This window comes from Streptomyces nogalater, from assembly GCF_039532885.1.
GTDB lineage: Bacteria > Actinomycetota > Actinomycetes > Streptomycetales > Streptomycetaceae > Streptomyces > Streptomyces nogalater.
The window spans coordinates 1-56123 of record NZ_BAAASM010000030.1 but is presented as its reverse complement, the minus strand read 5'-3'; the positions used below and the strand labels follow the sequence as shown (position 1 = coordinate 56123).

Annotated in this window: 51 protein-coding genes, 1 tRNA gene and 9 pseudogenes (1 of these 61 running past the window's edge); 33 read left to right on the top strand and 28 right to left on the bottom strand. The window is 71.3% G+C overall.

The annotated features are described in order from the left end of the window. From ABD350_RS20040 to ABD350_RS20030, 3 genes are all read left to right on the top strand, one after another. Positions 1–413: the final stretch of a hypothetical protein gene (locus ABD350_RS20040; RefSeq protein ID WP_344349557.1), read on the top strand. The gene continues 529 nt to the left of window position 1, outside the view; 413 of the gene's 942 nt are visible here — the last part of the coding sequence; the start codon falls outside the window, past its left edge; its stop codon occupies positions 411–413. Positions 414–625: 212 nt separating this feature from the next. Beyond that, the gene (locus ABD350_RS20035) at positions 626–1834 is read left to right on the top strand and encodes a PucR-like N-terminal domain-containing protein (RefSeq protein WP_344349556.1); all 1209 of its coding nucleotides are present in this window, start codon (positions 626–628) and stop codon (positions 1832–1834) included. Between the two features lie 185 nt (positions 1835–2019). Continuing rightward, positions 2020–3024 carry a bacteriocin fulvocin C-related protein gene (locus tag ABD350_RS20030; RefSeq protein WP_344349555.1) on the top strand — a complete coding sequence of 335 codons (1005 nt, stop codon included), beginning with the start codon at positions 2020–2022 and terminating at the stop codon, positions 3022–3024. Positions 3025–3263: 239 nt separating this feature from the next. Here the strand turns inward: ABD350_RS20030 and ABD350_RS20025 are convergent, their stop codons facing one another. The 3 genes from ABD350_RS20025 to ABD350_RS20015 form a co-directional block, all read right to left on the bottom strand. Continuing rightward, entirely contained in the window at positions 3264–3875 is a 612-nt protein-coding gene (locus ABD350_RS20025) for a hypothetical protein (RefSeq protein ID WP_344349554.1), read from the bottom strand. A 3-nt stretch (positions 3876–3878) separates the two neighbouring features. Further along, positions 3879–5597, bottom strand: coding sequence for an aa3-type cytochrome oxidase subunit I (gene ctaD, locus ABD350_RS20020; protein WP_344349553.1), 1719 nt, complete (start codon positions 5595–5597; stop codon positions 3879–3881). A gap of 292 nt (positions 5598–5889) precedes the next feature. Further along, a tRNA-Pro gene (locus ABD350_RS20015) sits at positions 5890–5963 on the bottom strand. Between the two features lie 183 nt (positions 5964–6146). Here ABD350_RS20015 and ABD350_RS20010 point away from each other — a divergent pair. The 4 genes from ABD350_RS20010 (at position 6147) to ABD350_RS19995 (ending at position 9089) form a co-directional block, all read left to right on the top strand. After that, a complete protein-coding gene (locus tag ABD350_RS20010; protein WP_344349552.1) occupies positions 6147–6677 on the top strand; it encodes a DUF309 domain-containing protein in 531 nt (176 codons plus the stop codon). Positions 6678–6774: 97 nt separating this feature from the next. Next, positions 6775–7578 (top strand): precorrin-6A synthase (deacetylating), encoded by an 804-nt coding sequence (gene cobF / locus ABD350_RS20005; RefSeq protein ID WP_344349551.1) that lies wholly within the window; start codon positions 6775–6777, stop codon positions 7576–7578. 283 nt (positions 7579–7861) lie between these two features. After that, positions 7862–8761, top strand: a complete 900-nt coding sequence (locus ABD350_RS20000; RefSeq protein WP_344349550.1) for an MFS transporter — start codon at positions 7862–7864, stop codon at positions 8759–8761. Between the two features lie 34 nt (positions 8762–8795). Next, positions 8796–9089 carry a DUF1330 domain-containing protein gene (locus ABD350_RS19995; protein ID WP_344349549.1) on the top strand — a complete coding sequence of 98 codons (294 nt, stop codon included), beginning with the start codon at positions 8796–8798 and terminating at the stop codon, positions 9087–9089. A gap of 119 nt (positions 9090–9208) precedes the next feature. Here ABD350_RS19995 and ABD350_RS19990 read toward each other — a convergent pair whose 3' ends face one another. From ABD350_RS19990 to ABD350_RS19980, 3 genes are all read right to left on the bottom strand, one after another. Continuing rightward, the gene (locus ABD350_RS19990) at positions 9209–9982 is read right to left on the bottom strand and encodes a sulfite exporter TauE/SafE family protein (protein ID WP_344349548.1); all 774 of its coding nucleotides are present in this window, start codon (positions 9980–9982) and stop codon (positions 9209–9211) included. Between the two features lie 191 nt (positions 9983–10173). After that, positions 10174–11685 carry a long-chain-fatty-acid--CoA ligase gene (locus ABD350_RS19985; RefSeq protein ID WP_344349546.1) on the bottom strand — a complete coding sequence of 504 codons (1512 nt, stop codon included), beginning with the start codon at positions 11683–11685 and terminating at the stop codon, positions 10174–10176. Between the two features lie 74 nt (positions 11686–11759). Beyond that, on the bottom strand, positions 11760–12947 hold the full coding sequence (locus ABD350_RS19980; RefSeq protein WP_344349545.1) for a thiolase family protein: 1188 nt from the start codon (positions 12945–12947) through the stop codon (positions 11760–11762). A gap of 143 nt (positions 12948–13090) precedes the next feature. On the opposite strand from ABD350_RS19980, the gene ABD350_RS19975 reads away from it, so the two are divergent. The 4 genes from ABD350_RS19975 (at position 13091) to ABD350_RS19960 (ending at position 15596) form a co-directional block, all read left to right on the top strand. Next, positions 13091–13900, top strand: a complete 810-nt coding sequence (locus ABD350_RS19975; RefSeq protein ID WP_344349544.1) for an alpha/beta hydrolase — start codon at positions 13091–13093, stop codon at positions 13898–13900. 144 nt (positions 13901–14044) lie between these two features. Then, positions 14045–14536, top strand: a complete 492-nt coding sequence (locus ABD350_RS19970) for a Dps family protein (RefSeq protein WP_344349543.1) — start codon at positions 14045–14047, stop codon at positions 14534–14536. Between the two features lie 64 nt (positions 14537–14600). Continuing rightward, a complete protein-coding gene (locus ABD350_RS19965; RefSeq protein WP_344349542.1) occupies positions 14601–14942 on the top strand; it encodes a DUF3140 domain-containing protein in 342 nt (113 codons plus the stop codon). Positions 14943–14945: 3 nt separating this feature from the next. Then, entirely contained in the window at positions 14946–15596 is a 651-nt protein-coding gene (locus ABD350_RS19960; protein WP_344349541.1) for an HhH-GDP family DNA glycosylase, read from the top strand. A gap of 262 nt (positions 15597–15858) precedes the next feature. Here ABD350_RS19960 and ABD350_RS19955 read toward each other — a convergent pair whose 3' ends face one another. Further along, the gene (locus tag ABD350_RS19955) at positions 15859–16713 is read right to left on the bottom strand and encodes a Cof-type HAD-IIB family hydrolase (RefSeq protein ID WP_344349540.1); all 855 of its coding nucleotides are present in this window, start codon (positions 16711–16713) and stop codon (positions 15859–15861) included. Between the two features lie 154 nt (positions 16714–16867). On the opposite strand from ABD350_RS19955, the gene ABD350_RS19950 reads away from it, so the two are divergent. The 6 genes from ABD350_RS19950 (at position 16868) to ABD350_RS19925 (ending at position 22807) form a co-directional block, all read left to right on the top strand. After that, positions 16868–17677, top strand: a complete 810-nt coding sequence (locus ABD350_RS19950; RefSeq protein WP_344349539.1) for an SAM-dependent methyltransferase — start codon at positions 16868–16870, stop codon at positions 17675–17677. A 49-nt stretch (positions 17678–17726) separates the two neighbouring features. Beyond that, a complete protein-coding gene (locus ABD350_RS19945; RefSeq protein WP_344349538.1) occupies positions 17727–19130 on the top strand; it encodes a type I glutamate--ammonia ligase in 1404 nt (467 codons plus the stop codon). A gap of 2 nt (positions 19131–19132) precedes the next feature. Further along, positions 19133–20356 (top strand): amidohydrolase family protein, encoded by a 1224-nt coding sequence (locus tag ABD350_RS19940; RefSeq protein ID WP_344349537.1) that lies wholly within the window; start codon positions 19133–19135, stop codon positions 20354–20356. A 16-nt stretch (positions 20357–20372) separates the two neighbouring features. Then, a complete protein-coding gene (locus tag ABD350_RS19935) occupies positions 20373–20900 on the top strand; it encodes an NUDIX hydrolase family protein (protein ID WP_030794315.1) in 528 nt (175 codons plus the stop codon). 103 nt (positions 20901–21003) lie between these two features. After that, positions 21004–21504: a hypothetical protein gene (locus tag ABD350_RS19930; RefSeq protein ID WP_344349536.1), complete on the top strand. Its 501-nt coding sequence runs from the start codon at positions 21004–21006 to the stop codon at positions 21502–21504. Positions 21505–21514: 10 nt separating this feature from the next. Further along, complete coding sequence (locus ABD350_RS19925; protein WP_344349535.1) at positions 21515–22807, top strand: hypothetical protein; 1293 nt, start codon at positions 21515–21517, stop codon at positions 22805–22807. Here ABD350_RS19925 and ABD350_RS19920 read toward each other — a convergent pair. Continuing rightward, positions 22784–25162: a hypothetical protein gene (locus ABD350_RS19920; protein WP_344349534.1), complete on the bottom strand. Its 2379-nt coding sequence runs from the start codon at positions 25160–25162 to the stop codon at positions 22784–22786. The genes ABD350_RS19925 and ABD350_RS19920 overlap by 24 nt on opposite strands. Positions 25163–25372: 210 nt before the next feature. Continuing rightward, complete coding sequence (locus ABD350_RS19915; RefSeq protein WP_344349533.1) at positions 25373–27577, bottom strand: hypothetical protein; 2205 nt, start codon at positions 27575–27577, stop codon at positions 25373–25375. A gap of 303 nt (positions 27578–27880) precedes the next feature. On the opposite strand from ABD350_RS19915, the gene ABD350_RS19910 reads away from it, so the two are divergent. The 3 genes and pseudogenes from ABD350_RS19910 to ABD350_RS19900 all read left to right on the top strand — a co-directional run. Continuing rightward, a complete protein-coding gene (locus ABD350_RS19910; protein WP_344349532.1) occupies positions 27881–28792 on the top strand; it encodes a methyltransferase domain-containing protein in 912 nt (303 codons plus the stop codon). Between the two features lie 98 nt (positions 28793–28890). Then, complete coding sequence (locus ABD350_RS19905; protein ID WP_344349531.1) at positions 28891–29544, top strand: hypothetical protein; 654 nt, start codon at positions 28891–28893, stop codon at positions 29542–29544. Between the two features lie 363 nt (positions 29545–29907). Beyond that, positions 29908–30207: pseudogene (locus ABD350_RS19900) on the top strand (PucR family transcriptional regulator); the annotation flags it as partial. A 282-nt stretch (positions 30208–30489) separates the two neighbouring features. Here the strand turns inward: ABD350_RS19900 and ABD350_RS19895 are convergent. The 5 genes and pseudogenes from ABD350_RS19895 to ABD350_RS19875 all read right to left on the bottom strand — a co-directional run. Beyond that, positions 30490–30686, bottom strand: a pseudogene (locus tag ABD350_RS19895) (IS701 family transposase); the annotation flags it as partial. Positions 30687–31059: 373 nt separating this feature from the next. Beyond that, positions 31060–31545 carry a GNAT family N-acetyltransferase gene (locus ABD350_RS19890; protein WP_344349530.1) on the bottom strand — a complete coding sequence of 162 codons (486 nt, stop codon included), beginning with the start codon at positions 31543–31545 and terminating at the stop codon, positions 31060–31062. A gap of 361 nt (positions 31546–31906) precedes the next feature. Further along, positions 31907–32302: a hypothetical protein gene (locus ABD350_RS19885; protein ID WP_344349529.1), complete on the bottom strand. Its 396-nt coding sequence runs from the start codon at positions 32300–32302 to the stop codon at positions 31907–31909. 631 nt (positions 32303–32933) lie between these two features. Then, a pseudogene (locus tag ABD350_RS19880) lies at positions 32934–33745 on the bottom strand (LLM class flavin-dependent oxidoreductase). Between the two features lie 839 nt (positions 33746–34584). Continuing rightward, entirely contained in the window at positions 34585–35001 is a 417-nt protein-coding gene (locus tag ABD350_RS19875) for an ATP-binding protein (protein ID WP_344349528.1), read from the bottom strand. A gap of 155 nt (positions 35002–35156) precedes the next feature. Here ABD350_RS19875 and ABD350_RS19870 point away from each other — a divergent pair, with 155 nt between their 5' ends. Together ABD350_RS19870 and ABD350_RS19865 are read left to right on the top strand one after the other, a co-directional pair. Continuing rightward, a complete protein-coding gene (locus ABD350_RS19870) occupies positions 35157–35591 on the top strand; it encodes a helix-turn-helix domain-containing protein (protein ID WP_344349527.1) in 435 nt (144 codons plus the stop codon). Next, positions 35495–36250: an NsdA family TPR-like regulatory protein gene (locus ABD350_RS19865; RefSeq protein ID WP_486388604.1), complete on the top strand. Its 756-nt coding sequence runs from the start codon at positions 35495–35497 to the stop codon at positions 36248–36250. The genes ABD350_RS19870 and ABD350_RS19865 overlap by 97 nt, the downstream gene beginning before the upstream one ends. A gap of 18 nt (positions 36251–36268) precedes the next feature. On the opposite strand, the gene ABD350_RS19860 is transcribed toward ABD350_RS19865, so the two are convergent. Next, on the bottom strand, positions 36269–37120 hold the full coding sequence (locus tag ABD350_RS19860; protein ID WP_344349525.1) for an IS5 family transposase: 852 nt from the start codon (positions 37118–37120) through the stop codon (positions 36269–36271). Between the two features lie 153 nt (positions 37121–37273). Between ABD350_RS19860 and ABD350_RS19855 the strand changes: the two genes are divergently transcribed. Continuing rightward, a protein-coding gene (locus ABD350_RS19855; RefSeq protein ID WP_344349524.1) for an IS5 family transposase occupies positions 37274–38082 on the top strand; the annotation gives its coding sequence in 2 pieces (ribosomal slippage) (positions 37274–37591 and positions 37594–38082; 807 coding nt in all). Positions 38083–38649: 567 nt separating this feature from the next. Here ABD350_RS19855 and ABD350_RS19850 read toward each other — a convergent pair. Continuing rightward, positions 38650–38853, bottom strand: a complete 204-nt coding sequence (locus ABD350_RS19850; RefSeq protein WP_344349523.1) for a cold-shock protein — start codon at positions 38851–38853, stop codon at positions 38650–38652. Positions 38854–39436: 583 nt separating this feature from the next. Between ABD350_RS19850 and ABD350_RS19845 the strand changes: the two are divergent. Next, positions 39437–39600, top strand: a pseudogene (locus ABD350_RS19845) (NF041680 family putative transposase); the annotation flags it as partial. A 744-nt stretch (positions 39601–40344) separates the two neighbouring features. Here the strand turns inward: ABD350_RS19845 and ABD350_RS19840 are convergent. From ABD350_RS19840 to ABD350_RS19825, 4 genes are all read right to left on the bottom strand, one after another. Then, the gene (locus ABD350_RS19840) at positions 40345–40617 is read right to left on the bottom strand and encodes a hypothetical protein (RefSeq protein WP_344349522.1); all 273 of its coding nucleotides are present in this window, start codon (positions 40615–40617) and stop codon (positions 40345–40347) included. An 82-nt stretch (positions 40618–40699) separates the two neighbouring features. Next, positions 40700–40960: a hypothetical protein gene (locus ABD350_RS19835; protein ID WP_344349520.1), complete on the bottom strand. Its 261-nt coding sequence runs from the start codon at positions 40958–40960 to the stop codon at positions 40700–40702. A gap of 31 nt (positions 40961–40991) precedes the next feature. Beyond that, complete coding sequence (locus ABD350_RS19830) at positions 40992–41165, bottom strand: hypothetical protein (protein ID WP_344349518.1); 174 nt, start codon at positions 41163–41165, stop codon at positions 40992–40994. A gap of 4 nt (positions 41166–41169) precedes the next feature. Continuing rightward, positions 41170–41730, bottom strand: coding sequence for a DUF5994 family protein (locus tag ABD350_RS19825; protein WP_344349517.1), 561 nt, complete (start codon positions 41728–41730; stop codon positions 41170–41172). Between the two features lie 276 nt (positions 41731–42006). On the opposite strand from ABD350_RS19825, the pseudogene ABD350_RS19820 reads away from it, so the two are divergent. Next, positions 42007–42304, top strand: a pseudogene (locus ABD350_RS19820) (DUF5994 family protein); the annotation flags it as partial. Here the strand turns inward: ABD350_RS19820 and ABD350_RS19815 are convergent. From ABD350_RS19815 to ABD350_RS19800, 4 genes and pseudogenes are all read right to left on the bottom strand, one after another. Further along, positions 42298–42568, bottom strand: a pseudogene (locus ABD350_RS19815) (IS5/IS1182 family transposase); the annotation flags it as partial. The pseudogenes ABD350_RS19820 and ABD350_RS19815 overlap by 7 nt on opposite strands. Before the next feature lie 550 nt (positions 42569–43118). After that, the gene (locus ABD350_RS19810; RefSeq protein WP_344349516.1) at positions 43119–44156 is read right to left on the bottom strand and encodes an NAD(P)/FAD-dependent oxidoreductase; all 1038 of its coding nucleotides are present in this window, start codon (positions 44154–44156) and stop codon (positions 43119–43121) included. Further along, entirely contained in the window at positions 44153–44668 is a 516-nt protein-coding gene (locus tag ABD350_RS19805; protein ID WP_344349515.1) for an isoprenylcysteine carboxyl methyltransferase family protein, read from the bottom strand. Before ABD350_RS19805 ends, ABD350_RS19810 begins: the two co-directional genes overlap by 4 nt. 9 nt (positions 44669–44677) lie before the next feature. Continuing rightward, positions 44678–45850, bottom strand: a complete 1173-nt coding sequence (locus ABD350_RS19800; protein ID WP_344349514.1) for a type III polyketide synthase — start codon at positions 45848–45850, stop codon at positions 44678–44680. A gap of 100 nt (positions 45851–45950) precedes the next feature. On the opposite strand from ABD350_RS19800, the gene ABD350_RS19795 reads away from it, so the two are divergent. Further along, positions 45951–46754: a UbiA family prenyltransferase gene (locus ABD350_RS19795; protein ID WP_425584193.1), complete on the top strand. Its 804-nt coding sequence runs from the start codon at positions 45951–45953 to the stop codon at positions 46752–46754. Between the two features lie 546 nt (positions 46755–47300). Here the strand turns inward: ABD350_RS19795 and ABD350_RS19790 are convergent. From ABD350_RS19790 to ABD350_RS37995, 3 genes are all read right to left on the bottom strand, one after another. Continuing rightward, positions 47301–48347, bottom strand: a complete 1047-nt coding sequence (locus ABD350_RS19790; protein ID WP_344349512.1) for an SPFH domain-containing protein — start codon at positions 48345–48347, stop codon at positions 47301–47303. 3 nt (positions 48348–48350) lie between these two features. After that, the gene (locus ABD350_RS19785; protein WP_344349511.1) at positions 48351–48782 is read right to left on the bottom strand and encodes an NfeD family protein; all 432 of its coding nucleotides are present in this window, start codon (positions 48780–48782) and stop codon (positions 48351–48353) included. A gap of 81 nt (positions 48783–48863) precedes the next feature. Beyond that, a complete protein-coding gene (locus ABD350_RS37995; protein WP_382466712.1) occupies positions 48864–49370 on the bottom strand; it encodes a DUF488 family protein in 507 nt (168 codons plus the stop codon). Positions 49371–50427: 1057 nt separating this feature from the next. Here ABD350_RS37995 and ABD350_RS19775 point away from each other — a divergent pair. Beyond that, positions 50428–51548: pseudogene (locus tag ABD350_RS19775) on the top strand (IS630 family transposase). Between the two features lie 33 nt (positions 51549–51581). Here the strand turns inward: ABD350_RS19775 and ABD350_RS19770 are convergent. Further along, positions 51582–51956 (bottom strand): cupin domain-containing protein, encoded by a 375-nt coding sequence (locus ABD350_RS19770; RefSeq protein WP_344349510.1) that lies wholly within the window; start codon positions 51954–51956, stop codon positions 51582–51584. Between the two features lie 70 nt (positions 51957–52026). Here ABD350_RS19770 and ABD350_RS19765 point away from each other — a divergent pair, with 70 nt between their 5' ends. From ABD350_RS19765 to ABD350_RS19740, 6 genes and pseudogenes are all read left to right on the top strand, one after another. Continuing rightward, positions 52027–52467: a MarR family winged helix-turn-helix transcriptional regulator gene (locus ABD350_RS19765; RefSeq protein ID WP_175408297.1), complete on the top strand. Its 441-nt coding sequence runs from the start codon at positions 52027–52029 to the stop codon at positions 52465–52467. Between the two features lie 173 nt (positions 52468–52640). Continuing rightward, a complete protein-coding gene (locus ABD350_RS19760) occupies positions 52641–53000 on the top strand; it encodes a hypothetical protein (RefSeq protein WP_344349509.1) in 360 nt (119 codons plus the stop codon). A gap of 382 nt (positions 53001–53382) precedes the next feature. After that, positions 53383–53520 carry a hypothetical protein gene (locus ABD350_RS19755; protein WP_344349507.1) on the top strand — a complete coding sequence of 46 codons (138 nt, stop codon included), beginning with the start codon at positions 53383–53385 and terminating at the stop codon, positions 53518–53520. Positions 53521–53979: 459 nt separating this feature from the next. After that, positions 53980–54327: pseudogene (locus tag ABD350_RS37990) on the top strand (transposase); the annotation flags it as partial. A gap of 210 nt (positions 54328–54537) precedes the next feature. Continuing rightward, positions 54538–55572, top strand: a pseudogene (locus ABD350_RS19745) (phosphotransferase); the annotation flags it as partial. Further along, on the top strand, positions 55569–56111 hold the full coding sequence (locus ABD350_RS19740; protein ID WP_344349506.1) for a class I SAM-dependent methyltransferase: 543 nt from the start codon (positions 55569–55571) through the stop codon (positions 56109–56111). The pseudogene ABD350_RS19745 and the gene ABD350_RS19740, both read left to right, overlap by 4 nt. The last annotated feature ends 12 nt before the right edge of the window (positions 56112–56123 follow it).

The window sequence follows — 56123 nt, the reverse complement described above, 5'->3', positions numbered from 1 at the left end:
CGGTCCGCGTCCACCTGCAGAACCCGCTCCTCGGCGACAACTGCTACATCGGGTCGGCGTCCGCGCCGATCGTGCTGCGGCCGAAGAACCTCGACTACCCTGCGTTCGGGATGAGCTTCTTCAAGGGTGACGGCACGGCCGACGACGCCGGCGAGATGAGCCGGATCGACCTCACCGGCGCCCCGCAGAACGACAGCGGCTTCGCCGTGCCCGGGGCCAGCGGCTGCGGCCTGAACGTCGGCCTGATCAACGCCGCCGTCAACGCGAAGACCGGGCTGCCCTCCGCCGCCGGGAACAACAGCCTCACCCTGAACAGCGCCCAGACCCACCTGGCCGGCCTCACCGCGCCCGGCACCGTGGTACCCGACGCCGGCAAGGTGCTCGCCCGCAACTGGCACTCGGCCCTCCGGTGACGACCACGGAGCTTCCCGGCCATTTCCGGCGGCGGGCCCGGCAGGCACCGGCGGTATCCGCCTGAGCGGTGTACACCAGGCGGTTGAATTGATTAAGTGTCAGCACCCAGACCGGTGTGGCACTGGTGGCCCGGACCGGGTGCCCTCCGCGCGAGGCGGACGGCACCCGGCCGGCCGCCTCGCCGGACACTTCTGAGCGCAAGAGGTGACTCATGCCCTCGATCACACGGTCCCCCGAAGTCGGCGAACCGCTCGGCCCCCTGCCCAAGCGGTTCGCGGCCTTCATACGGCCCGAACTGCCGAGCCTTCTCAACGAGATACGAGCGGAGGTCACACGCGCCTATCCGGTGTACGGCCGACTGCTCAACGGCCCGAGCGGGGACGCGATCCGCCAGGGCGTGGAGCAGGCGCTGGTCACCTTCGTGGACCGGGTGGCCGATCCCGGCAGGCGCTCGGAAGCCCGCGACGAACTGCTGCGCAGATTCGGCCGGGTGGAGGCGTACGAAGGCCGCGACCTGCACACCCTGCAAGGCGCCTACCGCCTCGGAGCGCGCATCACGCTGCGCCGCGCCAAGACGATCGGGCGGCAGCACAACCTCTCCCCCACCCTCATCCTCTCCTTCGCCGACGCCCTCTTCGCCTACGTCGACGAACTGGAGGCGATCACCCGCGAGGGATACGCGGAGGTGCGGGAGCGGGCCGCGTCGGAGGTGTCCGCGTTACGAAGACGCCTGTTACACCTCATCCTGGCCGCACCGCCGCTGCCGCGGACGACGGTCACCGAACTGGCCGAGGCCGCCGCCTGGGAGCTTCCCCTGCGGTGCACCCTGGTCGCGCTGCGCCCGCCGGTGGCCGAGCGCATCCAGGCCGCGCTCGACGAGGACGTCCTCGTCGATCTCGACATGCCCCAGCCCCACCTGCTCGTCCCCGGCAGTCTCACCCCGCAGCGCCTGGCGATGCTCCGCAAGGCCCTGTCCGGCACCCGTGCCGTGCTCGGCCTCACCGTCCCCCTCGGCCAAGCCGCCGACTCGGTGCGCTGGGCGCGCCGCATCCTGCAGTTCGTCGACGACGGAGTCATCCCCAACGCCCCGCTGATCGCCTGCGAGGACCATCTCACCACCCTGTGGCTGCTGTCCGACCATGCCCTGGTCGACCATCTCGCGGCCCGCGAACTCGCCCCGCTCGACGGACTCCCGGCCAGCCGGCGCGGTCGGCTCATCGAGACCCTGCGGGTCCACATCTCCACGCGCGCGCCCGCGGAACAGGTGGGCGAGATGCTGGGCGTGCACGCCCAGACCGTCCGCTACCGCCTGCGCACCCTCGACTCCCACCTCGGCGACCGGCTCGCCGACCCCGAGCACCGCTTCGCCCTGGAGGTGGCTCTACGCGCCCTGCACCTGCGGGGTCACGGCCCCGGCTGAGCCGACGGAACCATCCCCGTCATATATAACTACTATCTGTACTAAATTCCTCTTTTTGAAACTTTCCACAGTAATCACTAAAAAGGGGGCGCTAATCTGACGGAACCCCACCTCTGTTCGGATCGCCGGGCGACTGACAGGGGTGCGCATGCCGGCGGGTTCCGATCAAAGGAGGAACAAGACACATGCAGGAAAGAGAGGCACGTCCAGCACGATCAGACGGCGAAACGCACTGGGCCCTCGGCTTCGACGGATCGTGCCGCACCTGCGGAGAGATCTCACAGGCGGTCGCCGCCGCCTGCGCCGGCAGGCTGGAGGTGCTCCCGCTCGAAAACCCGCGGATGAAGGAGTGGCGGGCGGCAGTCTTCGGCCCCGACGCCCCCTTCACACCGACCCTGATCCATGCCGACGGGGACGGACGGGTCCGCGCATGGACGGCGCACCGAATGGCCCTTCCCCTCACCCGCCGTCTCGGAGTGCGCGCCACCTTCCGGATCCTCAGCGCCCTCGGCCGGCTGCGCGAGCAGATCCATCAGCCGCTAATCGGCCCTGCCGACGACACGAAGCGGTTCAGCCGCAAGCAGTTCCTCCGCCTGGGCGCGGGCGCCACCATCGCCGGGGGCCTGCTGTTCACCGGAAAGGCGCCGGCCTTCGCCGAGGAACGCCGCTCCGCCGCGGCGGCCTGGGTGACGGCCAACCGGGACCGGCTGCCGCAGACGTACCGGGCGATCATCACCTACTCCCCCGACTACCGCAGGGCCATCCACGCCGCGCTGCCGGCCTCCACCCGCGCGCGCCTGTGGCGCGAGCACGTCGCGAGCTACCGGGCCGCCCACCCGCCCACGACCTCGGAACAGAAGCGTGCTTTTGCCGACCTGGAGCGTTACATCTCCGATGACACGGTGTTCGGCGACGGCAAGTCGGACGCACGGGTCCGCGCGGACCAGGAGATGAGCCGGCAGATGATCGCGGCGTTCGGCGCCGACGAGGCCTACCGCGTCATGGCGTCTCTCGGCCCGGCCGACCAGCCGGTCTCCACCAGGGCCGAGTACTGCAGCTGTGCCGACGCGTCGGACTTCTGCCGTATCGGAACGCACTGCCAGTACCGGGTTTCCTGCGAACGGATCCCGAGCGGCTGCGGAGCCTGGTGGGACTACACCTGCGACGGTCACTGCTTCGCGAACCCGTGAGGCCATCGGCTCCCCTTCGCCCGTGAAACCCGGCTCGGCGCCGACGGCAGTACACCGGTGTCGGCGCCGAGCCGGTGGAACGCGCGGCTCGTGGCGCTCCACCGGAGCCACCGGGCCTTTGCCGCGGTGAACTGAGCCTGCGTGCCGGTGGCGCTTCCGCGCCCCCTCTTGAGCGGGTGTTCGGGGTTCACGCCCGTACGCCCGGTATCCGCCGCGAAGAACGGGCCGCGCACACATCGCTATCCGGCGTGCCGTCCCGCCCCCGGTGAACTGAGCGCACGGCGGCCGGCCTCATCGGAGCGCCGACGCCGACGCCGGCGGGTCCGCGTAAGGGCAAGCGCGGTGACGAGCGACAGCACTACGACGGCGGGGGGCCACGCGTCGATCGCCCGCGGGCCGCCGTCGTGCGCGGGCCCGGCGAGCGCGGCGAGGAGCACCGCGGCGGCCATGGCGCCGGCCACCGCGGAGCCGATCAGGGCGACGACGGCCTTGTGGCGACGCGAGGTGCGGTCCAGGGGCCGGGCGGGCCGGGCAGGGGACAACCGCGCCCAGTGGTGTGCGGCCTCCTCGGTTTCGCGCCGGCGCCGCATGGCCGCGCGGACCCGAAGGCCCGCCGTGAGGACGGCACCCGCCACCACGGCCGCACAGGGGATCCACCAGGCCCCGGCGACCAGGAGCAGCACCGCGGCGACCCCGATCGTCCCCCAGCCGGTGAGGCAGGCCACCGCGGCCCACCGGTGGGATTCGGGGCGGTCGGCCCCGGCACGCAGGTCGGCCAGGGCGGGAAGGTACCAGACACTGCCCGCCGCGGTCAGCGCCCCGGCGGCGAGGGCGAACACGGGTTGCGCCATGGTCTACTTCCTCGCCTCTTCGAGCGCGGCGACCTCGGGGTGGTGCAGGTCGAAGGCCGGGGACTCGCTGCGGATCCGGGGCAGCGTGACGAAGTTGTGCCGGGGCGGCGGGCAGGATGTGGCCCACTCCAGCGAGCGGCCGTAGCCCCACGGGTCGTCGGCCTCGACCGGCTTGCCGTACTTGGCCGTCTTCCAGACGTTGTAGAAGAACGGCAGGATCGACAGGCCGAGCAGGAACGAGCCGATCGTGGAGAGAGAGTTGAGAGCGGTGAAGCCGTCGGTGGCCAGATAGTCGGCGTAGCGGCGGGGCATGCCCTCGGCGCCGAGCCAGTGCTGGACCAGGAAGGTGGTGTGGAAGCCGGCCGTGAGCGTCCAGAAGGTGATCTTGCCGAGGCGCTCGTCGAGCATCTTGCCGGTGAACTTGGGCCACCAGAAGTGGAATCCGGCGAACATCGCGTACACGACCGTACCGAAGACCGTGTAGTGGAAGTGGGCGACGACGAAGTAGGAGTCGGAGAGGTGGAAGTCCATCGGCGGTGAGGCCAGGATGACGCCGGTCAGCCCGCCGAAGAGGAACGTCACGAGGAAGCCGGCCGTCCACAGCATCGGCGTCTCGAAGGAGAGGCTGCCCTTCCACATGGTGCCGATCCAGTTGAAGAACTTCACCCCGGTGGGCACGGCGATCAGGAACGTCATGAAGGCGAAGAACGGCAGCAGCACCCCGCCGGTGACGTACATGTGGTGGGCCCACACCGTGACGGACAGGCCGGCGATCGAGATCGTCGCGGCGACCAGACCCATGTAACCGAACATCGGCTTCCGGCTGAAGACGGGTATCACCTCGGAGACGATGCCGAAGAACGGCAACGCCAGGATGTAGACCTCGGGGTGGCCGAAGAACCAGAACAGGTGCTGCCACAGCAGCGCTCCGCCGTTGGCCGCGTCGAAGACATGGCTGCCGAACTTGCGGTCCATCTCCAGGGCGAACAGGGCGGCCGCGAGCACCGGGAAGACGATCAGGACCAGGACCGCGGTCAGCAGCACGTTCCAGGTGAAGACCGGCATCCGGAACATGGTGAGGCCGGGGGCGCGCATGCAGATGATGGTGGTGATGAAGTTGACCGCGCCGAGGATCGAGCCGAAGCCGGACAGGGCCACGCCCATGATCCACAAGTCGGCGCCCAGGCCTGGCGAGTGGACCGCGTCCGACAGCGGGGCGTAGAGGAACCAGCCGAAGTCGGCGGCACCGCCCGGGGTGAGGAAGCCGAACGCCGCGATCGCCGAGCCGAACAGGAAGAGCCAGTAGGCCAGCATGTTCAGCCGGGGGAAGGCCACGTCCGGCGCGCCGATCTGCAAGGGCATGATCCAGTTGGCGAAGCCGGTGAACAGCGGCATGGCGAACATCAGCAGCATGATCGAGCCGTGCATGGTGAACGCCTGGTTGAACTGCTCGTTCGACATGATCTGCAGACCCGGCCTGGCCAGCTCCGCGCGCATCAGCAGGGCCATCACGCCGCCGACGAGGAAGAACGCGAACGCGGTGACCAGATACAGCGTCCCGATCTTCTTGTGGTCGGTTGTCGTCAGCCACTCCGTCCACGACGGCCTTGCGCCCGCCGCCCGTTGCTCCGGCCGGGCCGGGCGCACGGCGGCGGGGTCCTCCGCCGCCACACCACCCCTCGGGCTCGCGATATCCGGCCGCTGTCGCTGCGTCTCGTCCACCGGACGGTGTCCTTCCCTCCTGCCATGGAGACGTTCTGCCATGGCGAAAGGCGGACCGGGAAGTGCTGTGGATGCGGGTGTGCGCCGGCCCTTCCCGGCCGCCGACCCATGATCGTCCGATGCGTACCGGGGGCGGATAGGGCTGAACAGTCCCCTCTCACCTGCCGCACGGGGCCCAACGGCCCTGCCGACCCCGGTCAAGGGAGCACTGGTCCCCCACCGGTCCCCGGGAATGATCAAGGGCCGGTTTCGGATGTCTCCGAAACCGGCCCTGCCCTGCGACTGTCTCCAGTCGGGACGACAGGATTTGAACCTGCGACCCCTTGACCCCCAGTCAAGTGCGCTACCAAGCTGCGCCACGTCCCGTCGCACTGTCGCGCGGTGGCCCGCGTGATCGTGCGGACAGCACTTTACCCCACACCGGCGGGTGCTCCGAAGAGGGCCGGACAGGGAAGCGGGCGAACAGGGACAAAGCGGGATCAGTGGTCGGGACCGAGGCGGAACAGGGCAGAAGCGCGGCAGGGAACACGGCGGGGCACAATCGGCGGTATGACGAATTCGGGGTCATCGGATGCCAGGGACCGGGACACGGCCGGGCGGGCCCGGAACGCGCGGCCCCGGGACGGGCTGGGGCGCCCCCTGCCCTACGGCGCCGAGGGCGTCCCCCGGCAGCCGGAGGGGGTCCTGCGGGCGCCGTGGCAGACCGTCGGCGAGGCGCAGGCGCTGCTGGCCGCGGGGCGGCCGTTCCACGCGCACGAGGTGTTCGAGGACGCCTGGAAGTCGGGGCCGCGGGAGGAGCGCCCGCTCTGGCGGGGGCTGGCCCAGCTGGCCGTGGGGCTCACCCACGCGGCCCGGGGCAACGCCGTCGGCGGCGCCCGACTGCTGCGGCGCGGCGCCGGCGCGGTCGAGGAGTGGGCGGCCGGACGGGGCGAGGACCGGCCCTACGGGCTGGATCTGCCGGGGCTGACCCGGTGGGCGCGGGAGCTGGCCGGGCGGGTGGAGCGCGGCTCGACACCGGTCGACGCGCGCGCCGAGGCACCCCGGCTGGGTCCCGCCGAAGGAACCCGGCCGGGCCCCTGACCCGGACGCTTACGCCGGGCGCGGACGGGAACGGCGGCGGCGCTGCGCGTGCGGAGGCGGGGCGCGCGTGGTCAGGGGCGTGCGGCAGACTCGGGGCGTGCGAAAGATTCAGGTCATCGGTATCGGCGCGGGCGACCCCGACCAGCTGACCCTGCAGGCGGTCAAGGCGCTGCGGAGCACGGACGTGTTCTTCCTGCTCGACAAGGGCGAGGTGAAGAGCGATCTGACCCGGCTCCGCCGGGACATGCTGGACGCGCATCTGCCGGCCGGGTCGTACCGGGTCGTGGAGGCCCGCGACCCGGAGCGGGACCGCTCGGCGGGCGGGTCGGCCTACTCCCCGGCCGTCGGGGACTGGCGCGGCGCCCGCGCCGGGATCTACGAGCGGCTGATCGCCGGGGAACTGGACGAGGACGGCACCGGCGCGTTCCTCGTGTGGGGGGATCCGGCGCTGTACGACAGCACGCTGGGCATCCTGGAGGAGGTGCTGGCGCGGGGCGCGGTGGAGTTCACGTACGACGTGGTGCCCGGCATCAGCAGCGTCTCCGCCCTGGCCGCCCGGCACCGCACGGGACTGAACCGGGTCGCCCGGCCGGTGCAGATCACCACGGGGCGGCGGCTGGCCGAGGGCTTCCCCGAGGGGGTGGACGACGTGGTCGTGATGCTGGACGCGCACCGGGCCTTCCGGCGGTACGCCGAGGAGGACATGGACATCTACTGGGGTGCCTACATCGGCACGCCGGACGAGATCCTCGTCTCCGGCCCGATCGCCGAGGCCGCTCCGCGTATCGAGCGGCTGCGTGCCGAGGCGCGGGAACGCAAGGGCTGGATCATGGACACGTACCTGCTGCGCAGGAATCCGACGGAGGACCGACCCGTGCGGAACCGACCGACGCGGGACTGACGGGCGTGGGACTGACGGATGTGGGACCGACGGGCGCGGGAGCGGGCAGCCCGGTCGGCAGCCGCACCCGGCATCGTGGAGTCGGCGGTACGGGGCCGACCCCAGCGGAAGCGGCGGGCGGGGAGGCGAGGGCTCGGGCGCCGGCGCGGAGCCGGCCCGGCGGGGCCGACGCCTGGCAGGTCAGGCACCCTGCGGGGTCGACGCCCGGCGGGCCGGCGTCGGCTACCCGCTGGCCGCACTGCTCGCCGAACTCGGCGGGGTACGGGCCGCCTACGGCCTCGGCTTGGCCGTCACCGCCGCCGCCCTCCTGACCGCGTGGCGCTCCATGCCCGAAGCCCCCGAAGGCCGCTCCGCCCACGTGGACGTGGCAGGCGCGGTCGTCCTGGCCGCTGCGCTGCTCCTGGTGCTGTTCCTCGCCGGCGAACGGAATCTGTGGAGCCGGCACCTCGCCGTGGGGGCGGGCCTCGCCGTCGCCGCGGTGGTACTGCTCTGCGTCTGGGCCGTCGTCGAGCCGCGCAGCACGACGCCCCTGATCGACGTGCGGGTGGTGCGGCACCCGGCGGTCGCCGGGGCGAACCTCGCCATGTTCGCCGGCGGGATCGGCATGTCCCTCCTGCTCACGCTCATCACCCGGTACGCGCAGACGCCGCACGGCGCCGGCTACGGCTACGGCTACGGCTACGGGCTGACGACCTTCGTCGCCGGGCTGGTCCTCATCCAGTTCTCGGTGCCGGGGTTCGTCGCCGGCAAGCTCACGCCGCGGGTCCGGACGCGGATCGCCGGCCCCCTGCTCCTGGCCGGCAGCGCCGTCGTGGTCGGCGGCGGCTTCGCCCTGTTCGCGGCGGCCCGGTCGGACCCGGCCGAACTGTTCGCGGCGATGGGCGTGCTCGGCTTCGGCGTCGGCGGTTTCTCGGCCGCGATGCCCGGCGTCATCCTGGCCGTCACCCCCAAGAGCGATACGTCGAGCGTCATGAGCTTCAACTACGTCGTCCGCAGCGTCGGGTACTCCCTGGGCAGCGCCATCGGCGGCCTGATCCTCGCCGCGGGCACGGGCTCCGGCCACCTCTTCCCCGACGACAGCGCCCACACCACCGCGGCGCTGGCCGGCATCGGCGCCATGGCGATCACGACGCTGACAAACCTCGCTCTCGCCCGCCGACGCTCGTCCGAGACCAACCCGTAAGTTAGACGCTCTCATCCCAACACTGGAGGTTGTCATGCCCAAGGGCTACTGGGTCAGCGTCTACCGCACCATTTCAGACCCCGAGAAGCTGGCCGCTTACAACGAGCTGGCCGCTCCGGCCGTCGCGGCCGGGGGCGGTCGGACCCGCGTCCGTGGGGGTCGGGTCGTGGCACATGGCGCCGGAATCGCCGAGCGCACCGTCCTGGTCGAGTTCGACAGGTTCGAGCAGGCCGTCGCGGCGTACGAGAGTGCGGCCTACCAGGAGGCGCTGGCCGCTCTCTCCGACGGCGTCGAGCGCGACTTCCGCATCGTCGAAGGCATCGACTGACCGAGGTCCGGTCGGATCCTCACCAGGGCAGGATCGGCAGGAGCGAGCCGCGCGACACCGTCCGGGACCTGATCCGATCCGGCCCCGACGGCAGCGCGCGGTCATGCCCCACGTGGTTGCTAGCGCAGGAGCAGTTGCACGGCGCCCACGATTGTCGCCGCGATGACGAGTTGTTCGAAGAGTCGCTGGTTGATCCGGTTCACAGCCCATTTGCCGATCAACGCACCGGGCACGACGAACACCGCGAGCGCGGCGTCAAGGAGCAGGGCGGGGCCGTCGATCAGGCCCAGGCCCACGCTGAACGGCACCTTGGAGACGTTCACGATGAGGAAGAAGAAGGCGGAGGTGCCGAGGAAGCCGAGCTTGCGGAAGCCGGCGGACAGCAGATACAGCGACATCACCGGCCCGGCCGCGTTGGCGACCATCGTGGTGAACCCGCCGAGCACGCCATAGGAGTGCGCCTTCATCCGGCCCGCCCGGTTCGTCACCGCCTCCGGGCCGGACGGGGTCTCGGCCGTCCGCCGGCGCCACACCGTCACCCCGGCCATGAACAGCAGGATCGCGCCGATCGAGACCCGTACGATCCCGTCGTCGGCCCACACCAGGAACAGGGTGCCGGCCACCACGCCCACCGCCACGGCCGGGAACAGCCGCCACAGCGTGGGCCAGTGCGCGTGCCGCCGGTAGGTGCGGACGGCCAGCACGTCCCCGGCGATCAGCAGGGGCAGCAGTACGCCGGTGGAGGCGCGGGCGGGCAGGACCGCCGCGAAGATGGCGAGGCTGACCGTGTTGGCCCCGCTGACCGCGGTCTTGGAGAAGCCGACGAGTACGGCCGCGAAGGCGAGCGCGGCGAACTCCCAGCCTGATATGTGCCAGAGCGTCATCGTGTTCATTCGGGGGCCGATGCTATGCGCATGATCAATCCCCGCGTAAGGACCGTCTCGCGAACCGGTCCATGACAACAACGCCGAGCCACCTCCGCCGAGTCGGCAGCCCGGCCCGTGCACTCACCGCCGGGCCGGAAACCCGCTGCCACCCCCGTACCGCCGTGGCCGCCCGTACCGCCCTGCCGGCCCGCGCGGTGTCACCGTCCCGTGTACCGGGTCCGCAGCTCCCGCTTGAGTACCTTCATGCTGGGGCCGAGCGGCAGGGTGTCCGTGAACTCCACGCGGCGCGGGTACTTGTGCCGCCCGAGGTGTTCCTTGGACCACTCGGTGAGGGCGGCGGCGTCCGGGGCGGCGCCCGGGGCCGGGACGACGACGGCGCACACCTCCTCGCCGTGCAGCTCGTCCGGCAGGCCGATGACGGCGACCTGGGCGATCCCCGGGTGCCGCATCAGGACCTCCTCGACCTCCCGCGGGTAGACGTTGTAGCCGCCGCGGATGATGATGTCCTTCTTGCGGTCGACGATCCGCAGGAAGCCCTCGTCGTCCTTGGTGCCGAGGTCGCCGGTGCGGAACCAGCCGTCCACCAGGGCCTCGGTGGTGGCCTCGGGGCGTCCGAGGTAGCCGGAGAAGACGTTGTGGCCGCGGATGACGACCTCGCCCAGCTCGCCCGGCGGCAGCAGCTCGATCCGGTCCTCCACCTCCGCGCGGGCTATCTCCGCGTCGACGCCCCACAGCGGGTGCCCGATGGTGCCGGCCTTGGCACCGAAGACCGGCTGGTTGACGGTGGCGGCCGGCGAGGTCTCCGACAGCCCGTACCCCTCGTAGATCCGCGCTCCGAACGCGGCCTCGAACCGCTCCAGTACCGCGACCGGCAGCGAGGCCCCGCCGGAGATGCACACCCGCAGCCCCGGGAGCCGTTCGGCGTCGGCGGCGGCCGCCGCGAGGGCGACGAACATGGTGGGCACGCCGTGGAAGGTGTTCACGTCCTCCTCGACCATCAGCTCGATGGCCCGGGCCGCGTCGAAGCGGGGCAGCAGCACGAGCGTGGCGCCCGCCCGCCAGGTGGAGTTCAGCGAGACCGTCTGGCCGAAGGCGTGGAACAGCGGCAGCGCGCCCAGGGCGATGTCGTCGGCACGGATGTCGTGCGCGTCGAAGGCGTTGACGGTCGCGTTCATCACCAGGTTGAAGTGGCTGAGGACGGCGCCCTTGGGGACACCGGTCGTACCGCTGGTGTAGAAGATCACCGCCGGGTCGTCGGCGGCCCGGGTGACGTACGAGGGCAACGGCTCGGCGTCGGCGGCCAGTTTGTCCAGCTCCTCGCCCAGGGTGACCACCCGGACGCCGGCCGCCCCGGCCGCGGCCCGGCCGGTCTCTGCCTGGGCCGGGTGGACGAGCAGCACGGTGGCGCCGCTGTCCCTGAGGACGTGCTCGACCTCGCCGGCCGACAGCAGCAGGTGGACGGGGACGACGACCCCGCCCGCCGCCGCGATCGCGTAGTAGGCGACCGGGAACTCGGCGGTGTTGGGGGCCATCAGGGCGACATGGTCGCCGGGCCGTACGCCGAGGCCAGTGAGCGCGCCCGCCCGGGCCAGCGCCCGCTGCCACACCTCGCCGAAGGTGAGCCGCAGTTCCCCCTCGACCAGGGCGGTCTTGCGGGGGCGACGCCGGGCGTTCTCGGCGAGGATGGCGGCGACGGACAGGGTTGCCATGGAGTGCTGCTCCGTTTCCTTGCTGCGGCTCGTACTACCGTATCCCCGTGCGGGGAGCCCCCGTTGAGGACGCGTCAGTGCCGTTCGACCAGCACCGCGCTGCCCTGCCCCACGCCCACGCACATGGTCGCGAGGCCGCGCTGGGCGCCCGTGCGCCGCATGCGGTGCAGCAGGGTGGTCAGGATGCGGGCGCCGGAGCAGCCGAGGGGGTGGCCTAGGGCGATGGCGCCGCCGGTGGGGTTCACCAGCTCCGGGTCGAGGCCGAGCTGGTCGACGCAGGCGAGGGCCTGGGCGGCGAACGCCTCGTTCAGCTCGGCCTCCTGGATGTCGCCGGTCTCCCAGCCGGCCCGGGTGAGCACCTTGCGGGTGGCGGGGACCGGGCCGAGGCCCATCACATCGGGGTGGACGCCGGCGGAGGCGCCCGCGACATACCGGCCGAGGGACTCCAAGCCCAGCTCGTTCAGGGCCTCTTCGCTGACCAGCAGCAGTCCGGCAGCGCCGTCGTTCATCGGTGAGGCGTTCCCGGCGGTGACCGTGCCGTCCGCCCGGAAGGCCGGCTTGAGGCGGGCCAGCTTCTCCAGCGAGGTGTCCTCGCGGACGCACTCGTCGTGCTCGACGGTGACACCGTCCGGGCGCTGGACGGGCAGGAGTTCGTCGACGAAGTGGCCGTTCTTGCGTGCGGCGGCGGCGAGTTGGTGGCTGCGCAGGGCGAACTCGTCCTGCCGGGCCCGGGAGATGCCGAGGCGGGCGGCGACCTCCTCGGCGGTCTCCCCCATGGCGAGCAGGCCGTGCAGCTCCTTCATGGCGGGGTTGACCAGCCGCCAGCCGAGCCGGGTGTCGTAGGTCTCCATGCGGTGCGGCAGGGCCTCGTCGGGCCGGGGCAGCACGAAGGGGGCGCGGCTCATGGACTCGGAGCCGCCGGCGATCACGATGTCGGCCTCGCCCGCGGCGATGGTGCGGGCGGCCGCGGTGACCGCTTCGAGTCCGGAGGCGCACAGCCGGTTGACGGTGGCGCCGGGCACGGAGTCGGGCAGTCCGGCGAGCAGGGCGGCCATGCGGGCGACGTTCCGGTTGTCCTCGCCGGCCTGGTTGGCGGCGCCCCAGTAGACGTCGTCGATACGGGCCGGGTCGAGCGCGGGCACGTCGGCCACGAGGTGGCGGATCACCGTCGCGGCCAGATCGTCGGGGCGGACCGAGGAGAGGGCGCCGCGCACCTTGCCGATGGGGGTGCGGCGGGCGGTCGCGAAATGGACGGGACGCACGGCGGGACTCCTGACCTACGACATTGTGGATCACGGATCTGTGCAGCGCCCATTAATTAGCACTGCTAGTTTTGGACTATAGACCTCCGGCCGCCCCGCTGGGAAGCTCCCCTGGGGCCTGGGCCGAGGCGACGGGAGGAGACATGCACCACGTCCGCGAGCACGTCCTCGACGGCACGCACGGAGCCCTCGCCGTACGCGAGTGGCCGCATCCGGACCCCCGCCTGCTGGCGCTCCTGGTGCACGGGTACGGCGAGCACGCCGGCCGGTACGACGAACTGGCCGGCGTACTGACCGGGCACGGGGCCGCCGTCTACGCGCCCGACCACGCCGGTCACGGCAAGTCGGCCGGGGAGCGGGTGCTGATCGAGGACTTCGAGGATGTGGTCACCGATGTGCACGCGGTCGCGGACCTCGCCCGGGCCGCGCGTCCCGGCCTGCCGCTGGTCCTGCTCGGCCACTCGATGGGCGGGCTGATCGCGGCCCGCTACGCCCAGCGGTACGGCGACGGGCTGAGCGCGCTGGTACTGTCCGCGCCGGTGATCGGCGCCTGGGAGCTGCCGGGGCGGCTGCTGGCCCTGGACGAGATCCCGGACACCCCCATCAGCCCGTCCGCGCTGTCCCGGGACCCGGCCGTGGGCGCGGCGTACGCGGCCGATCCGCTGGTCTGGCACGGGCCCATGAAGCGGCCGACGCTCCAGGCGTTCGCCCGCACCCTGGAGACGGTCGCGCGGGGCGGTGACGTGGGGCGGCTGCCGCTGCTGTGGCTGCACGGCGACGACGACCGCCTGGTGCCGCTGTCCGGGAGCCGGCCCGGGGTGGAGCGGCTGAGCGGCGGCCGGCTGACCGAACGGATCTTCCCCGGGGCGCGGCACGAGGTCTTCCACGAGACGGACCGCGCGACGGCCTGCACGGAGCTGCTCCGCTTCCTGGACCGCGTACTACCCGACTGACCGGGCCCACACCCGGGACGCGTCCCCGCCGCTCCTCCGCCTCCCCCCTCCCCCCGTTGATCTGCCGGTTTGTCGGCGCGCGCCCGGGGCACCCGCCCTTTCGGACATCGCTGAGGAAAGTCGAGGAAAGGGGACCCACGCACCATGACCGTGGTCAAGAGCACACTTCCCGAAGAGGCGCTCGGCGTCACCGGCACCGCCCTCCAGGACACCCTGGTCGACCTGCTCGGGCTGTCGCTGGTCGGCAAGCAGGCGCACTGGAACATCGTGGGCCCGCGGTTCCGTTCGATCCACCTCCAGCTGGACGAGGTGGTCGCCACTGCCCGCGCCCACTCCGACACGGTGGCGGAGCGCGCGGCCGCGCTGGGCGTGGCGCCGGACGGCCGGCCGGAGACCATCGCGGCGACCTTCGCGCTGCCCGGCACCAAGGACGGCTGGCTGCGTGACACGGAGGTCGTGGAGCTGATGGTGTCCTCGCTGGAGGCGGCGATCGGCCGGCTGCGCGAGCGGATCGCGGTGACCGAGAAGGCCGACCCGGTCACCCAGGACCTGCTGATCTCCATCACCGCCGACCTGGAGAAGCAGCGCTGGATGTTCGAGGCCGAGAACCACCCGCGCGACACGTCCGCCGGCTGACCCACGGCCTGTACGCCCCCCGCCCCACGCGCTGGGCGGGGCAGAAGACGGAAGGGGGAGACCCATGGCGGACTCGCTGGATTCCGACGCGCTGTGGGACCACTTCCACCGCGTGGTGAACATGACCTCGGCGGAACTCGCGGCCTGGCTGAAGGTCCGGGACGCCGACGAGGAGACCGAACCGCTTCCGGAGCGGGCGGGCAGCGAGACCGGGCAGCACGTCCTGGCGATCCTGCAGAAGCGCCGCACCGACCTGACCGAGGACGACGTGCGGGTGATGCGCAAGGTCGTCGACACGGTCGGTGAGCTGGTGGACGTGGAGAACGAGCCCGAGCCGGAGATCGCCCGGGACACCGGCCGCCGGCACCGGCTGATGACGCTGGGCCACGACCCGCTCAAGCCGTAGGCCGTGAACCGTGACGCACGCGTGCTGCGGGAGCTGGTGTCCGGGCACGGGCGGACGTTCGCCGAGGAGGCGGGCATCCGCCTGAAGGACACCCCGCAGCCGCTGTACCGGCTGCTGGTGCTGTCCTTGCTGCTCAGCGCCCGGATCCGGGCCTCGGTCGCGGTGGCCGCGGCCCGCGCCCTGCACGAGGACCACCTGGACGGCAGCCCGCGCCGGATGGCCGAGGCCGACTGGCGGCGGCGGGTGGAGGCGCTCGGCCGGGGCGGCTACCGTCGGTACGACGAGCGGACGGCCACCCAGCTCGGCGACGGCGCCGAGCTGCTCGACCGGCGCTGGGGCGGCGATCTGCGCCGGCTGCACCGGGAGGCGGAGGGCGATGCCGGCACCCTGCGAGAACTGCTCCAGGAGGCGCCGGGCATCGGGCCGGCCGGCGCCGGCATCTTCCTGCGCGAGGCCCAGCGGGTGTGGCCGGACGTGGCGCCGTACCTGGACGGCAAGGCGCTGTCCGGCGCCGGCCGGCTCGGCCTGCCCGAGGATCCCGAGAAGCTGACCGGGCTGGCCGGGGACACCGACCCGGCCGTGCTGGCCGCCGCGCTGGTCCGGGCGGCGCTGGACGAACAGGTGGCCGAGGACTGCCTGCGCCGCGCCGGTTGATCGTTACAGACTCCTTCCCCCCGCGTCCCGGACCGGACGGGGAGGGGCCGACGCATGCCGGACACCGCGGCGGACATCCAGGACACCGACCAGGTCACCGACCCCGCCCCGGCCGCATCCGGCCCGGTGTCCGACCGGTACCGCCGTCCTGGACCAGGCCGCCCGCGACCTGGTCCGCACGCTGGTCGGGGCACTGGGACCAGGCGGCGCGCTGGTGCTGTCGGCCATGACCGCCGATTCCGAGCACGCGCTGCGGGCCGGGCTACAACCCGAGCACGTGGGCGATGGTCCGCAGCACGCCGGCGTCGTTGTTGGACGGGGCCAGGTGGCGGGCCCGGCGGATCACCTCGGGGTGGGCGCCGGCCATGGCGAAGGACCACTCGGCGGCGTCGAGCATCTCCAGGTCGTTCAGGTAGTCGCCGAACACCATGGTCTGGGCGGGCGTGACGCCCAGCGCCCGCTGGAGCCCGCGCAGGGCGGCGCCCTTGTTCGCGGTGGGGTTCATCACGTCCACCCAGTGCTCGCCGGAGACGACCACCTGGTGGGTGGCGGCGAAGGAGGCGAGGGCTGGGGCGACGGTGTGCTCGGCGGCGCCGAAGCCGAACACCGCCACCTTGATCACCTCGTCCTCGACGGCGGTGACGTCCCGCACGATCCGGTGCTCGGCGTAGTACTGGCGCACCTCGGCGAGAAACGCCTCGTCGATCCGCTCGACGTACGCCGCCCGCTTGCCGCAGACGACGGCGCCGACGTCCGCGCCGTCCGCGGCGAGCCGCCGTACCGTCCGCGCCATCGCCGCCGCGGCGGCCCCGTCCAGCGGGTCGGAGCTGAGTTCCACGCCGTCGCGGACCACGTACGTGCCGTTCTCCGCGATGAACACCATGCCCTCGGCGACTCGCTCGAACTGCCGGTGCAGGGTCGCGTACTGCCGTCCGCTGGCCGGACTGAACAGCACCCCGCGGCGGCGCAGCTCGGCGAGCATCGGCCACAGCCCGTCGGGAATCCGCTTGGCGTCGTCCAGCAGCGTGCCGTCCATGTCGGTGACGATCAGCCGGATGTCGGCGGGGCCGGCGGGCAGCGCGGCGGTGTCGAGGAGGGGGGCGGGTATGGCGGGCATGTCCTGCTTCCGGTCGGGTGCGGGGATACCGGTCCAGTGTTCCTCATCCGCCCGGCGGACCCCGAACCGCCCGGAGTGATCCGTTTCCCGGGACAGCGCGATCACCGGCAGGCACAATGACGGCGGAGAAACCGCATGTGAGAAGGGCGTACAGGTGAGCGAGGGCCACTTCCCGGCGACCGGGACGGCGCGGCTGGACACCAGCGTGGCGCACAACGCACGGGTCTGGAACCACTGGCTGGGCGGCAAGGACAACTACGAGGTCGACCAGCGGGTGGGCGAGCGGATCGCCGGGATGTTCCCGGTGATCCGGGCCGTGGCCCGCGCGGACCGGGACTTCCTGGGCCGGGCGGTGCGGTTCCTGGCCGCCGAGCGCGGGATACGGCAGTTCCTCGACATCGGCACCGGACTGCCCACGGCCGACAACACCCACGAGATAGCCCAGCGGATCGCGCCCGAGTCACGGATCGTGTACGTCGACAACGACCCGATCGTGCTGGTGCACGCCCGCTCGCTGCTGACCAGTTCCCCCGAGGGCGTCACCGACTACCTCGACGCCGATGTGCGCGACCCGGACGTCATCGTGCGGGACGCCGCCCGGACCCTCGACCTGGACCGGCCGGTGGCGGTGATGATGCTGGGCATCCTCAACTTCGTACCGGACACCGGTGAGGCCCGGGACATCGTGCGGCGGATCATGGCGGCCGTCCCCTCCGGCAGCCACCTGGTCCTCACCCACCCGACCTACGACGCCGAGGCGGGCGGCGCGGGCAACGTCGCCGCGATGGAGTTCTGGAACACGCACGCCACCCCGCCGATCACCGCCCGGAGCCACACCGAGATCGCCGGTTTCCTCGACGGCCTGGAGCCGGTCGAGCCCGGACTGGTGCCGTGCTCGCGGTGGCGCGCCGCGGCGGAGGCCGCCGTGGTGCCGCAGTACGGCGCGGTCGCCGTGAAACCCTGACCCCGGGGTCCGGCCGTCCCCCGCCGGCCGGACCCGTCGAGGAGGACGCATGACCACGCTCGCCGACCCCCGACCCGGCGGCCGCCCCGGTGACCTGGACCGGGTGCCCGCCCTCACCGCGGACCTGGCGGCCCGGGGCGTGCACGGCATCGTCCTGGCGTATGTGGACACGGCGGGCGTCTGCCGGGTCAAGACGATCCCGACGGCACGGCTGGACTCCGCGGTGGCCTGGGGGGTCGGCATGTCCCCGGTGTTCGACACGTTCCTCGCCGACGACTCCATCGTCACCACCGACGTCCTCGGCTCCCCCGACGGCGACCTCAGGCTCTACCCCGACCTCGACCACCTCGTGCCGCTGGCCGGGCAGCCCGGCTGGGCGTGGGCGCCGGTGGACCGGATCACCCAGGAGGGCGAGCGGCACCCCGGCTGCGCCCGGACCTTTCTGCGCCGGATCGTCACGGACGCCGCCGACCGCCACGGCCTCGCCTTCAAGGCGGCGATCGAGATCGAGTGGGCCGTGGGCGTCGGTTCGGCACCCGCCGACGAGTTCGTCCCGGCGGCCACCGGACCGGCCTACAGCGCCGTCCGGCAGGTCGAGCTGAGCGACTACACCGCCGAGCTGCTGGCCGCGCTCGCCGCCCAGGGCGTGGACGTCGACCAGATCCATCCCGAGTACGCGCCCGCCCAGTTCGAGGTCTCGGTGGGCGCGCTGGACCCGGTGGCGGCGGCCGACCGCAGCGTGCTGGTGCGGCAGACGATCCGGGCCGTGGCCCAGCGGCACGGACTGCGGGTCTCCTTCGCGCCGGCCTACCTCCCCGAGGGCGTCGGCAACGGCGGCCATCTGCACCTGTCCTGCTGGCGCGACGGGGTGAACCTGCACTCCGGGGGCGAGGGCCGGTACGGCATGACGGCCACCGCCGAGTCGTTCCTGGCCGGGATCCTCGCCCATCTGCCCGGCCTGACGGCGGTGACCGCGCCGAGCCCGGCCAGCTATCTGCGGCTCCAGCCCTCCCAGTGGGCGGGGGTGTTCACCGCCTGGGGCCGGGAGACCCGCGAGGCCGCCGTCCGGATCGTCACCGGCACCGCGGGCCGCCGGGACCAGGACGCCAACCTGGAGGTCAAGCCCGTCGACCTGGCCGCCAACCCGTATCTGGCCCTCGGCTGTGTGATCGCCTCCGGCATCGACGGCATCACGGCGGGCCGCCCGCTGCCCGGGGATATCACCGGCGACCCGGCCCGGTACGGCCCCGACGAGGCGGCGGCGCTGGGCGTACGGCGGCTGCCGGAGTCGCTGCCGCGGGCCGTGGAGGAGTTCCGCGCGGACCCGGTGCTGCGGGCCGCGCTGGGCCCGGTCCTCGCCGACGCGGTGAGCGCCGTACGGCTCGGCGAGGCGGCGGCCGTCGAGGGGCTCGCCCCCACCGCGCTGGCGGCGTTCTACCGCTGGGCGTACTGACGATGGCCGCCCCGGGACCGGTGCACGAGGCCCTCGCCGCGCTGCCGCTGGTGGACCACCACTGCCACGGCGCGGTGACCGCCGACCTGGCCGCCGGGGAGTTCGCGTCCCTGCTCACCGAGGGCGCGGCCTGGCCCGGCGTCTCCCCCTTCGACACCCCCGTCGGCGTGGCCGTGCGCCGGCACTGCGCGCCCCTGCTGGACCTGCCCCGGCACGCCCCGCCCGCCGACTACGTGGCGCGGCGCGCGGAGCTCGGCTGGCGGGAGGTCAACCGGCGCTTCCTGACGGCGGCCGGGACCGAGGTGTTCTGCGTGGACACCGGCTTCGCCCCGCACCCGCTCACCACGCCCGCCGAGCTGGCGGCGGCGGCCGGCGCCACCGCCTGCGAGGTGGTACGGCTGGAGCGGGTCGCCGAGGCGGTGGCGGCGCGGGGCGTGGAGGCGGACGAGTACGCGGCCGCGTTCCGCGCCGCCGCCGAGGAGGCCGTACGGCGGCCCGGCGTGGTGGCGGTGAAGTCGGTCGCGGCCTACCGCACGGGCCTCGCCCTCGACCCCGGGCGCCCGACGGACGCCGAGGTGACCCGGGCGGCCCGGCGCTGGGCGGCGCACGGCGGACGCCTCGCCGACCCGGTGCTGGTACGGCACCTGCTGTGGACCGCCGTCGATCTGGGGCTGCCGCTGCAACTGCACACCGGGTTCGGCGACGCCGACCTGCGGCTGCACCGCGCCGACCCCGCCCTGCTCACCGACTGGCTGCGCCGGACGGCCGGCACGATCCCGGTCCTGCTGCTGCACTGCTGGCCGTACCACCGTCAAGCGGCGTATCTGGCGGCGGTGTTCGAGCACGTGTACCTGGACGTCGGCCTCGCGCTGCACCACACCGGCCCGGCCCGCTGCCGGGCGGTGCTGGAGGAGGCGCTGGAGGTGACCCCGTTCCGCAAACTGCTGCACAGCTCCGACGCCTATGGTGTGGCCGAGTTCCACCACCTGGGCGCCCTGTGCTTCCGCCGGGGCCTCGCCGGTCTGCTGCAAGAGAGGGTGGACGCCGACGAGTTGAGCCTGGCCGACGCCCTGCGCATCGCGGACTGGACGGGCCGCGGCAATGCCCGCAGGCTGTACGGGCCGCCCGTATCCGCACCGCACGGACCATCCGCATCCGCACCGCACGGACCACCCGTATCCGAACCGGCCCGCGATCCCGGCGGGCGCCCCACCCGGAAAGTATGATCAAGCAATGTCTGACATGACCGAGACCACGCCCGGCTGGCTGACCACGGACGAGCTGGAGATGGCCAGGGCCCGGATGCCGATCCTGTACGTCGAGGCCGTGCCGGTGCGCGTGGACGACAGCGGTGAGGTCACCAGCATCGGACTGCTGCTGCGCATCGGCCCGGACGGCACGGTCAGCAGGACCCTGGTCTCCGGCCGGGTCCTGCACCACGAGCGGGTCCGCGACGCGCTGCTGCGCCACCTGGAGAAGGACCTCGGCCCGGTCGCCCTGCCCCGCGTCCCCGCCTCGCTCCAGCCGTTCACGGTCGCGGAGTACTTCCCGACGGCGGGCATCACGCCGTACCACGACCCGCGTCAGCACGCGGTGTCCCTGGCCTACATCGTGCCGGTGACCGGAGACTGCCGGCCCCGCCAGGACGCGCTGGACCTCGTCTGGTTCAGCCCGCAGGAGGCCGCCTCCCGGGCCGTGCAGAGCGAGATGCCGGGCGGACACGGAGTGCTGCTGAAGCAGGCGCTGGCGCACGTCGGGCTGGTGTCCTGACCACACCCGGGTCGTGACCGGCACAGGACGGTGACGGTGGCGTGTACCCGGCATGACTATCGTGTGCTCCGTCAGGGTGAGCCGATCGTGGCCGGGAGTGCGCGTGCGGGAGACGGGCCGGCTGCCGCTGCCGCTGCCGTTGCGGAAGGGCGGGTCGCGGTGGAGCACGGTGGTCGCCGAGCGCAGTGTGCTCGGCGTCGTGCACAACATCACGTCCGCCACGCGGCTGCTGGACCTGCTCGCCGTCTTCGAGGGCGACGAGCGGATCCAGGTGTTCTTCACGCGTACCGGTTCCTCCGAACTCGACGGCGGGACGGACGAATTCCTCACCTCGCACGGAATGGCGCGGATTTCCTGGCAGGAGGCGCTGTCCCAGCCGTTCGACCTCGCCGTGGCCACGAGTCGCGGCGGGGAATTGCACCGAATTCCCTTTCCCCTTATAGGTGCGCCGCACGGAGCCGGATACAATAAGGTTTTGGCCGGGAGCCGGGAGCCGGGAGCCGGGAGCCGGGAGCCGGGAGCCGGGAGCCGGGAGCCGGGAGCCGGGAGCCGGGAGCCGGGAGCCGGGAGCGTTCGGGCTGACCTCGGAGTGGCTGGTCCATGAGGGGCGGGTCGTGCCGGCCGCGATCGTACTGTCCCACGACGAGCAGCTACGGCGGCTCGCGGACGGCTGCCCCGAGGCGGTTCCCCGCGCCGTCGTCGCCGGTGATCCCTGCCTGGACCAGCTCAGCGCCGGACTGCCCTTCCGGGCGGCGTACCGGCGTGCCCTCGAACTGCGGCCCGGCCAGCGCCTGGTGGTCGTCTCCTCGACCTGGGGCCGTGACTCGGTCCTCGGCGCCCCCGGTGCGGAGGTGCTGCGCCGTGCGCTCGCCGAACTCCCGGCCGACGAATTCCGCGTGCTGGCCGCCGTGCACCCCAATGCCTGGTACGGGCACGGGGCCTGGCAGATACACCACTGGCTCGCCCCGCTGACCGAATCCGGATTGCTGCTCCCGGCGCCGGAGACCGAGACCTGGAAAGCCGCCTTGTGCGCGGCCGATTTCCTCATCGGCGACCACGGATCGCTCACCCTGTACGGCGTCGCCCTGGGAATTCCGTGCGTTCTGGGCGCCTTCGGCGACTCCACCGTAGCCCCCGGTTCCCCCATGCACCGCCTCGGCCGGCTCCTCCCCCGCGTCTCGCGCGCCGTACCCCTGCTCCCCCAGCTGCTGCACGCGGCCCGCATCCAGCCGGACGACCCGGAACTGGCCACGCTCCGGCAGAGCGTGACATCGGCGCCCGGCGAGTCGGCCCGGCGACTGCGCCGGCTGTTCTACACCTGGCTGAAGCTGCCGGAGCCCGCGCACCCGGCGGCCACCCGCGCGATACCGGTCCCCTCCCCCGGCCCCGCCACGCCCCGGCTCCCCCATCTGCCGGCCACCCTCGTCACCGCCACCGCCACCGGGGCCGGGGCCGGCGGCGGTGTCACCGTCCGGATCCGGCGCTTCCCGGCCGCGGCGCAGCGCGCCCAGAGCCGGCACCTCGCCGACGCCCATCTCGCCGCCGACCCCGACGACCCCGACCCCCGCTGGCCGCGCTCCGCCGACGTGCTGCTGGTGCCCGCCGAGCGCGGACTGCTCCCGGACGAGGTGAGCGGGTCCTCCCTCCCCCGGCGTTTCCCGGGGTGCGGTCTGGTGGCCGTCGAGGAGGCCGGTCACGGCTGTACGGCGCTGTTCGCCGACGGCACCCGGCTCCAGGCCCGCTGGACCGCGCGCCCGGCCTGGGCGTCGTTCGCCGTCGCGGCCTCGGCCGCGCACGCCTGGGTGCGGTCCGGCCCGGTCCCGCTCCGGCCCGGCACCCGGGCGCGCCTCACCGTGCGGGCCGGTGATCATCCGGAGGCCGGGCTAGTCGAGTTCACCGTCCGCTGAACCCACGGGGCTGTGGCGGAGGCGGCGCCGGGCCTCCTCCGCGCGCGGGCTGCGGGCCTGTTCGAACAGCGTGCCGGCGGCGGCCCAGTCGGCGGCCGCCCGGTGCGCGTCCCCCAACCGCCGGTGAACGTCGCCCCGCAGCAGGCGGGCCACCGCGAGGAAGTACCCGGAGCCGCCCTTGTCGATGCCGGCGATCGCCTCGTCCAGCGCCCGCAGCGCCTCCTCCGGCCGGTCGCAGGCCAGCCGGTCCTGTGCGTACCGCAGCCAGGTCTTGCCGATGTTGAGCGCGATGTCCGGCCCGTCCCCCAGCCGCCGGAACCGCTCGCGGACCTCGCGCAGCGTCCGTTCGGCGTCGTCGTGCCGGCCCAGCGCGGTGTACGCGGCGCCCTTGTGGTAGGCGAGCAGGGCGCGCCCGCGCGGGTGGGCGAGACCGCCGAGCGCCGTCTCGGCCCTGGTGAGGAGATCGAGGGCCTGCCCCGGGCGGCCCAGCTTCAGCTCCAGCAGCCCGAGCGCCTCCAGCGCGCTGGACTCCGTACGGGCCTCGCCCTCGCCCGGGACGGCGCCGGCGCCGCGTGCCGACTCCCGTGCCGCGTCGAGGTGTTCGCGGGCCCGGCGCGGGTCGTCCTCGGCGAGGCTCCACCGGTCCAGGCGGGCGAAGCCCAGTTGGTAGTGCATGCGCGCCACGGCCAGCCGGTCGCCGTCGGCGCGGGCCGCGGCGAGGCCGGTCTCGTGGGACTCGATCCACTCGGCGTGACTGCCGGTGCGCAGGTAGAACGTCCACAGCGCCTGGCACAGCCGCCACGCCTCCTCCTGCCGTCCGGTGGCGTGGGCGAGGCGGACGGCGGCGAGCAACCCGTCGCGGCGCCGGGCGAGTTCGCGTTCGGCGCGGGCGCCCTCCTCGGGGGTGCGCCGTACGTCCGGGTAGGCGTGGCCCGGGTCGTGGCGCCAGCGGGAGGACAGCGCCGCCTCGGCGGCCTCGGCCGTCTGCCGCAGATGGCGGACGAACCAGCCCGTCACGGCGTCGCGTTCGGCGTCGGTGTCCTCCCGCTCGGCGCGGGCCGCCGCGTGGTCGTGGACGAGGGGGTGCAGGCGGTAGGCGTCCACGCCGTCGCGCTCCACCAGCCGCGCGGAGAGCAGTTCGTGCAGGCCGCGCCGGGCGGTGGCCGGTTCCCGGTCCGGGGTGAGGGCGTGCACGGTGTCCAGGTGGATGTCGGTGCGGGGCAGGGTGCCGAGGCGCCGGTAGAGGCGGGCCGCGTCGGCGCCGAGGCGTTCGTAGGCGAGGTCGAGTGCGCCGGGCAGGTCGTGGGTGTCGTCCACGGCGAGCAGTTCCCATCGTGTGGTCCGGTCGGCGAGCCGGGCGGTGATGTCCTCCAGGGTGCCCGGCACCGGCGTCCTGAGCTGCCCGGCGACCAGGCGCAGGGCCAGCGGCAGACCGCCCAGGTGCCGGACGATGGGCCGCAGCCGGTCGGGGTGTTCGGTGCTGCGGCTGACCTTCAGCAGGAGTTCCAGGGCGTGTTCGTCCTTCAGCGGGGCGATCTCCACCGGTTCGAAGTCCAGCAGGGCGTCCAGGCCGGCCGGCACCCGCTGGCCGGTCATCAGGACGACGTGCCCCGCGGAGTCGGGGAGCAGGGGCCTGACCTCGGCGGGCCTGCTCACGTTCTCCAGGACCAGGACGGCCGGCCGGGACCGCAGGTGCCGCCGTACCAGGGCCGCCTTCGCGTCGGTGTCGGCCGGGCGGTCCTCCCGGGCCACGCCGAGCTGGTCGAGCCAGCGCTCCAGGAGGGCCGCCGGGTCGGCGGGGCGTCCGCGTTCGTCCCGGGCGAGGTCGGCCTGGAGCAGCTCGCCGGGCAGGTCGCCTCGGCGGGACTGGAGCCAGCGGCGGAGCGTGGTCCGCTTGCCGACACCGGGCAGTCCGCACAGGAACATCGCGGTGGTCGCGCGGGCCTCGGCGCAGCGTGCCCAGTGGTCGTTCATCGCCTGGAAGACGGGGACGTTGTTGACGTAGTGCAGGATGTGGCCGAGCGCGACCGGTGCGGGGCTGCGCTCGATCGTCGCCGCGACCACCTCCCGCAGCCGGTGCCCGGCCTCGGGGTGGGCGCCCAGGAAGTCCTGCAGCCGCTGGGCCCACGCTTCCTCTACGGCGTCGGCGGTGTCCTCGTCACCGGCGCGCCGGGCGTCCAGCAACTCCTGCCGGGTCCGCTCCAGTTCCTCCTCCGCCGCCGCCTCGTCCGCGGGCGCGCCCCGGCCGAGCAGCGTCGCGAAGCGTCTCCTTCCCCACCCCCACACGTCCTGCAGGGCCAGCGTCACGAGACTGCTCGCGCCCATGCCTGCCAGGGCCAGGATCTCCGCTTCCACAGCACTCCCCCACGTTCCGGACGGTTCCCGCCCACCGTAGAGATCACCGGGCCCTACGCACAGGCGATCCCACCGACGAGTGACGGCATCCGGCCATCCCACGCCCGTGGCCGGCCCCGCCGTCCCCCCGGGGCCGAAGTGCTTCGACGAGTGGCCGTGAACGGCACTTCCACGCCCGGGGTACGCCGCCCCCGGCCGGGGGGCGGCGCATCAGGGGGCGGTGTCGAGTCGCCGCCTTTCGGCCCGGTCCCGAAGGTCGTCGACGATCGCACGCCACCGCCGGGAGCCCTCCCAGTCGCCGTACTCGTGGCCGTCGGGCCCCCGGGCCGCGAGCTCGTCCAGCTGCTTGATCAGGGCATCCGGTGCGACGGGGGCGTGGTGGGTGCGCTCGTCGCCGAGCCGGCCGGCGATGTGGTGGAGTCGGTGGGCGGCGCGGTAGTAGGAGAGCTGGGTGTCGGTCAGCCGGCGCGCGGCGTAGCCGCCGCACTTGCTGCACCAGTCCCAGTCGTCACGGGCCAGCAGGTCGGACACACTCAGGAGATCGTCGGTGTGCGCGAGCCCCCGCTCCCCCGTGTGGCGGCAGAACGGTGAGTGACCCTTGCCTTCGAACGCGGGATCCGCGTTCGTGGCGTAGATCTGCACCGGTCCCAGCACGCCCAGCGGTATGCCGCTGCCGCCGCGACGACGGCCCGCGCCGGGCAGCCGGAACGGTCTCAAGTCCAGCGGGCCGGGCGTGAGCAGACCCTGCCAGACCGCGACCGGCAGCGCGCCGGGGCGGCCGGTGTCGAGGCTCCGCAAGTCCGAAACGCCGCGTGCCATGGCGAGCGTCCGCAGAGTGTGCTCCTTCGCACGCTCGTCATACGCCCACCGGACGGCGGCCCGGGCCCCCGCCGCGAGGCCCGCGTCGGCGCCGAAACGGTCGTCCTCCCCGGCGCCGTCGTGGCCCGGGTGGGTCCCCTCCTCGGCCTCCGGCGAAAGTCCGACGTCCTTGAGCCACGGACCGATGACGCTTTCGGGGAGGTCCGACGCGCCGGCGACGATGACACCGTGCCAGCCCCGTTCGACGCGTCTTTCGATGGCGTCGAGCGGGAGGACTTCCGCTCCCCCACCCGACGAGAAGACGATGTACAGCTGGTCGGCGGCGTACGAGAAGGTCCGCAGCGCCCGCAGGTGGGCGCGGGTGACCGGCCGGCGGTCGAAGACCGGGGTGTCGTCGAAGACCCCGGGCCGTACGAAGCCGGGCCGTTCCCCGGGGACGGCCTCGGCCGGCGCCGTTCCGGTTCCCCGCTCGCACGCGAGCGGGCCTGAGGAGGCGAGGAGCCTGTCGGCGACGAGGGTGGGGACTTTCAGCGTCAGGGCGCCTCGGCTCCAGTCGGCGGTCACGGTCCACGTCAGGAGCACCCCGAGGGTCCACTCGTCCAGATCGTCCAGAACTCCGGACACGCCCCTGCGCGAAGGTTCCTCAGGACGCTCCGGCAGACGCGCCGTGACCCACTCCGCCGGAGTCGCGTCCGTCGTCGCGGCAGCCGCGCGGGCCTCCTCCTCCCAGGACCGGATCAGACGGGCGGCCCCTTCCAGAGCTTCTTCGCGCCCCTTCTTGCGCGATCTGATGTCCTCGACGAGGTCATAACGCCTGATCGCCCGCGATGCGGGTCGCTCCGAGCCTTGTGCGGCGGAGTACTGCCACCCGCGCCACAGAGCGCTCAGGCGTGCGAAGATCCGGCCGCGGTCGCCCAGCACCGCGAAGGCGGGATCGTCCACGGGCAACGGGGGCGTGTCCAGTGCCGCGGCCGCAGCGGCTACGACGAGGCCGGCCGGATCCACGAAGAGGGCCGCCTGCGCCCGCACGGTCTGAAGGTAGTTCTCCTTCGCCAGCACCTTCGGCCGCGCCCACTCCGTCAGCCAGGGGAAGTGGGCGATGGCGGTCTGCGCTCGGTGAAGACTCCCCGCGGCATGACGCCAGTGGGACAAGACCCGCTCCCGCAAGGCGTCGGCCTCCCTACGCGCTTCCCACCGCCCGTCGCCCTCGTCGCCCTCGTCCCCGGCGTCCCGTTCCGACCGCAGGAGCCCGGCCGCGGCCCGCACCTCCTCCTGGGTCCAGTACGCGTCCTCGTCCGGCTCCGCATAAGCCCCCAGCTGGTAAAGCAGTCCCGCTCCGCCGAGCGCTCCCATGAAGACGCCCAAACCCGATGTCGGCCGCACGCTCGGTCCCCAGTCCGCGCAACCCGAGCAGAACCTGTCCACCACCTCCGCGTTCAACGGCACCTCGGCCGTCGTCACGTTGGCGGTGCGGAGCAGGCCGCAGTCGCTGCGGACATGCAGTCTGGCGTTCCTGCCCTTCGCCGAGTAGACGGTGATCCCGGTGCCCTCGAACGGCCCGAGAGGTACGTCGGCTGTCAGCATGCGGTCGCGCACGGACTTCCCCCTTCTCCCGGACTACGAGCCTAGGGCCCGGCACCGACAGTCGCCGTCGGCGGCTTCGCCCCCGCGCGTAGACTCATGACATGGCGTTCATGAGCACCCCGCACTACTGCTTTCTGTGACCGGAAGGCGTTGAGGGCGCTGCCGGACGGCACCGCCCTCTTCGGTGTGCCTGCTCCGTGAACCGCGTTTCCGACGCCGCCCGTTCCCTCGCCGCCCGTTCCTTCCCGAGGCGGTGACGCTCCGAGCGCGTGTGCAGGCACGGTCTCTTCCCTTCCCCCTTGCCAGGAGTGCCCTGTGCCTGTGTCGCTTCCCCCTGCCCTCGGACTCTCCCTCGATCTGCTGCGCTGCCCGGCGTGCCGCACGCGCCGCCTGCACCCCGGCCGCGGCGCGCTGCGCTGTCCGGCGGGTCACGCCTACGACATCGCCCGCCACGGCTACGCCGCCCTGCTGACCGGCACCCGCGCCACCAGCGGCGACGACGCGGCCATGGTCCAGGCCCGGGACCGGTTCCTGTCCACCGGCGCCTACGCGCCCATCCGCCGGGCCGGGGCCCGCCTGGCGGCCGACTCCATATCCGGACAGGCGACGGTGGTGGATGTGGGATGCGGCACCGGCTACTACCTGGCCGGCGTACTCGACCGGTTGCCCGGCGCCCGCGGCCTGGGCCTGGACACCTCGGTGCGCGCGCTGCGCTCCGCCGCCCGTGCCCACCATCGGGCCGCCGCGGTCGCCTGGGACGTCTTCCGGCCCTTCCCGCTGGCCGATCAGGTGGCCGATGTCGTGCTGGACGTGTTCGCCCCGCGCAACCCCGCCGAGTTCCACCGTGTGCTGCGCCCGGCCGGCCGGCTGATCGTGGTCCGCCCCACCGACGGGCACCTGGCCGAACTGCGCGGCCGGGTGCCCGCGATGGTCACGGTCGACCCGGCCAAGGAACAGCGCCTGCACCGGGCACTGAACCCTTTCTTCGAGGCCGTGACCACCGAACGGGTCGAGTACTCCGTGCCCCTGGCCGGGCCGGACGCCCTGGACCTGGTGGCCATGACACCGAGCGCACACCACGTGAGCCGTACAGCCCTGGACGCCGACGGCCTCCTGCCCTACCAGGTCACCGTCTCCGTACTGGCCACCGCCTACCGGCCCCGGCGGCCACCGGCAGGCACGTACGCCTGCCGACCGGCGACCAGGAACGCGTGCACGAGCAGGTAACCCACGAAGCCTTCCCCGGCGTCGCCCCGTTGGTTCCCTGGGCGGCGCCTTCCGCGCCGAGGCGCTCCGCATAGGATCACCACCGGAGGGGTGGTGGCATGACCATGAGGAACTACCGGTGGGGCGTGGCGATCGCGGCGGCACTGCTGCTGGCCGGCTGCGGCGGTGGCGCGGAGAGCGGCAGCGGGAACGGCAAGGCGGTGGCGCTGACGAAGGAACAGGTACGGGAGGCGTTGCCGGACGGCGACGCCATGCCGGGCTGGACGGAGTCCGCTCGGCCCACGGCCGTCGGGATGGACAAGCTGTACCGTTCGACGGCCTGCCCCATCAAGGGCAACGCGGGCTGCGACAACTCCCGCTTCTTCGGCGCCTCGACCTTCCGGCACGACGACAACGCCGCCACCGTCACCTTTCTGATCGTCGCCTACGACAGCGAACAGGCCGCCCGGGAGGCGTACGACGTGCTCTGGGAGGGCTACTACGGCAAGAGGGCGGGGCAGCGGGCCAGGACGTTCGGGATCGGCCCGGTCGGTGACGAGCGCGACGCCCGGTTCGGCACCTCCGGCTTCCGCGGCGAGCCCGGCGCCGTGACCCAGGCCCGGGTCGGCACGACGCTGCTGTGGACCGAGACGGCTGCCACGGACAAGGGCGGCATCGACGAGGACGCGATCCGGGACCTGGCCACGGTGCTCGCCAAGCGGGCCCGCCAGGCCCAGAACGGGGACGCGCCTTCCGCCTCGCTCGACGGCTGACACGCGGCCACGCCGGGGACCCGGCCCCTCTTCCTTCCTAGGAGTGGTTCAGGCATACGCCACCTCCCCGACTGGGAGCCCCTCTATACGGACATCCTCACCACGGGGTCTGCCATACCTTCGCGCCTTCTGTGCTCCTGATCGCCGCGGCGAGGTGGTGGGGCCGAGCACTCAGCGGGTCAGCCCCAGCGGATCGGATCGCCGGCGCCCACAGAGCGGAGACGGGGTTGGGCATCGATCCGGACCAGGCCAGGATCGCTACGCGGGATACGGTGGCGCACCTCGTGCATGTCGTCTCCGCGAGGGTGACCTGGTGAGGGCGTTCCGTGCGGCCCCCTTCGAGCGGCGGCGCCCCCGGCCGGTGTGGGCGCGGCTCACCGGCTCCTGCGCCCCGGGCTGTGCGACGTCGTGATCACCGGCGGTGCGGAGGCGGCCATCACGCGCTCGGGGACGACCGGCATCATGGCCATCACCCCGGACAGCGCGGTCCTTTTGCAGTGCTACACCCGGCCGGTCGACGAGAGCGAACTCGCCGACCAGGCCACCAGCATTCTCGAAACGCTGCGTACGTACCTTGACGCGTCCACTGCTCCGGTGGTCGGGGTGGGCGGTGTCCAGGGCAGCCTGGCTGAAGCGCGGAGCTCGTACGACGAAGCACTCGTCGCTGCCCGCGCCGCGCGCCGGATGCCCCACCCGGAGAACATGGCCAGCTACGAGACGCTGGGCGAGCTCGCCGTACTCCTGCGCCTTCCTGATGCGGCGCTCAACGAGTCGCTGCTTGCCCAAGCCATGGCAGAAGCGTTCGAGCGAGCCGCGCAGGGCCATCTCCGATTGGCCTGGTGGCTCCGGAGACGGACTCAACTGCACGACGCCGACCACGACGTGCGGGGTGTCGGGAAGCAGTCCCTCGGTGAGAAGCCGCTGGCGCGCAGAGACGCGGGCGAGGTGGATGCGGTCCGGGCCCGTATGGCTTCCTCCGCCGGCGTCCAGCCGTTCTTCCGCTGCAGCGGAGCGATCAGGCCCCGCCAATAAGCCAGTGCCGGCTCCCACGGCTCCCACCTGCTGAAACGGTGCACGAACCGCTTAGGCGCCGCGTCCAGTTCACCCGTCCACAACCTGACATCAGCAAGGCCGCCACCCATAACCACACCGCCGACCGACCCGGCCCCGGTCACGGCAAGCACGGTCGCAGTACTAGCCCCCGCCTCACGGCCCGCGTCCGGCGGGCGCTGCCCGCCACGGCACACCGGTCCGAGTCCGGAACCGTATGCCGTCGATCAACCGCCGCCGCGGCCACACGGGGGCCGCCCCGCCCTGCCACCCTTCGGTAACAACGGCTCCAGCACCGCCCGGTCTCGAGGAGCAGGTGCGGCAGCGCCGGGTCCTCGCTCGGACAGCGGGCCTGCACAGGCTTGCACGATGCTCGGAAGAGGGTGGGTGCCGCACCTCATGTCAGATGTTCTTACCGGCACGGACACGAACACCCACCCGCGAGTTCCGGCCGGAGGGACTCGGCTACGGCCGGCCGCCCTGATCTCCCAGGGCATTCAGCGCTTCGCCCGTGAGCCGGTACACCGCCCACTCGTCCTGGGGGCGGGCGCCCAGTGCCTCGTAGAAGTCGATCGCGGGGCGGTTCCAGTTCAGGACCGACCATTCCAGGCGCTCGTAGCCGCGTGCGACACAGATGCGGGCGAGCTCCGTCAACAGGGCCTTGCCGTGGCCGCCACCGCGGGCCTCGGGGCGGACGTACAGGTCCTCCAGATAGATGCCGTGCACGCCCCGCCAGGTGGAGAAGTTGAGGAACCACAGCGCGAAGCCCACGACCTCGCCGTCGGCGTCCTCGGCCACGTGTGCGTAGGCGGCGGGGCGCTCGCCGAACAGGGCCTCGGTGAGCTGTTCCTTCGTCGCCCTGGCCTCATCCAGTGCCTTTTCGTACTCGGCGAGCTCGCGAATCAGGGTATGGATCACGGGAATGTCGGCGGGGGTCGCGGTACGGATCATGCCCCGAGTCTCACACGTGTGCCCGCCGGGCCCCAGGCCGGGTGCCGAGACGGGGTCGGATGCCCGACCGTACACATCGGCTCGGCCCCGCCGACCGCGGGCACCGCCATCCTCGACGTGGCTTCGGCACCGACAACACGACGCCCCACACCTCGGCCGCACGTGCCGCCAATAGTAGCCGCGGTCGGGCACGGAGCGCCAAGCGGGGCCCGCCGAACGCGGGCGGGGCCCCGCGTCGAGGCCGACGGTCGACGCCCTGACTTCGGTGCGCGCTACGCAGCGAGGCCCTTCGAGACGGTCGAGGTTCAGCGACACCGGACAGCTGAGCTCCATCGTCAACGAAGTCTGACCGATTCCGGCACTATTCGGTCAGAGTACTGGTACTCCTACGAGACTTCGATGCTCTGCGAGACAGGCGCGCGAGTTGGTGACCGGCGCCGACAGCGACGTAAAGCACGACCAGGACCCCGAGTGCGAGGTCGAGCCAGTCATAGGTCGCCTCCCTCAAGAACGCGGTCCACGCCCGGGCGCCCGCGACGGATCCGGCGCTGACCAGCAGGACCGACGCCACGGCGTGCAGCACCTTCGCAGCCCTGGGACGCCGCTCCTTGAGCAGGTCACCACCCGCGCCAAGCGCGACGAGGGCGGGGAAGGCATCGTGCGGCTCCAGGCGCCCCGCCCCGATCACGTCCACGATGGTGATCAGAACGCCGATCGAGCCGACGACCAGTGCGCCTTGAGATATACGGCGGCTCATCAATCCTCGCTTGCAGTCAGCCTTCGTTGGCAAAAGATCAACTTACGCTGTACTGGGGCACCGGCCGCGGCGCCCCCGGCAGCGCAGACGTCGCGCTCCACGCGGTACGCAGTCGACGTGGCCCCGGGCCGGCCGTCAGGTCGTCTTACCGGGTGCCGCGGCCGGTCGCCTGTACCACGCGGGCACTACGGGGGCGACCGCACTCACCGCGAGTCGTCCGCGCCCACGTCTGCCCCTGCTTCGGCCAGTTCGGCGGGCGCCAGACCGCTGCCTGCGCTCCAGCCGGACGGCGAGTGTGCCGGTGGTGGCCGGGGCGACTTGGGTCAGACGGCCGGCGGACTGCGGCTCGCCGTCGGCGGCCGAAGCGCCGGTGCGGGCGAGCGCGGCGAGGGGGCCGGCTCGGTCGGCGACGCTGCTGTTCCTTCAGGCGCTGCCACCCGGCTCCTGCGGTTCGCTGATCGGTGGCCTCGCTCTCTGCCTCGCCACCGTTGGCACGGTCACCATGAGTGCCGGTTTGGCCGCAGGGAATCGGTGCGGCTATTGGGCAGCTGCTGCCCTGGCTGCTCGATGGTGCCCAGCAGGCCGGCCGGCAGGACCGCCTTCGGTTCCCGTGGGGCCGCGGACGCCGTGCTCATCGGGCGGCGAACGGGACGATGCCCGCCTCGACGGTGCGCGGACCTCCCGGATACCGCCACAGACCGCGCTTCGCCAGTACCGGCAGAACACCTTCCCCGAACCAGTACGCCTCCTCCAGGTGCGGCACCCCGGACAGCACGAACTCCTCGATGCCGAGGCGGTGGTACTCCTCGATCAGGTCGGCGACCTCCGTGTGGCTGCCGACCAGTGCCGTGCCCGCGCCACCGCGGACGAGGCCGATGCCCGCCCACAGGTTCGGATAAATCTCCAGGTTGCCGGTGTCACCGCTGTCGTACAGCTCGCGCATCCGCCGCTGCCCCTCGGACTCGCTGGTCGCGAGGCCCTGCTGCACCTCCCTGATGCGTGCGGGGTCCATGGCCTTGAGCAGCCGCTCGGCCTCGGCCCACGCCTGCGCCGACGTGTCCCGGCTGATGGTGTGCAGGCGTATGCCGAAGCGCACCCGCCGGCCCTGCGCGGCGGCCAGCGAGTGTACCCAGTCGATCTTCTGCTTCACCTGCTGCGGCGGCTCCCCCAGGTCAGGTACACATCCGTGTACCGTGCCGCCACCTCGCCGGCCGCGGGCGAGGAGCCGCCGAAGTAGATGCGCGGCGCCGGTTCCGGCAATCGGCTCAACCTGGCGCCCTCGATGCGCAGGTGCTCGCCGTGGTGGTCGACCGTCTCGCCCGCCCACAGTCGCCGCACGATGTCGAGGAACTCCCCGGTGCGGGCGTTCCGCTGGTCCTTGTCGAGGAAGTCGCCGTACGCGCGCTGTTCGGTGGATTCGCCGCCGGTGACCACGTTCAGCAACAGCCTTCCGAGCGACTGCCGTTGGTAGGTCGCGCCATCTGCGCCGACAGCGTCGGGCCGATCTGCCCGGGGCGGAAGGCCACCAGGAACTTCAGCCGCTCGGTCACCTGCGTCAGCATGGTCGTGGAGGGGCGCTCCCCCACGGCTGTGGCGTAGGGGAGCGTCGTCGACCTCAGCATCGGGGAAGCCCCGTTCGACGGTTGAGGCCGAGGCGGGTGTGGATGCTGCGGGCGAAGTCGGCGATGGTGCCGTTGCTGCGGAGCAGTTCCATCGGGGGAATGATCACCGCCGCCGGCGCGACACTTTCCGCACACCTCAGCGCGGTCCGCGCTCCCCGCTCGCTCCCCGGCCCGATCGTCATGACCCGCTGACACCGGTCAAGGGAGCACTGGTCCCCAACCGGTCCCCGGAAACGGCCGAGGGCCGGTTTCGGATGTCTCCGAAACCGGCCCTGACCTGCGACTCTCACGAGTCGGGACGACAGGATTTGAACCTGCGACCCCTTGACCCCCAGTGAACGAAACACCGTCCAGGGGGTCCGTGAGATCCAGGGAGTGCAGAAACGTCCAGGTCAGCGCCACAAAATCCGCGTCAGTCCGTGCAGTCCGTGAGACCTGTGTGAGACGGCGAAGCCCCGGCCCGGTGGAGTTCGCCGGCCGGGGCTTCGCGCGCCCTGGGGCAGTCAGTGCTGCTCGTCGTCCTCGGGCTCTCCGCCGACGGCGGGCGGGTGGGTTCAGCAGGGGCCATACTGATCCGCAGGCATCCGTCCGTACCGAACAGCTCGACCAATTGCGACAGATGGGCGCGGGCCGCACTGCGGCCGGGGGTCTCTCCCGTCGTCACCCGCGCCCCTCCAAGTCCGCCCATACGACCTTGCCCCAGCGCCGCTCATCCGTGCCCCAGTCGGCGGCCGGCGCCGCCACGAGACGCAGGCCGCGCCCGCCCTCTTCGTTGTCGTCCGCTTCGCGCTCCACCGGCCGCGTCCGGGAGAGGTCCGCGACGCCGACACGCACCCGCGCAGCGTCGGGACGGTCGACGACGACTCGGATGGACTCCCGCCGGGCGTGCTGCACGGCGTTGGCCACCAGCTCGGACACGATCAGGGCCCCGTCCTCGGCCAAGTCGTCCAGTCCCCAGACAGCACAGACGGTACGAAGCAGGCGCCGGGCGGTGGCTGCGCTCTCGGGCTGCCTCGGCAGGGTCTCGCTGTACCCGGGGTGCCCGGTCTGGCGGGCCCGGGTTGCAGGTTGCGGCATGTCGGTCTGCTTCCTTCAGATCGGCCAGCCCCGGGGCCGTTCGCGCGGTCGCCGGGGCGCTTCGCGTTCAGGTAACCGGGGGGCGTGATCGTGCGGAGGAGCCAACCAGGGGGCCAGGGAGGGGCAACACTAGATACGGAAGGGGGCCACTCACCATGAGCGACACCACCGAGCGACGCCGCGAGTTCGGCGCCTGCCTCTCCGGTCTGCGGCGGGACTCCGGCCGCTCGCAGCGGCAGTTCGCCGCCGTGCTGTGCGCCGTGTCTGGCGCCCAGTCGATCACGCGGAACGAGGTCTCCCGGTGGGAGCGCGGGAAGCGCATCCCGGACGTGTGGCTACCCACCTTCGCCCAGGTACTCGGCGTGCCGCTGCGTGAGCTGGAGCAAGCAGCCGCGTACGCCCGGGGGGACGCTCAGGCCAGACTGCCCGGGGTCGCGGCCACCCTCGCAGACCTGCTGCCCGACGGGGATGCACTGGAGCCCTTGGCGGCCCCCTGCGGCCGTCGGATCGGCGCCACCACCGTGGAGGGTCTGGCGGCCCGCGTGCACGGCCTCCGGCTCGCGGACGACGTGCTGTCCGGCGGGACCTGATCGCCCCCGCCTTCCGTGAGCTGCGCGCCGCCGTCCGGCTGTACCGCGAGTCCGACCACTCCGAGGAGACGGGGCGCGGACTGCTCGTACAGATCGGGGAGTTGGGCCAGATCGCCGGGTGGATCGCCTCCGACGCCGGGCACGGTGAGGACGCGGAGCACGCCTACCGGCTCGGGCTCTCGGCCGCCCGCCAGGCCGGGGACGCGCCGCTGGTGGCACAGCTCGCGGGCAGCCTCGGCTACCACCTGACGAACAGCGGCCGGGAGCGGGAGGGCCTGGAGTTGGCGAAGGCGGCCGTTGCGGAGGCCGGGCCGGACGCTCCGGCCACGACGCGCGCCCTGTTCCTCGATCGCGTGGCGTGGGCGCATACGCGTGCCGGGGAGGCACAACCGGCCCTGCGGGCGCTCGGGGAGGCGCACGCCGCCCTGGACACCACGGACGGCCCTCCGGCTCCGACGTGGGCGTACTGGGTGAACCGCGAGGAGCTGGAGGTCATGGACGCCCGGGTGTTCACCGAGCTGCGCCGCCCGCTGCGCGCGGTGCCGCTGCTTCAGGACGTGCTGGGACGGTACGACGCCACGCACGCCCGGGAGGTCACGCTGTACCGCTCGTGGCTGGCCGTGGCGCTGGCCGACCACGGGCACTTGTTGCTCGCTTAGAGAGCATCTGATCAACGTTCACGCCGCTGTGCATGAGATGTCCGTTTCGATTCGCCAGGTTGGTGTGGATTCTCCGGTCAGCTCGCGGGACATTTTGTTTGCCATCGCCCAGTGGATCATCGTCCGGGATCGCTGTGGGAGAGCTTCGTAGTCCCGCGCCAGACGGCGGTGCTGCATCAGCCAGCCGAATGTCCGCTCGATCACCCACCTCTTCGGGAGCGGCTCGAACCCCCTCGCGTGTGACCGCTGTACCACCTCGACGTCGATGCCCAGTCCTGCGCCGTGGTTGAAGATGCTGTTCTGGTAACCGCCGTCGGCCCAGACCTTGGTCACGCTGGGATGGGCCGCGGCCAGGTCGTCGAGCAGGAGCTTGCCGCCGGCGGTGTCGTGGACGTTCGCGGCAGTGATGAGGACGGCGAGCACCAGACCGAGCGTGTCCGTGATCACATGACGTTTGCGCCCTTTGATCTTCTTGCCGGCGTCGATGCCCTGGTCGGTCTCGGCGACGTTCGCCGAGGTCTTCACGCTTTGCGCGTCCACCACGGCCGCGGTGGGCTCCGGACTGCGGCCGTGAGCCCGCCGGGTCTTGTCCCGCAACAGGTCGTGGACCTGCTGGGTGGTGCCGTCGGCTTCCCACTTCGCGTAGTAGTCGTAGACGGTCTTGTACGGCGGGAAGTCGTGCGGCAGATACTCCCACGGGATGCCGGTGCGGTTGACATAGAGAATCGCGTTGACGATCTCCCGCAGATCGTGCACCCGAGCTGCCGTGCCCGGTCCGGTACGTCCCGCCCGCCAGGCGCTGAAGACCGGTTCGATCAAGGCCCAGCGGGCGTCGGACACATCACTGCGGTACGGACGACGAGCACTCATGCACCGTGCAACGACCGCCAACGCCACCAGTCACAAAACCATCCCAGAACACCAACTACCTAGATCAGATGCTCTCTTAGAGCTCGTCATACGATCTTGTGGATGTGTGCTGGTGGGGCGTGACCGGTACGACGATTACGCCGTTCGTGAGGTGTGGGAAGTCGACCGTGGATCGTGGAGGATGAACTGTGGGCGCTGATCGAGCCGTTGCTGCCGCCCTGGCCGCAGAAGGCGCCCGGCCCGAAGCCGGTCGATGACCGACGGTGCCTGCAGGGCATCCTGTACGTGCTCTACAACGACATCAGCTGGCAACTGCTGCCACTGGAGCTGGGATTCGGCTCGGGACAGACCTGCTGGCGTCGGCTGGGCCGGTGGCACGAGGCCGGCGTCTTCGACCAACTGCACCGCATCCTGCTCGCCGAACTCCATGCGGCCGACGCCCTGGACTGGACCCGGGCGTGCGTGGATGCCTCCCACGTCCGCGCCAAAAAGGGGGCGAGGCAACCGGCCCGTCGCCGGTCGACCGCGGGAAGACGGGCAGTAAACACCACCTGATCTGCGACGGGAAGGGCACCCCGTTCAAGGTCATCACCACCGCGGCCAACGTCAACGACGTCACTCAGACCCTGGCCCTGGTCGACGGCATCCCGCCCGTCGCCGGGAAGCCGGGCCGTCCGCGCAGGCGCCCCGACGCGCTACTGGGCGACAAGGGCTACGACAGCAACCGCAATCGGCGTGAGCTGCGCCGACGCCGCATTTTGCCGGTGATCTCCCGCAAGGGCGCCCCGAACATCAAGGACCTGGGCAAGCTCCGCTACGTCGTTGAACAGACCTTCTCGCTCCTGCACTACTTCAAGCGCCTGGCCGTTCGCTGGGAAAGACGCCTCGACCTGCACGACGCCTTCGTCTCCCTGGCCTGCGGCCTCATCTGCTGGAGACGTCTCAAGAACGCCCGCCCATGATCGTGTTACGGGCTCTAAGCATCCATGCACACAGCGCTCGACACGCCACGCGTTTCCCGGCAGATTTGCCCGATGGCCAATGGTGGATCAGTAATTCTCCTTGACGCCCACATTACTTACTGGACCATGAACCAGGGCACGTGACCGGCAGTGCGGCACTTTTGGGGAAAGGTGGGGAATTCTTTGGTCGATGCAGTTCACGAATGACGTCCGAACATGACAAGAAAAGCCCCCTTGTGTCGTCAATAGAATTTCAGATCACAGCTCTCGACGCGCTCGCCGGAACTGCCCCTATCCCGAGCGTGCAGACTCCGGGCATACATCCGGACAACCCCAAGGATTTGTGGAGTGCGAATCTCAACCTGGAAGCAAGAGCCGAGTGCCCGGGCGTCCGCCGTAGTGCGGCTGTAAAGCGTTGCTTCTGCACCCCCTGAAGGATGCTCCGTGTGCGGTAAGCCCACGGGTTTGCTGGTGGTCGCCCGCAGGCGAAAGCGCTGCGGGAAACGCGAGCAGCTGGGGCCCGCACCCCGAAGGATGCGGGCCCCAGCTACAAAGTGCGCGTGAGCGTCAGGCGAGAACGATGTTCTCGGCCGTCGGGCCCTTCTGGCCCTGCGCGATGTCGAAGCTCACCTTCTGACCTTCGAGCAGCTCACGGAAGCCCTGGGCGGCAATGTTCGAGTAGTGGGCGAACACGTCAGCGCCGCCACCGTCCTGCTCGATGAAGCCGAAGCCTTTTTCCGCGTTGAACCACTTCACGGTACCAGCAGCCATGTCATTTCTCCTTTGGGGCAGTGCATCGGCGCCCGCACTGCACGGCCACCGCGTCGCCGCGATGATCACCCCGCCGGAAAAAACCCGGATATACAAAAGCGCTTCCAGCGACGCAGGGGCGGGCCGGAGGCACTTGAAGTTTCGGGAACCACAACTGCAACTGAGATCGACAGTAGCACGCCGCAGCGGCCCGTGTGCGGTGAAGAACCACACTCCGCTTATTGCGGCAAAGAATCTGTCTGCCTGTTCCGTCGAAATCTCGGGTCGCGAGTACAGATATCGGTATACCCGCGCCACGTCTACGGTCGATGTGTCTGGCCAACAAGGCAACTCTCACCGTGCCCTGCCGCTGACGAGCCCCTGGTCACCAGCTCGACCTCTCACCTGTCTTTCCGGGCGCCCACTCCGTCCGCGCACGGGGGCCGAAACCCGGACTTGCGGCCACCGGCAGGGGCCCAGGTGGCGCCGACGGTGAGCTTCCACCGGCCTCGAACGGTGTTTCGACGAACTGGGGCGCTCACCTGAGGGCTCGCCCGACGTGGGGGCGACCTTCGTCCGATCACGTGCTCCGGCCAAGGTGCACGTGACCAAAGACGAAGGCCGTGAGGGTCCTGCTCCGCCTGATGCTGTCCGGAGGGAAGCGTTCGCGGAAGCGTCACGGTTCGGGGGCGACGATCCGCCCGGCGCGACAAGATGTTCGAGTTGGTGGACGCTGTGCTGTGCGCGGACGGTGCGGTGAAATCCCCGAGGACGTGGTTCCGGTACGGCCGCTCCGGAGGGCGCAATCAGTCGTGCCGGCCCTCTCTACCTGACCGGACCCTCATCTTCTCCTCCCTGTTCGTCAGGCATGTCCAGGATGGCCTCTCGGGTGTAGTGCGGGCTCCCTGGAGGTGGGGCCGCCCCAGGGGCCATGAGTTCGGCGAGGAGCCTGCTCAGGTCATCAGTGGATAGCGCCAGGCCCAGGGTTTGCACGATGCGCAGAGCGCAGTCCCGGATGGACCGAGCGCTCTTCTCGGACGCCGCCGTGCTCCTGATCTCGCCACACACTCGGCTGAACTGCTCGGCACTGATCGTTGGCCGACTAACCGGTTGCGCCATGGTGCGCTCCTCCTGGGAGAACGGGCCGTTCCACCCGCACTTCCAGGAAGCGCTGAGCACACCCCAACGGCAACTGGAGAGCGCCAGCGCGCAGGCGCTCGACCAGAGGCGCTCGGAAGCACCACCTCAGCCTCCAGGCGGCAACGACTGGCCCGTCGGGACAAGGACGTCTTGGTTGCGTCACTCGCGGAGATCGGCCGAGCGGATCACGCCTTCACCCTGTGCCGGTGACGCAACGGCCCCGGCGTATGCACACCGGGGCCGCCCTTCCGGGCCGTTGCACGTGAGAGTGCGCCAGCCCACTCACCAGGGTATGCCCAGGATGCCTTGTCGGTCATATGGGAGGACGTGGCCGCCAAGCGGCGGGCCGCCCTGAGCGCGGCTCGGGCAGTGTCAGTCACTGTCCTTCTCCTCGGTCTCCATGAACTGGATCCCCTTGTGCGTCAGTGTGACCATCGCGGGTGTGTTTCCTCGAGCCCAGTCGACCTGGATCAGCCCCTCGGCCGCCAGATACATGCAGGCGGCGGCCAGGTCCTCCTCGGGCATAGCGAGATCCCCGCGCAGCTGCGCCCCGGTGAGGCCGAGCAGGCGATTGCCTTCGATGGCCTCGTAGAGAGTCTTCATGATCGCCTGGCGGTAGTGCTCCCGCTCGTGCAGTGTCGCCATGGTCGCCCGCCTCTCGTGCCGGCACCGACGGAAACCCGTACGTCTGGGGCGGTGTCCTCCTCCTCCGCTGAGGCCCATCTCCTCAGATTTCGTCCGGCTCTGTGTGCTCGTCCCCGGAGGACCGGCTGGTCAACAGCCAGGAGCGCACCGGCTCCGCCACGCGTCTGGTGTCCACGGTGAGGTGGAGGCGTGTTCCGCCGTCGGCCCCCGCGGGGTAGCCGCGCGCCTCGGTGGCGGCGAAACAACGGCGGAGAACCTCCGCGACATGGCGAGCCGCCTCCGGGTCCGCGGCGACGATACGGATCTCCGCGTGCCCGGCTGACGGCAGTTCCGGTGACTTCATGGTGACCCCTTGCCCATCAGGAAGACGTGCATCAGGGGCGCCGTGCCCGTGGGCCCTTACGGGTCCGCCGGCCGACTCCCCGCAGGGCATCGCTGTAGCGGAACGCCCGGATCCTTTCGGCATGCTGCATGTTGAGCCGGTGGATCAGGAACATGCCCGCGATGATCAGGAAGAGGATCACGGCGACAGTGACGGCCGTCTCCACGTCCTCACCTCCTCAGGGCGGAACTGAAGATCCCGAGCGCGGCTCCGGCCGTCGAAGCGGCTCCGCCGTCGGTCTCCCATTCCTCTTTCCGGCTTTGAGTATCCGTCGCGTCGTGGTTGACGGCTTCGTCGGCCATCAGGCCACTGGCGGTGCGGACACCTCTCGGAACGGTTGCTGCTGCCATCAGCCGGGCGGCGACAGCCGGGTCCGTCTCCGGAGGGATCACCAGCAGGTCCAGGCGACCCACCGTGTAGGAGAAGAGGATCACTTTGTTCGGGTCCTGCTCGGCGGCGAACCAGCCGACACGCACCGTGTGCCCCGTGACGGGGGCCTTGCGCGGGATGACGGGCCAGTGGGTCGGGTTCACGGTGACGTGGGTGATCCGGCCCCAGCATGCGTCCAGCGCGTCTGTCAGAGTGGGAATCTCGCGGAGGAGATCACGGGAGCGGGGCCACCAAGCACCGTCCAGGAGACCTGGAGCCGAGCCGGTCGGGGCAAGGGCCAACCGGGCCGGCGCCCAAGGCAAGCGCTCTTCGATGATCGTGGATTCGATGGTCGCGGTCATGACGCGGACCTGCCCCGGGCCTCCTCTCGGAGGCCGGTGTTGTTGCTCGCCAGGAGCGACACCGACATGGCGCCGGTGTGCGAAGTACTCCCGGTCCTTTCACTCTACGCCGTTTCGAGGCCCCTGAGCGTGCGCGTGAGCAGGCGCTCTACCGGGCGGCAGCGAGTCCGGAACCACCAGCGAACGCAGCCGGTGCGGCGGCGCACGACTTACGGTGAGAGAAGCAGGTCCCGCGTGCGGCGGTGATACCGAAGCCCGCAGACAGGCGGACATGCCATGATCGAATCTGACACCCCTCGCACCCCCGGACTCCTGCCGGACGCGATCCATCGGGCCGCAAACCCGGGACAGTTCTTCTGCGTCTGGCGACGACACAACCTCGGGAAGGCAATCTCGACGGCGCGTGGTGGCCGCGGTCCCGCGCCATCGGCGCGGAGTTGCCCGACCTCATCCACGTGCTGACCGGGCGCTTCGGCCCCATCACACGCGTCGGCCTGGACGCCACCACATGGGACCACTCCCCACGCGCCTGGCCATCGACGACCGAGTCGTTCACATCGGCTCCTTCCCGGTGCCCCGGTAACCACCGTCAGCGATCACCGTGAAGGTCACGCCGGTGGCGGCCTTGGCGCCGGTGCCCTCCGAGGCCCGGCAGTACTTCCGGTCGCCGGGCAGTGGCTTGCCGACGGCGACCACGAGGGGGGTCGGCGTCCATGACGGCCTGGTGGCTTGTGGAGTAGCGGTAGTTCTTGCTGGAGGCGGCCACGGCTCGGTCGCGGGTGGGGACCAGCGTGCCGTCCACGAGGGGCACGGTGTTCTCGCGGACCCGCCGCCGGGGCAGGGAGCTGGGCCTGAGGATGCTGTCCGGCATGATCGCCTTCCGTGAATGCGGGGGCGATCCTGCCCAGGGCGTCCGGAGCGCGGTCAGGCCGGCGGCGGCGCTTCGGCGTAAGCACCGGAGAGGAGGTGCCGGCACCGGGGTGCGACGGCCGGAAGGCCGAGGCGCGCAGCATCCGGTGGGCTGTGCAGTCCGCGGCGGAGACCACCGGCTTGCCGAGAATCTGCTCGGTTTCCTCGATGGCGCCAGGGAGGCATCTGGACCCTGGCGAAGACGACGACCGCGTCCCCTTGGGCGTGGTCGCTGCGTGACGTGCGTCAGGCAGGCGCATCTCGACCCGGACCCCGGCAGCCGGGCGGAACAGAGGGCGATCGATGACGACGATCGGCGTAGAAAAGGAGTATCTGCTGGTCGACGCGGTCACCGGCCTGGCAGTGCCTCAGGTGGCCGGTTCGGCCTTCTTCGTGGCACACGGGGTGGGGACGGACGAGCAGTGGCGGGGCGATCCGGTCCTTCCGGCAGCGGCAGCGGCAGGGGCAGGGGCAGGGACTCATGCCAGTGCGTTCACCGCTGCTGCGAAAAGGCGTGGCAGGCGTGCGGCGGCGGGCATGATGCGCGAGGCGAGCACGGGCTGCTGGCGGGCCCTCACCAGCAGGTCCGTCAGGAAACGGTGGTGGCGGGTCGCACGGCTCCAGTCGGTCTCGTAGCGGCCGGGTGTGCCGCGGCGCACGTTGGCGACCACTGCTTCGGCGCCGCTGAGAGCGAGGGAGACGCCCTCGCCGGTCAGCGCGTCGATGTATCCAGCGGCATCGCCCACGAGCAGTACCCGGCCGTGAGCGCGGGTTCGGGCTCTCTGGCGCAACGGTCCCGCGCCTCGTACCGCGGTGACGGCCGCTTCCGGGGGAAGGCGGGCCGCCAGTTCGGGGAAGCCGTCCAGTTGGGTGGTGAAGGGGGCTCGCCGGGCCGTCAGCAGAGCGACGCCGACAAGTGCGGGGCCGAGCGGGGTGACGTACGCCTCCGCGTGCGCCCCCCAGTGCACCTCGACGTATGACGACCAGGGGGGCACCGCGTAGTGCCGGCGCAGCCCGTATCGGGGCGCCCCCGCCCCCCGGGTCCTGACCTCCAGGCCGAGAGAACGGCGCACGGGTGAGTGCAGGCCGTCCGCAGCGACCAGCCACCGGGCGCGCAGCCCCGTGCCGGGGACGCTCACACCCGCGGTGTCCTGCCGTACTTCCTCCACCCGCAGGGGCAGTACCGGCACCCCGGCGTCCAGGACAGCCCGGTGCAGGGCGCCGTGCAGGTCGGTGCGGCGCGCACCAAGGCCGGGGCCGCACCGGAACGCGGCCTGGACCTGGCGGGGACCCTGGATGTAGCGGATGCCGGTGATGGGGTGGCCCGGGACCTCCAGGCCGAGCGCGGCGAGGGCACGGACGGCGCCGGGCATCAGGCCCTCGCCGCACGCCTTGTCGACCGGCGCCCGGCGTGGCTCGGCGATGACGGTGTCGAGACCTGCGCGCGCGGCGTGCAGGGCGGTGGCGAGGCCGGCGGGTCCGCCTCCGACGATCAGCAGGTCGTGGCCGCCGCTCACGCGGGCACCGCTCGGTTGAGGGCCGCGTTCTCGCAGCGGACACGGACCGCGAGCAGCACCGCGTTGGCGACGCTGAACACCGTCGCGGTCAGCCACGCCGAGTGCACCAGGGGCAGGGCGGCGACCTCCACGACGACCGCGACGTAGTTGGGGTGGCGCAGGAAGCGGTAGGGTCCGGCGCCGACCAGGCGCGCTCCGGGAACGACGATGACCCGTGTGTTCCAGTAGGGCCCGAGTGTGGTGATGCACCACCAGCGCAGCGCCTGGGCCAGTACGGCGAGCGCCAGCATGGGCCACCCCAGAGCGGGCGGGAACGGCCGATCGGCGAGTACGGGTTCGAGCAGGCAGCACGCGAGCAGGCCCGTGTGCAGGACGACCATGACCGGGTAGTGGCCACGGCCGTGCTCCACACCGGCGCGGGCGAGGGTCCAGGCCGCGTTGCGCCGGGCGACGGTGAGTTCGGCGACGCGTTCGGCGGCGACGGCGAGGACGAGAAGCGTGTACCAGGACATGAGGACGACTCACCAGCGCAACAGGACGAGTTCGGAACAGAATCCCGGGCCCATCGCCATGAGCATCCCCCACATACCGGGCTCTGGCCGACGGGATTCCCGGATGCTCTGCAGGATGTGCAGGACGGAGGCGGAGGACATGTTCCCCACCGCGGCGAGGGAGCGCCGCGCTGAGTCCAGGGCATCGCCGGGCAGGCCAAGGGCGTCGGTCACGGCGGCGAGGACCCTGGGGCCTCCCGGATGGCACATCCAGGTCCCGATGTCGTCGGTGGTGAGGCCGTGTTCCGCCAGGAAGGCACGCAGGTGCCGGCCGAAGTGGTCCCGCACGATGCCGGGAACACCGGCATCGATCACGACGCGGAATCCGCCGGCGCCGATGTCCCACCCCAGCAGCCGTTCGGTGTCCGGATACAGACGGCTGCGCGTGGCAACCACCGAGGGCCCGGCCGCGCCCGGACCGGCACAACCGCTGTCGCTGCCACTGCCACTTCCGCGAGCGACGAGCGCTGCCACACCGTCACCGAACAGGGCGCCGGCGACGAGGTTGGCGCGGGAGCCGTCGCGCTGCTGGAGCGTCAGCGAGCACAGTTCGACGGTGAGCAGCACAGCGGTGTCGTTGGGGTGCCCGCGCAGGTAGTCGTGCACCCGGGCCAGGCCCGCGGCGCCCGCCACGCAGCCCAGGCCGAACACCGGAAGTCTTTTGACGTCGGACCGCAGCCCCATGCGCCCGGCCAGCCGGGCGTCGAGCGACGGGGCGGCGACGCCGGTGATGGAAGCGCACACCAGCAGGTCGACATCGGCCGGTCCCAGCCCCGCCTTCTTCAGTGCGCCGGTGAGGGCTTCCTCGCCCAGTTGCAGACCCGCGGCCATCCATGCGTCATTGCTCTGCCCGAAGTCGCCGAGACCGGCATACCGCTCGATGGGCAGGACGAGATGACGCGTGCGCACACCGGCGGACGCGTGCAGGCGGCGCAGCACGGCGCGGTCCGCCCCCGGGGGCAGGCACAGATCGCCGATCGGCTCGGTGAGGTCCTCCTGGGGGTAACGGTGCGGCGGCAGCACGGTGTGGACGGCGGCGATCGTGGTCGCCGCGGCGGGCACGGCCCCCCGGCGCGGCGCGGTGGGAGGGGACGGCGATGGGGACAGGGGCGAAGAAAAGTCGACGATCACAGGGACACGCATGTCGGTAATGCCTTCCTCGCGCTGGACATCCGATTACCTTGCACACGTGTCTCTCCACCCGTCTGGGGTTGTCTCGCGCACGACACACCGTGTCCCTGTGCTGCTGCGCTCCTGCCACCTGGAGCCGGCGCTCGCCGTGACGGTATTCGTGACCGCCCTGGCCGTGGCGGCGGGCCGCGGGGTGGCGGGATCGGCGGCGGTGGCCGCGGCCGTGCTGGCCGGACAGCTCTCGGTGGGCTGGTGCAACGACGCGGCCGACGCACAGCGCGACACGGCCTGCGGGCGCCGCGACAAGCCGGTGGCCACCGGGGAACTCCCGCCCCGGGCAGCGGCCGTCGCGGCCGGCACGGCCCTGGCGCTGTGCGTGCCGCTGTCACTGCTGAGCGGCGCCGCCGCGGGAGCGGCACACCTGGGGGGCGTAGCGGCCGGCTGGGCCTACAACCTGCGGCTGAAACACACGGTGCTCTCACCACTGCCCTATGCCGCAGCCTTCGGCACGCTGCCGGCCTTCGTCACTCTCGGTCTGCCGTCGCCGTCCTGGCCCGCCTGGTGGGCGGTGACAGCGGGGGCGCTGCTGGGCGTGGGAGCGCACCTGGCGAACGTCCTTCCGGACATCGAGAATGATCTCGCGACCGGTGTGCGCGGGCTGCCGCAGCGGCTGGGTTGTACGGCCTGCCGGTGGCTGGCTCCGCTCGTGATGCTGGCGGCCATGGCCGTGGTCGTCGCAGGGCCGCCTCGTGGGGTGGAGATCTCAAGCTGGGTACTGGCGGCGGCCGGGATCTTCGCGGTCGCGGGTACGGCTGTGCCGTCGAGGGTCCGGACCAGGTGGCCCTTCCGGGCCGCGATCGTGGTAGCCGGCATGGCCGTGGCACAGCTCCTGCTACGCGGCTCGGACATGTCCTGATCCCGGGCTCGCACCTGGGCGGCACGGCGCCGTCCGGGCGATCGAACGGGACGTTCCTCCAGCGGGTCCTGCACTCCGGCCGGCCGCAGGCCGATCCACGTCCCCGCCAGGCGGCGATGCCAGCCGCTGCCGTCACGCTGCGGTTCGCCGGATGCCGCGCAAGCAGTCTCTCGCGCACAGCTGTGCCAGACCGTTATCAAGTGGCTGCGGTACTCGGGTCGGCAGAGTGTGTACTCACCTTCCCAGGTGATCCTCGCGCTGCGCGACGTGCGTCAGCCAAACGCATCGCGATCCGGGCCCCGGCAGCCGGGTGGAACAAGGGCGATCGATGACGACGATCGGCGTGGAAGAGGAGTATCTGCTGGTTGGCCCGGTCGCGGGCCTGCCTGCCTCTGGCGGACAAGTCGCGGCGGGCCTGGGACGCCTTGGGGCCGACCAGGAGGTGCGGTGCGAGCTGCTGCGGGCGCAGGCCGAGGTGGCCACCCAGGTTGTGCGGGACTCTGGAGGAGACGTCGGCCGGTGGCGTTCAAGGATGCTCTGTGGTTGTCATCCGCCGTCAGCGTGGGAGTGAGCCGGGAGGGCGCCGGAGGTGACGCCATCGGCCTTGGCCGCGTCGGCGAGGGCTTGGGCAGCGGCTTCTGCGGCCTGCGCTGTGTCGTTGGCGGCCCGGGCGGCGCTGTCGTCCGAAAGTTTCTCGCGGGTGGCCGAAGACTGGGGAAGCGCCTCGCTGAAGGCTCGGGACACGCCCTGGAGCGCGGAGGTCATCTCGCTGGGGATCACCCAGAAGGTGCTGCCCGATCCCTGCGCGAGTTGGGGCAGCATCTGGAGGTACTGGTAGGCGAGCAACTTGGGGTCCGGGTCGTTGCGATGCACGGCCTGGAACACCTCGTCGATAGCCCGGGACTGGCCCTCGGCCTGAAGGATCGCAGCTGTACGGTTGCCCTCCGCGCGAAGGACCGCAGCCTGCTTGTCGCCCTCGGCGGTGAGAATCTGCGACTGGCGTTGTCCTTCGGCCCCGAGAATCGCGGCCCGCTTGTCCCGCTCGGCACGCATCTGCTTCTGCATCGCGTCCTTGATGGACTGAGGGGGGTCGATGGCCTTGATCTCCACCCGGTTGACTCTCAGTCCCCACTTGCCGGTGGCCTCGTCCAGCACGCCACGGAGTTGGCTGTTGATGGTATCGCGCGAGGTAAGAGTCTTTTCCAGGTCCATGGATCCCACGACGTTGCGCAAGGTGGTGACGGTGAGCTGCTCGACTGCCTGTAGGAAATTCGCGATCTCATAGAAAGCCGCTCGTGGGTCGGTGACCTGGAAGTACAGAACGGTGTCGATCTCGACGACCAGATTGTCCTCGGTGATGACCGGTTGCGGTTTGAAGGAGACGACCTGTTCCCTCAGGTCGATCACCGGATGGACACGGTCGATGTAGGGGATGACGAGATTGAGGCCAGGTTTCAGTGTGCGGTGGTAGCGGCCGAGTCGTTCGACATTGCGAGCGCGCGCCTGGGGCACGATGCGTACCGCCCGCACGACGGTGAAAACCGCGATGAGCGCGACGATCAGGCCAGCGATGAGGAACGCCGAGGCTTCCATGGTTCATTCCCTGGGGTAGACGAGTGCGGTGGTGCCGCTGATCTCTATGACATCGACAGTCGTTCCTGGAGGAATCACCAGCGTCTCGTCGTAAGCGCGGGCCGTCCATTCCTCGCCGTCGATGCGGACTCTGCCCCCTAGGCCCGTCACCTCCGAGACTACGTAGGCGGCCCTGCCGACCAGTGCATCTATGCCGAATCGCGCTACCTGGGACTGGAGCACGTGGCGCAGCGCAATGGGGCGCACGAACAGCACGCCGGCTGTGGCGACGACGGTGAACACCAGGAATTGGAAGGGCAGCGGCAGCCCGATCGCGGCGAATCCCGCAGTGACCAACGCGGCCACACCCAGCAGTCCGAGCGCGGTAGTGAGGGTAAAGATTTCCACCACAGCCAACACAGCGGCGATGATCAACCAGATCAGCCATACATCCATTGCGCGCCTCTTCCGAGCGGTGCCGCTGACGATCACCCATTGGCCACCGATACGCCCCAGGCAACTACTTCGCTCGCAATTTTACCCGGCACAAGAAAAATTGCTTCTGCGGTTCAAAAGAGGGGGCCGTCCACTGGTCCGGGTGACTGCCCGGGACTGCGCAGCAGGCAAGGGAGAGGTGAGCAAGCAGCGGGTACGTACTGGAAACCAGGGGTCATGCATCAAATGCTGTGTCGGTATTTGTCGGGCGAGGACCGCGAAACCTGCGATCAACGGCGGTGGCAGCGCCACCAGACCGCCTCGCCGCACATCAATGCCGTGTTCGGGCAGCCACTCGGTGAGCCGTCGGCGGGAAAGGGCCGGGCTGCGGCGGTTCCCGGGTGCTGTACGCACGTCGACGACAGCGGCCACACCGGCACTCTTCAACAGGACGACGACTCGTGCGGCTGTGCGGTGCTGTGACCGAAACCGATGAGAAGCGGTGCCATCCGGAGAACCTTTCTCCCGTCCGGTTCCGCCGAAGCCACGCGCGGCGTTGCCAAGCCGCAGCCACGACACCGTTCGGCTTCGGTCCTGCGCCGAATCCATGGGCCGTGAGCAGCCCGAAACGTTGGCGCGGTGGGTACCTGATCACTTGGCCGCGAGTGGGAGGTGTGCGCGGGCCCGGCGAGGAGGTGCGCGGTGGGCCCGGGAAGCACGATTGGAGGACGGAGGACACTGTGCTGCGGCTCGTACGCTGGTGTCCCGTCCCACCGTGCGGGCGGAGAGGCAATCGCCCGCGCTTCCGCGTAGTCGATGACCGATCATCAGGTTCGCCCAGCACCACCAGCTCATCCTCTGGACCGCCCCGAATTGAAGAAATGGGCACATGGCCAGCACCTGTACGACGTCCTCTGTATCCAGAGCACAACGCTGTGACCGAAGCCCGCCTTCTCCTACGGCTACCGGCACGGGGCAGCAGGGGGCGGTATCCCGCGCGGAAGAACCAGGACGGTGAGGCGCAGGACCACCCGGGCAGCAGCCGCGCCGTCGCACGCCCAGCCCGCCCCATGCCCTGGCGGCTCCCAATGGTCCCGGCACCGCCCCTCGGGCAGTCACTGCCCTCCCGGGTCGACCAGGTTGCCGCCCAGCATGCGATCGGTCGGCACCCAACTGGCGTCAGCATGTCACCGGCCGGGCCGGCCGGGGCGATGCTGCTCCCATGCAAGGTGTTGAATCGGCGGGATGCGGCGCTTCATCCGGTGTGCGAACCTGGCGAAAAGGTCTGAACGGGTGGTGTGAGGAGGAGCGGTCATGGACGCCGAGAGGATGAGGCAACGGGCCAGGGAGATGGCCGGCAAACTACGGCAGCAGCACCCGGCTGAGCAGAGCAGCAAGGGGCGGCGCAGGGCCGGGACTCATCGCGGCGGGCTTCTGGAGAACCAGGTGAAGAAGCTGCAGGAGCGTCGGCACCGGAACCGGTGACCCGGCGGGCAGTCGCGGGGCGGAAGCTGCGTTGGGCCGCCGAGTGACACGTGGCCACCCGGCTCTGCCTGAATGCGAGCAGGAACACAGGACGCTAGTGCTCTGACCGCATAGGTTCGCCGGGTCGGTGGTCCGGGCGGTTGGATGTGCGGTGACGTTCGATCCGACCGCTGGAGGCGCGGTGGCCGAGCCTGTCCGTGTGCGCAGACTGACCGACCAGGAAGGGCAGAAGCTGCAGCAGATCGTGCGCCGGGGAAGCACCAGTTCGGTGCGCTATCGGCGCGCGATGATGCTGCTGGCCTCGGCCGGCGGGAACCGGGTTCCGGTGATCGCCCAGCTGGTGCAGGCCGATGAGGACACCGTGCGCGATGTGATTCATCGGTTCAACGAGATCGGCCTGGCCTGCCTGGACCCTCAGTGGGCGGGAGGCCGTCCCCGCCTGCTCACCCCTGACGACGAGGACTTCGTCATCCAGACGGCCACCACCCGCCCCACCAAGCTGGCCAGCCCTTCACCCGCTGGTCCCTGCGCAAACTCGTCGCCTACCTGCGGAAAGTCCACGGCCGGATGATCCTCATCGGCCGCGAGGCGTTACGCTGCCTGCTCGCCCGCCGCGGCGTCACCTTCCAGCGCACCAAGACCTGGAAGGAATCCCCGGACCCCGAACGCGAGGCGAAACTGGACCGGATCGAGGAAGTCCTCGACCGCTTCCCGGACCGGGTCTTCGCCTTCGACGAGTTCGGCCCGCTCGGCATCCGCCCCACCGCAGGCTCGGGCTGGGCCGCGCGCAAACGCCCCGACCGGCTGCCCGCCACCTACCACCGCACCCACGGCGTGCGGTACTTCCACGGCTGCTACTCGGTCGGCGAAGACCGGCTATGGGGCGTCAACAGGCGCAAGAAGGGCGCCGCCAACACGCTGGCCGCGCTGAAGTCCATCCGCGCCGCCCGGCCCGACGGCGCCCCGATCTACGTGATCCTGGACAACCTCTCCGCCCACAAGGGCACCGACATCCGCCGCTGGGCGAAGAAGAACAAGGTCGAGCTGTGCTTCACCCCGACCTACGCCTCGTGGGCGAACCCCATCGAGGCCCACTTCGGACCGCTGCGGCAGTTCACCATCGCCAACTCCAACCATCCCAGCCACACCGTGCAGACCCGGGCACTCCACGCCTATCTGCAGTGGCACAACGCCAACGCCCGTCACCGCGACGTCCTGGCCGCCGAACGCAAGGAACGCGCCCGCATCCGAAGCGAAAAGGGCATCCGCTGGGGCGGACGCCCCCTCGCCACCGCAGCCTGAAGAACCCGGCGAACCTACGCGGTCACCATCACACTAGTGAGCCCAGGGCGGTGTGATGGTGTTGCCGTCAGCGAGTTTGGCGGTGAGCCCGACACGTGTGGTGACCCACATGTGGGCGGGCTGGTCGGTGGTGTTGGCGACCGCCAGTTCGGAGCCTGCAGGTGCCACTGCCGCGTCACCTGCGCGAAGTTCGGCGCTCTCACCGTCGATGGTGAGTCGGAGGCGACCGGAGAGGACGTAGAAGGTCTCCTCGTCGCTGATCGTGTGGGTCGGCCCCACCAATGCGGCCGGGATCTCGACGCGCCAGGCGGCGAGGTCCCGGCTGCCAGTACCCGGACGGACGTAGGAAACGAAACGGCCACCGTGAATCTCGTGTACCACGGCCTCGTCACTGCGGATGAACGGCATGCTCCAGCCTCCCTCTAGACAGGCTACTTGTCTAGATAGACAAGTGGCTTGACGAGTTATAGTCAAGCCCATGGACGACGCCCTGGCCTTCTCCGCACTCGTGCTGGCACTCTCCGGACAGCTGGTGCAGGAAATCCACACCAGCGTGTCCCAGCAGGGATTCGAGGACCTACGACCCGCACACGGCTTCGCCTTCGCCCGCATCTCTGCAGGCGGCGCCACCACGGCCGACCTGGCCGAGCACCTGGGGGTGACCAAGCAGGCCGCCGCCCAGCTGGTCGAGGAACTGGTCCGAAAGGGGTACGTGGAGCGGCATCCACACCCGCACGATGCCCGCGCCCGCCTCCTGGGACTGACCGAGACCGGCCGGGCCGCCACGCGCGCCGCCGACCAGGCGGCCCGGGCTGCCGTCGCACCGTGGCGAGAAGAACTGGGCCAGGCGCGCTTCAGCGAACTCGTCGCCGACCTGACACTCCTTGCACCGCCAGGACCGATCCGCCCTGCCTGGTGAGCCGATGGCCCACCGCCCTGGAGACCGCCCGCCGTGAACGAACCGTCCGCCAGGGCAACCGGCCAAGTGGAAGACGACACGCGAGTTGCCGTGCCGAGCCCTCAGCGGACCGGTGAACCTTCCCGGTCAGAGCACTAGTTGAGGAGGCCGAATCAGCCCGGCACACTCGCCCGATGAGCCACAGCACAACGCCGGGCAGCTGGGACGGACCCTGGTACCGCGTCCGCACAGAGCAGTTTGAGGCCGCGTTCCTGCCAAATCGTGACGAGGACTTGGAGTTCGTGGACAACGTCGATGTCTTCGTGGACCTCAAGGACGGCTCCCGGTGGAGCGCGACCATCATCACCCTCGCCCAGGTCGAGATCCTCATGAAGCGATGGGCTGCCAGTGGGGAAGCCTTCGCAGGCCGCTACTTCTGGTGCTCGGACGGGCTCATCGTTCGCGATGCCGGGATCAGCAACATGACCCAGGTCCTCGCCGGTCTGCTCCAGAACGGCGAGTTCACACAGATCCTTCAACGCCTCGACGACTGACAGCGGATAGGGACCGGGCTGGTTCTTCCAGCAGAAGACCGACGACTACAAGATCGCCTGTCATCAACGAACATCACCGCCTACTACAGCGCCGGCCCCAGGCACATGGGCGTCACCCTCGACGGGATCCTGACCGCAGGCGACAACGCCCGTTCCGGGTCAGCCCGATCCGGAAGCCCCCATCCCGTTCACGCACGACGACCACGGAAAGAGGCTCGTCGCCTACTACCGGAGACACGGACCGAACCCCCAGGGCCCGCAGGCCGCAGAGCCGACCCGACTGTCCGTCGGCGGTCAGTGGCTGACCTGGGACACGACCCGCGGCGGCGCCCCGCGCCGGCTGGTCGAGGAGCCCTACGCCGGCCTCGTCGACGATCCGCCGGTGTCCCGCGTGGTCCGTGACCCGAACACCGCCACGGTCGCCGCCATCCGGAAACACTACGGCCTGGTGTTCCAGCACGATCTCCTCTACAGCAACTATTACGAGGTGCTCAAGAACGGCCAGACGCACGCGGAGTGACGTGGGTGCCGACCGGGCATGGCTTCATCAGCTCCCACACGCGCAGGCGTAGCCAAGCATGCACACCAGGCTCGTTCTGCGCGGGTGTGCCGAAGTCCCAGCCTGTCCACGCCGTGGGCCGTATCGACTTCGCCGTCAACCAGGCCCCCGAGGACGCCTGGGAACGCCACTCCTGCGGGCCGCGCGAAGGAGCCGCGCGTCTATGACTCGGCCGCCGCCCGGCTGCCCACGATCGACGACTTCGACGGCGATGATCCCACCCACGACCGGTGGGTGCTGGCCCGCCACACGCTGCCCGCCCGGATGTGATCGCCTGTCTCCCGCGTTAGTACTGCAACGGTGCTTGCTGTGACTGGTGGCTAGCTGGTTCGTTGGTTCGGTTATGGATGGGGGCTTTCCTGAAGCCAGGTTGTGGGCGGGTGAACTGAGCACTCTGCGTGAGCGGTTTGTTCACCGGTTGACTACGTCATCGAGCACCTCGGCGACCTGGGGGCCGTCCTGATCGCGGATGACACCGGGTTCCTGAAGAAGGGCGTCCGTTCGGCCGGCGTACAGCGGCAGCACTCCGTAACCGCCGGACGCACCGAGAACTGCCAGATCACGGACGCACCCTGATCGACCGGCGGCTGTATCTGCCCACCTGCTGGACGGGCGATCGGGAACGCTGCCGGCGGGTCGGCAGCGACGACAGCGTCGCCTGCAAGGCGAAGGTGGCCATGGCCAAGGCGATGGTCCGCCCGGGCCATCGTCGACAAGGTCCCCTTCGGCTGGGTGACGGCGGACGCCGCGGGAACGTGCGGTGGGTGGGCGAGTCCGGTGAGCGGGTCGAGCTCCGCGAGGCCGACCGCGCCCAAGTCTTCGGCGCTGTCGGGCTACTGACGCAGGACTTCCCGCGCTGGGAGATGACCGCGGTCGCGAACGTGGCCATCGGGGCAGGTGACCACTCCCGGGACATGGACCGCATCCGCGAGGCCGCCCGGGACGCCGGCGTGCTGGGACTGATCGAGGGCCTGCCGCATGACCTCCATGTCCACCTATACCCCCGCCACCGTGGAAGTCCTCCAGACCCTCGGGCTCGCGCCGGGCCTGGGCTACTTGGAACCGGGCCCCGGCCCCGGCGTCTGTCTCGCGCTCGCCGCCACCCTCACCGGCCCGGGCCTCGCCACCGGCGTGGAACGGGACGGCCACATGGCGGACTGGGCGCGGCGGAACCTCGACCGGGTCGGCGTGGCGCGACGGTGGTCCAGGGCGACGCGCTCGACGGGCACCGGGCCCGGGCGCCGTACGACCGGATCCAGTCCGGCATCGGCGTGCCGTGCGTCCCGCCCGTGTGGGTGGAGCAGCTCGCGCCCGGTGGCCGGCTGCTGACCACGCTCACGACCCGGACGCCGAGCTGGCCCGGACAGCCCCTCGTCACACGGTCCGATCGCGGCCGGATCGAGGCCGTGCTGAGGGGGCGGCCGCGAGGATGCCGGTCCATGCTGGGCCACCCGTGGCTGTTCTCCCTGAAGCATCGTGCGCGGATCAAGGCGTGCTCGGGCACGGCGCGGCCCACCCGGCTCGCGTTGCCCCTGGGGAAGCTGGAACGCCATCTGAACGGAGCCCGGCCCCATCTCGCCCCCGGAGACGAGGAGTTCATCCGGGCCACGGCCCGGCGAGCCGCCGCGCTACCCGCCCCGGAGGAAGTGGTGCCCACGCACGGTGACTTGCAGCTGCGCAACCTGCGCTGGGACGCGACCACGGACACCCTGTATGTGATCGGTTTCGAGCGGTCGGAAGATGGACCGGCCGTACGGGACTTGTCCGGCTCTCCGACACCTGGCTCGGGCGCCCCGATCTCCTGGAAGCCGTGATGGGCGGCTACGGCCGCCCCTTCACACCGGAGGAAGAGACCCAGTTGACGATCCTGTCCGTCCTGGATGCCGTCTCCGGCATCTCCTACGGCGCCGCCCACGGCGACCCTGCCCTGAGCTGGTGGAGCGCGGTTGCCTTACCCTGGCCCGTCTCCGCGCCACAGCACCCCTGAACTGCGTACGAGGAGCGGCACGTTGACGTACATCGCCCGCGAACAGTGGGAAGAGCATTACCTCGACGGCAAGGGATTCCGGCGGGTCGGTGAACGCGAACGCGCGCTGCTCGCCGAGCGCACTCCCGCTCCCGGGGGCGGCCGGGCGCTCGAAGTGGGATGCGGCACCGGCGAACTGACCGTCTACCTCGCCTCCCTGGGTTATCGCGTGGACGCTGTCGACTTCGCCGGCAGCGCGCTCGCCCGGGCCCGCGAGGAGCACGCCGACGTGGCGGGTGTGCGGTGGCTGCGGCTGGACATCGAGCGCGACGACCCGGCCCCGCTGCACGAGGAAGGCTACGACCTGGTCGTCATGCGGCTGGTGTACCCGTTCGTGAGGGACCGCTATCGAGTGCTTCACGGGCTGGGTGAGCGGCTCCGGGAGAGGGGCGCTCTGGTCGTCATCACGCCGGTGGCGGCGAACACGCCTGCACAGCGGCGCGGGATCGCTCTGGACGAGGACGAGATCGCCGTGCTAGGCCGTTTCTTTCAGATCATCGGATCGTTGGTCTGGGTGTGTCGTTGACTGACGCCCAGT

Bases quoted from the DNA above. Each gene is read 5' to 3' on its own strand.
- ABD350_RS20035 (WP_344349556.1), top strand. From the start codon at position 626: ATGCCCTCGATCACACGGTCCCCCGAAGTCGGCGAACCGCTCGGCCCC.
- ABD350_RS20030 (WP_344349555.1), top strand. From the start codon at position 2,020: ATGCAGGAAAGAGAGGCACGTCCAGCACGATCAGACGGCGAAACGCAC.
- ABD350_RS20025 (WP_344349554.1), bottom strand. From the start codon at position 3,875: ATGGCGCAACCCGTGTTCGCCCTCGCCGCCGGGGCGCTGACCGCGGCG.
- ABD350_RS20010 (WP_344349552.1), top strand. From the start codon at position 6,147: ATGACGAATTCGGGGTCATCGGATGCCAGGGACCGGGACACGGCCGGG.
- ABD350_RS19995 (WP_344349549.1), top strand. From the start codon at position 8,796: ATGCCCAAGGGCTACTGGGTCAGCGTCTACCGCACCATTTCAGACCCC.
- ABD350_RS19990 (WP_344349548.1), bottom strand. From the start codon at position 9,982: ATGAACACGATGACGCTCTGGCACATATCAGGCTGGGAGTTCGCCGCG.
- ABD350_RS19985 (WP_344349546.1), bottom strand. From the start codon at position 11,685: ATGGCAACCCTGTCCGTCGCCGCCATCCTCGCCGAGAACGCCCGGCGT.
- ABD350_RS19975 (WP_344349544.1), top strand. From the start codon at position 13,091: ATGCACCACGTCCGCGAGCACGTCCTCGACGGCACGCACGGAGCCCTC.
- ABD350_RS19970 (WP_344349543.1), top strand. From the start codon at position 14,045: ATGACCGTGGTCAAGAGCACACTTCCCGAAGAGGCGCTCGGCGTCACC.
- ABD350_RS19965 (WP_344349542.1), top strand. From the start codon at position 14,601: ATGGCGGACTCGCTGGATTCCGACGCGCTGTGGGACCACTTCCACCGC.
- ABD350_RS19955 (WP_344349540.1), bottom strand. From the start codon at position 16,713: ATGCCCGCCATACCCGCCCCCCTCCTCGACACCGCCGCGCTGCCCGCC.
- ABD350_RS19945 (WP_344349538.1), top strand. From the start codon at position 17,727: ATGACCACGCTCGCCGACCCCCGACCCGGCGGCCGCCCCGGTGACCTG.
- ABD350_RS19940 (WP_344349537.1), top strand. From the start codon at position 19,133: ATGGCCGCCCCGGGACCGGTGCACGAGGCCCTCGCCGCGCTGCCGCTG.
- ABD350_RS19935 (WP_030794315.1), top strand. From the start codon at position 20,373: ATGACCGAGACCACGCCCGGCTGGCTGACCACGGACGAGCTGGAGATG.
- ABD350_RS19905 (WP_344349531.1), top strand. From the start codon at position 28,891: ATGACCATGAGGAACTACCGGTGGGGCGTGGCGATCGCGGCGGCACTG.
- ABD350_RS19890 (WP_344349530.1), bottom strand. From the start codon at position 31,545: ATGATCCGTACCGCGACCCCCGCCGACATTCCCGTGATCCATACCCTG.
- ABD350_RS19885 (WP_344349529.1), bottom strand. From the start codon at position 32,302: ATGAGCCGCCGTATATCTCAAGGCGCACTGGTCGTCGGCTCGATCGGC.
- ABD350_RS19875 (WP_344349528.1), bottom strand. From the start codon at position 35,001: ATGCCGCAACCTGCAACCCGGGCCCGCCAGACCGGGCACCCCGGGTAC.
- ABD350_RS19870 (WP_344349527.1), top strand. From the start codon at position 35,157: ATGAGCGACACCACCGAGCGACGCCGCGAGTTCGGCGCCTGCCTCTCC.
- ABD350_RS19860 (WP_344349525.1), bottom strand. From the start codon at position 37,120: ATGAGTGCTCGTCGTCCGTACCGCAGTGATGTGTCCGACGCCCGCTGG.
- ABD350_RS19850 (WP_344349523.1), bottom strand. From the start codon at position 38,853: ATGGCTGCTGGTACCGTGAAGTGGTTCAACGCGGAAAAAGGCTTCGGC.
- ABD350_RS19840 (WP_344349522.1), bottom strand. From the start codon at position 40,617: ATGGCGACACTGCACGAGCGGGAGCACTACCGCCAGGCGATCATGAAG.
- ABD350_RS19835 (WP_344349520.1), bottom strand. From the start codon at position 40,960: ATGAAGTCACCGGAACTGCCGTCAGCCGGGCACGCGGAGATCCGTATC.
- ABD350_RS19825 (WP_344349517.1), bottom strand. From the start codon at position 41,730: ATGACCGCGACCATCGAATCCACGATCATCGAAGAGCGCTTGCCTTGG.
- ABD350_RS19805 (WP_344349515.1), bottom strand. From the start codon at position 44,668: ATGTCCTGGTACACGCTTCTCGTCCTCGCCGTCGCCGCCGAACGCGTC.
- ABD350_RS19800 (WP_344349514.1), bottom strand. From the start codon at position 45,850: ATGCGTGTCCCTGTGATCGTCGACTTTTCTTCGCCCCTGTCCCCATCG.
- ABD350_RS19790 (WP_344349512.1), bottom strand. From the start codon at position 48,347: ATGGAAGCCTCGGCGTTCCTCATCGCTGGCCTGATCGTCGCGCTCATC.
- ABD350_RS19785 (WP_344349511.1), bottom strand. From the start codon at position 48,782: ATGGATGTATGGCTGATCTGGTTGATCATCGCCGCTGTGTTGGCTGTG.
- ABD350_RS37995 (WP_382466712.1), bottom strand. From the start codon at position 49,370: ATGGATTCGGCGCAGGACCGAAGCCGAACGGTGTCGTGGCTGCGGCTT.
- ABD350_RS19770 (WP_344349510.1), bottom strand. From the start codon at position 51,956: ATGCCGTTCATCCGCAGTGACGAGGCCGTGGTACACGAGATTCACGGT.
- ABD350_RS19765 (WP_175408297.1), top strand. From the start codon at position 52,027: ATGGACGACGCCCTGGCCTTCTCCGCACTCGTGCTGGCACTCTCCGGA.
- ABD350_RS19760 (WP_344349509.1), top strand. From the start codon at position 52,641: ATGAGCCACAGCACAACGCCGGGCAGCTGGGACGGACCCTGGTACCGC.